46 protein-coding genes and 1 pseudogene are annotated in these 51,785 nt (G+C 67.6%); 16 read left to right on the forward strand and 31 right to left on the reverse strand.

Annotated features, from left to right (window positions below; genetic code table 11):
- The 10 genes and pseudogenes from ACTJJX_RS31505 to ACTJJX_RS31550 all read right to left on the reverse strand — a co-directional run.
- A pseudogene (locus tag ACTJJX_RS31505) lies at positions 1-559 on the reverse strand (transposase); the annotation flags it as partial.
- A gap of 60 nt (positions 560-619) precedes the next feature.
- Complete coding sequence (locus tag ACTJJX_RS31510; protein WP_023082394.1) at positions 620-769, reverse strand: hypothetical protein; 150 nt, start codon at positions 767-769, stop codon at positions 620-622.
- Positions 770-933: 164 nt separating this feature from the next.
- Complete coding sequence (locus ACTJJX_RS31515; protein ID WP_016852718.1) at positions 934-2,283, reverse strand: hypothetical protein; 1,350 nt, start codon at positions 2,281-2,283, stop codon at positions 934-936.
- Entirely contained in the window at positions 2,280-8,576 is a 6,297-nt protein-coding gene (locus tag ACTJJX_RS31520; protein WP_016852719.1) for an AAA domain-containing protein, read from the reverse strand. Before ACTJJX_RS31520 ends, ACTJJX_RS31515 begins: the two co-directional genes overlap by 4 nt.
- A gap of 14 nt (positions 8,577-8,590) precedes the next feature.
- Positions 8,591-9,229 (reverse strand): 4Fe-4S single cluster domain-containing protein, encoded by a 639-nt coding sequence (locus tag ACTJJX_RS31525; protein WP_003090610.1) that lies wholly within the window; start codon positions 9,227-9,229, stop codon positions 8,591-8,593.
- A gap of 1 nt (position 9,230) precedes the next feature.
- The gene (locus ACTJJX_RS31530) at positions 9,231-11,114 is read right to left on the reverse strand and encodes an AAA family ATPase (protein WP_016852720.1); all 1,884 of its coding nucleotides are present in this window, start codon (positions 11,112-11,114) and stop codon (positions 9,231-9,233) included.
- 76 nt (positions 11,115-11,190) lie between these two features.
- On the reverse strand, positions 11,191-11,730 hold the full coding sequence (locus ACTJJX_RS31535) for a hypothetical protein (RefSeq protein ID WP_003099071.1): 540 nt from the start codon (positions 11,728-11,730) through the stop codon (positions 11,191-11,193).
- Positions 11,731-11,804: 74 nt separating this feature from the next.
- Positions 11,805-12,083 carry a hypothetical protein gene (locus ACTJJX_RS31540; RefSeq protein ID WP_003090604.1) on the reverse strand — a complete coding sequence of 93 codons (279 nt, stop codon included), beginning with the start codon at positions 12,081-12,083 and terminating at the stop codon, positions 11,805-11,807.
- A gap of 29 nt (positions 12,084-12,112) precedes the next feature.
- Positions 12,113-12,505, reverse strand: coding sequence for a GFA family protein (locus ACTJJX_RS31545; protein WP_016852721.1), 393 nt, complete (start codon positions 12,503-12,505; stop codon positions 12,113-12,115).
- Between the two features lie 31 nt (positions 12,506-12,536).
- A complete protein-coding gene (locus ACTJJX_RS31550) occupies positions 12,537-13,016 on the reverse strand; it encodes a VOC family protein (RefSeq protein WP_003099064.1) in 480 nt (159 codons plus the stop codon).
- A gap of 192 nt (positions 13,017-13,208) precedes the next feature.
- Here ACTJJX_RS31550 and ACTJJX_RS31555 point away from each other — a divergent pair, with 192 nt between their 5' ends.
- Positions 13,209-13,847 (forward strand): DUF6348 family protein, encoded by a 639-nt coding sequence (locus ACTJJX_RS31555; protein WP_003090593.1) that lies wholly within the window; start codon positions 13,209-13,211, stop codon positions 13,845-13,847.
- A gap of 211 nt (positions 13,848-14,058) precedes the next feature.
- Here ACTJJX_RS31555 and ACTJJX_RS31560 read toward each other — a convergent pair whose 3' ends face one another.
- Together ACTJJX_RS31560 and ACTJJX_RS31565 are read right to left on the reverse strand one after the other, a co-directional pair.
- Positions 14,059-14,745: a type 1 glutamine amidotransferase domain-containing protein gene (locus tag ACTJJX_RS31560; protein WP_003114389.1), complete on the reverse strand. Its 687-nt coding sequence runs from the start codon at positions 14,743-14,745 to the stop codon at positions 14,059-14,061.
- 99 nt (positions 14,746-14,844) lie between these two features.
- Positions 14,845-15,333 (reverse strand): MerR family transcriptional regulator, encoded by a 489-nt coding sequence (locus tag ACTJJX_RS31565; protein WP_003090587.1) that lies wholly within the window; start codon positions 15,331-15,333, stop codon positions 14,845-14,847.
- Between the two features lie 232 nt (positions 15,334-15,565).
- Between ACTJJX_RS31565 and ACTJJX_RS31570 the strand changes: the two genes are divergently transcribed.
- Entirely contained in the window at positions 15,566-16,396 is an 831-nt protein-coding gene (locus ACTJJX_RS31570; RefSeq protein WP_003101542.1) for an alpha/beta fold hydrolase, read from the forward strand.
- Between the two features lie 127 nt (positions 16,397-16,523).
- Complete coding sequence (locus ACTJJX_RS31575; protein ID WP_003116693.1) at positions 16,524-17,759, forward strand: NADH:flavin oxidoreductase/NADH oxidase family protein; 1,236 nt, start codon at positions 16,524-16,526, stop codon at positions 17,757-17,759.
- A 14-nt stretch (positions 17,760-17,773) separates the two neighbouring features.
- Here the strand turns inward: ACTJJX_RS31575 and fdxA are convergent, their stop codons facing one another.
- Together fdxA and ACTJJX_RS31585 are read right to left on the reverse strand one after the other, a co-directional pair.
- Complete coding sequence (fdxA, locus tag ACTJJX_RS31580) at positions 17,774-18,112, reverse strand: ferredoxin FdxA (protein WP_003090580.1); 339 nt, start codon at positions 18,110-18,112, stop codon at positions 17,774-17,776.
- 16 nt (positions 18,113-18,128) lie between these two features.
- Positions 18,129-20,438, reverse strand: coding sequence for a molybdopterin oxidoreductase family protein (locus ACTJJX_RS31585; protein ID WP_016852722.1), 2,310 nt, complete (start codon positions 20,436-20,438; stop codon positions 18,129-18,131).
- A gap of 353 nt (positions 20,439-20,791) precedes the next feature.
- Between ACTJJX_RS31585 and ACTJJX_RS31590 the strand changes: the two genes are divergently transcribed.
- The gene (locus ACTJJX_RS31590) at positions 20,792-21,271 is read left to right on the forward strand and encodes a winged helix-turn-helix transcriptional regulator (RefSeq protein ID WP_003090577.1); all 480 of its coding nucleotides are present in this window, start codon (positions 20,792-20,794) and stop codon (positions 21,269-21,271) included.
- 47 nt (positions 21,272-21,318) lie between these two features.
- Here ACTJJX_RS31590 and ACTJJX_RS31595 read toward each other — a convergent pair whose 3' ends face one another.
- From ACTJJX_RS31595 to cysK, 4 genes are all read right to left on the reverse strand, one after another.
- Positions 21,319-22,182 (reverse strand): DMT family transporter, encoded by an 864-nt coding sequence (locus ACTJJX_RS31595; RefSeq protein ID WP_003131044.1) that lies wholly within the window; start codon positions 22,180-22,182, stop codon positions 21,319-21,321.
- 419 nt (positions 22,183-22,601) lie between these two features.
- Positions 22,602-23,693, reverse strand: coding sequence for a polyamine ABC transporter substrate-binding protein (locus ACTJJX_RS31600; RefSeq protein ID WP_003090575.1), 1,092 nt, complete (start codon positions 23,691-23,693; stop codon positions 22,602-22,604).
- A gap of 198 nt (positions 23,694-23,891) precedes the next feature.
- Complete coding sequence (locus ACTJJX_RS31605) at positions 23,892-24,506, reverse strand: LysE family translocator (protein ID WP_003090574.1); 615 nt, start codon at positions 24,504-24,506, stop codon at positions 23,892-23,894.
- A gap of 58 nt (positions 24,507-24,564) precedes the next feature.
- Positions 24,565-25,539 carry a cysteine synthase A gene (cysK, locus tag ACTJJX_RS31610; protein ID WP_003090573.1) on the reverse strand — a complete coding sequence of 325 codons (975 nt, stop codon included), beginning with the start codon at positions 25,537-25,539 and terminating at the stop codon, positions 24,565-24,567.
- Positions 25,540-25,659: 120 nt separating this feature from the next.
- On the opposite strand from cysK, the gene ACTJJX_RS31615 reads away from it, so the two are divergent.
- The 5 genes from ACTJJX_RS31615 to ACTJJX_RS31635 all read left to right on the forward strand — a co-directional run bounded on the left by ACTJJX_RS31615 (position 25,660) and on the right by ACTJJX_RS31635 (position 30,576).
- Positions 25,660-26,745, forward strand: a complete 1,086-nt coding sequence (locus tag ACTJJX_RS31615; protein ID WP_003090572.1) for a DUF748 domain-containing protein — start codon at positions 25,660-25,662, stop codon at positions 26,743-26,745.
- A 162-nt stretch (positions 26,746-26,907) separates the two neighbouring features.
- Complete coding sequence (locus ACTJJX_RS31620) at positions 26,908-27,753, forward strand: AAA family ATPase (RefSeq protein ID WP_003090571.1); 846 nt, start codon at positions 26,908-26,910, stop codon at positions 27,751-27,753.
- A gap of 64 nt (positions 27,754-27,817) precedes the next feature.
- Positions 27,818-28,213 (forward strand): GFA family protein, encoded by a 396-nt coding sequence (locus ACTJJX_RS31625; RefSeq protein WP_003119467.1) that lies wholly within the window; start codon positions 27,818-27,820, stop codon positions 28,211-28,213.
- Between the two features lie 48 nt (positions 28,214-28,261).
- Positions 28,262-29,443: a vWA domain-containing protein gene (locus tag ACTJJX_RS31630; RefSeq protein ID WP_003101527.1), complete on the forward strand. Its 1,182-nt coding sequence runs from the start codon at positions 28,262-28,264 to the stop codon at positions 29,441-29,443.
- A gap of 113 nt (positions 29,444-29,556) precedes the next feature.
- Positions 29,557-30,576 carry an AraC family transcriptional regulator gene (locus tag ACTJJX_RS31635; RefSeq protein WP_003101519.1) on the forward strand — a complete coding sequence of 340 codons (1,020 nt, stop codon included), beginning with the start codon at positions 29,557-29,559 and terminating at the stop codon, positions 30,574-30,576.
- An 8-nt stretch (positions 30,577-30,584) separates the two neighbouring features.
- On the opposite strand, the gene ACTJJX_RS31640 is transcribed toward ACTJJX_RS31635, so the two are convergent.
- From ACTJJX_RS31640 to ACTJJX_RS31665, 6 genes are all read right to left on the reverse strand, one after another.
- Positions 30,585-30,713 (reverse strand): DUF6434 domain-containing protein, encoded by a 129-nt coding sequence (locus ACTJJX_RS31640; protein ID WP_220542119.1) that lies wholly within the window; start codon positions 30,711-30,713, stop codon positions 30,585-30,587.
- A gap of 155 nt (positions 30,714-30,868) precedes the next feature.
- The gene (tsi2, locus tag ACTJJX_RS31645) at positions 30,869-31,102 is read right to left on the reverse strand and encodes a type IV secretion system immunity protein Tsi2 (RefSeq protein ID WP_003114383.1); all 234 of its coding nucleotides are present in this window, start codon (positions 31,100-31,102) and stop codon (positions 30,869-30,871) included.
- A gap of 9 nt (positions 31,103-31,111) precedes the next feature.
- Positions 31,112-31,588, reverse strand: a complete 477-nt coding sequence (gene tse2 / locus ACTJJX_RS31650) for a type VI secretion system effector Tse2 (protein ID WP_003119469.1) — start codon at positions 31,586-31,588, stop codon at positions 31,112-31,114.
- A 146-nt stretch (positions 31,589-31,734) separates the two neighbouring features.
- Positions 31,735-33,324, reverse strand: a complete 1,590-nt coding sequence (locus ACTJJX_RS31655; RefSeq protein WP_016852723.1) for an MFS transporter — start codon at positions 33,322-33,324, stop codon at positions 31,735-31,737.
- A 2-nt stretch (positions 33,325-33,326) separates the two neighbouring features.
- Positions 33,327-34,634, reverse strand: a complete 1,308-nt coding sequence (locus ACTJJX_RS31660) for an OprD family porin (RefSeq protein WP_003116698.1) — start codon at positions 34,632-34,634, stop codon at positions 33,327-33,329.
- A gap of 48 nt (positions 34,635-34,682) precedes the next feature.
- A complete protein-coding gene (locus ACTJJX_RS31665; RefSeq protein WP_003101513.1) occupies positions 34,683-36,521 on the reverse strand; it encodes an amidohydrolase in 1,839 nt (612 codons plus the stop codon).
- 607 nt (positions 36,522-37,128) lie between these two features.
- Here ACTJJX_RS31665 and ACTJJX_RS31670 point away from each other — a divergent pair.
- From ACTJJX_RS31670 to ACTJJX_RS31690, 5 genes are all read left to right on the forward strand, one after another.
- Positions 37,129-37,809: a hydrolase gene (locus ACTJJX_RS31670; RefSeq protein ID WP_016852724.1), complete on the forward strand. Its 681-nt coding sequence runs from the start codon at positions 37,129-37,131 to the stop codon at positions 37,807-37,809.
- A gap of 56 nt (positions 37,810-37,865) precedes the next feature.
- Positions 37,866-38,147, forward strand: coding sequence for a XapX domain-containing protein (locus tag ACTJJX_RS31675; RefSeq protein WP_003101509.1), 282 nt, complete (start codon positions 37,866-37,868; stop codon positions 38,145-38,147).
- Positions 38,148-38,316: 169 nt separating this feature from the next.
- On the forward strand, positions 38,317-39,210 hold the full coding sequence (locus tag ACTJJX_RS31680; protein ID WP_003119473.1) for a helix-turn-helix domain-containing protein: 894 nt from the start codon (positions 38,317-38,319) through the stop codon (positions 39,208-39,210).
- Between the two features lie 113 nt (positions 39,211-39,323).
- Positions 39,324-40,427, forward strand: coding sequence for a DUF1615 domain-containing protein (locus ACTJJX_RS31685; protein WP_010793091.1), 1,104 nt, complete (start codon positions 39,324-39,326; stop codon positions 40,425-40,427).
- 80 nt (positions 40,428-40,507) lie between these two features.
- Positions 40,508-40,834, forward strand: a complete 327-nt coding sequence (locus tag ACTJJX_RS31690; protein WP_003101499.1) for a thioredoxin family protein — start codon at positions 40,508-40,510, stop codon at positions 40,832-40,834.
- A 27-nt stretch (positions 40,835-40,861) separates the two neighbouring features.
- On the opposite strand, the gene ACTJJX_RS31695 is transcribed toward ACTJJX_RS31690, so the two are convergent.
- Both ACTJJX_RS31695 and ACTJJX_RS31700 read right to left on the reverse strand, forming a co-directional pair.
- On the reverse strand, positions 40,862-41,362 hold the full coding sequence (locus ACTJJX_RS31695) for an acyl-CoA thioesterase (RefSeq protein ID WP_003090555.1): 501 nt from the start codon (positions 41,360-41,362) through the stop codon (positions 40,862-40,864).
- A gap of 170 nt (positions 41,363-41,532) precedes the next feature.
- Positions 41,533-42,057 (reverse strand): RrF2 family transcriptional regulator, encoded by a 525-nt coding sequence (locus ACTJJX_RS31700; RefSeq protein ID WP_003090553.1) that lies wholly within the window; start codon positions 42,055-42,057, stop codon positions 41,533-41,535.
- Between the two features lie 268 nt (positions 42,058-42,325).
- Here ACTJJX_RS31700 and ACTJJX_RS31705 point away from each other — a divergent pair, with 268 nt between their 5' ends.
- Positions 42,326-43,531 (forward strand): NAD(P)/FAD-dependent oxidoreductase, encoded by a 1,206-nt coding sequence (locus ACTJJX_RS31705; RefSeq protein WP_003122579.1) that lies wholly within the window; start codon positions 42,326-42,328, stop codon positions 43,529-43,531.
- 34 nt (positions 43,532-43,565) lie between these two features.
- Here ACTJJX_RS31705 and ACTJJX_RS31710 read toward each other — a convergent pair whose 3' ends face one another.
- From ACTJJX_RS31710 to ACTJJX_RS31730, 5 genes are all read right to left on the reverse strand, one after another.
- Complete coding sequence (locus tag ACTJJX_RS31710; protein WP_012613981.1) at positions 43,566-44,684, reverse strand: hypothetical protein; 1,119 nt, start codon at positions 44,682-44,684, stop codon at positions 43,566-43,568.
- 340 nt (positions 44,685-45,024) lie between these two features.
- Positions 45,025-45,939: a ferric enterobactin esterase PfeE gene (gene pfeE / locus ACTJJX_RS31715; protein ID WP_003090549.1), complete on the reverse strand. Its 915-nt coding sequence runs from the start codon at positions 45,937-45,939 to the stop codon at positions 45,025-45,027.
- A 19-nt stretch (positions 45,940-45,958) separates the two neighbouring features.
- Positions 45,959-48,199 carry a siderophore enterobactin receptor PfeA gene (gene pfeA / locus ACTJJX_RS31720; RefSeq protein ID WP_003162119.1) on the reverse strand — a complete coding sequence of 747 codons (2,241 nt, stop codon included), beginning with the start codon at positions 48,197-48,199 and terminating at the stop codon, positions 45,959-45,961.
- A 98-nt stretch (positions 48,200-48,297) separates the two neighbouring features.
- Positions 48,298-49,638, reverse strand: coding sequence for a two-component system sensor histidine kinase PfeS (gene pfeS, locus ACTJJX_RS31725; RefSeq protein ID WP_003162120.1), 1,341 nt, complete (start codon positions 49,636-49,638; stop codon positions 48,298-48,300).
- A complete protein-coding gene (locus tag ACTJJX_RS31730; RefSeq protein ID WP_003101494.1) occupies positions 49,638-50,354 on the reverse strand; it encodes a response regulator transcription factor in 717 nt (238 codons plus the stop codon). The genes pfeS and ACTJJX_RS31730 overlap by 1 nt, the downstream gene beginning before the upstream one ends.
- 265 nt (positions 50,355-50,619) lie before the next feature.
- On the opposite strand from ACTJJX_RS31730, the gene vgrG reads away from it, so the two are divergent.
- Positions 50,620-51,785: type VI secretion system tip protein VgrG (gene vgrG, locus ACTJJX_RS31735; RefSeq protein WP_049296428.1), on the forward strand; the 1,166-nt coding region annotated here is incomplete at its 3' end.

A 51,785-nucleotide genomic window follows, 5' to 3' on the forward strand; every position in this document is an offset into this window, starting at 1 on the left:
AGCTCACGCATCAACCGACGCACTCGGAAACGGCCGATGGTCACGCCCTCTTCGCGCAGCATGCCCAGAATGCTGCGGCTGCCGGCCGAGCCCCGACTCTGGCTGAACAACTGGTTGACTTGGCTGCGTAGCGCCACGCGGCGAGCATCGACACGCCGCCGTCGAAGACGGTGGACGTAGTAGCAAGACCGCGCCACATCGAAAGCTGAACAGACCACTTCCACCGACTCCTGCTCACTCAACTGGTCTATCAGCGCGTACGATCGAGTTCGTCCGACATCAAGAGAGCGGTAGCCTTTTTTAATATCGCTTTCTCCCGCTCCAACCGGTTGATCCGGGCTTCCAGCTCCTGGATCTTTTGCTGCTCAGGCGTCAACGCCTTGCTCTTCGGGGTCACACCCTGGCGCTCCGCCTCGAGCTGCTTCACCCAACGGCGCAAGGCCGAATCCACCACCCCCAGCGAACGGCAGGCGTCGATATGGCTGTAGCCTTGGTCCAACACCAGGGCCGCGGCCTCTCGTTTGAACTCGGCGGAAAACGTACGTCGTTGCTTGCTCATCAGACACCTCTCTCACGGCGAGGATTTTCGCCTAAATCGGTGTCCGGGATCAGTAGACCACTACACCTCCAGCCAGTCGCCGCTCAAGCGCAGGTAGGGAATTTGCCGTGGTTTGCCACGACGTTCCCAATCGCTATGACGGCTTTCATAGAGCTGGTAGCCGATCGTTAGAAGTCGAGAGTTCGAAAGAGGGGATTTCTGGGTAGCCATGATTTTTTCCTGTGTAGGTAAAAAACCGCTTGGCTTTCGGGAGCGGCTAACCGCCTAGAGAAGGTGTGTTCAGCACCTGGCCGGCAGGGTAGCGAGGGGGCATCCAGGGGTCAAGCGATGGACTGCCCGGATCGAATGCCTTGCCGCGGCGCCAGCCGGCCCCTTCACAACCCCCTCTGCCGCACCACCCCCATCTCCCGCTGCTCCTCCTCGCCAATCTCCTTCAACGCCACTTCCCCCACTCCCAGCGCGCGTTCCACGCTGAGTTCGCCGCCCTGGGCGGCGAGCAGGGCCTGGAGGCGTTGGAATTCGCCGCACCAGAGGGTTTCGATGTCGCGGTCGCGCTGGCTGTCGCGGTTGGCGTTGAGGGCGACGGCGCGCAGTTGCAGGCGGCCGTTGTCGGCCTTGCCGCCGACTTCCAGGCCGTAGCCGGGGGTGGCGGGTTTGCGCAGGACGACCCTGCCGGTCTGCGCCCAGGCGGTGGCCATGCCTTCGCGGACTTCGTAGCCGAGGCTGGCGAGGCCCTGGAGCACGGCCTGGCGGCGGGCGAGGGCGGCCTGTTGCTGGAGGTGGGCGGTGAGGATGGCGTTGCATCGCTCGGTGAGTTCGGCGAGTTGCTGCGGATCGCTGTCGGGCTGGCAGGCGGCGGCGCGCTGGAGCAGTTCGGCGTGTTCGGCGGCGCCCAGGGCGGCGACTTCGCTGGCGAGGTCTTGCAGGTGTTCCAGGCGCTGGCGTTGCTGCTGGTGTTCGCGGGCGGCCTGGGCGAGGTCGAGGACCAGGCTGTCGAGCAGCAGGTTGCGGCGCTCCGGGCGCTGTTCGGCTTCGGCGCGTGCCAGTCGCTCGAGGAACGCTTGGGCGCTGGCCTCGCCTTGCAGCAGTTGCAGTTCGGCGATGTGCCGGTCGATGCGCGCCAGGCGCTGTTCGTGCGGGGCGTCCTGTTGCTGGCGGGCGCGCCACTGTTCCAGGGACATGGGCGTTTCGTCGGTCTTCAGGCGCTGGGCGAGTTCGCGCTGGGCTTCGCTGAGGCGTTCTTCGGCGGGGGCGCTGGCGAGGGCGGCGAAGCCTTGGGCGAGCAGGGCTTCCGCGTCGTCGCGGAGGACGCCGTCGGCCAGCGTATGCAGGGTTTGCCGGAGTGCCGCGCTGGCGGCATCGGGCCTGGCGTCGAGGGCCTGGAGCAGGGCGCTGGCGTTTTCCTGGAGGCGGCGGTGTTGCTGGCGCGTTTCCGCGGCCTGGCGAATGGCGCGCTCTTCGCGTTCGGCGAGGTCGCGCTTGAGGAATTCGCTTTCGATCTTCACCTGTAGTTGCACGTCCAGCCAGCGTTCCTGTTCGAGCAGGGCGTGCAGGCTGGCGCGGCGGGCGTGGGCGGCGGCGCGCTCGGCGTCACTGAGCTGGGCGAGCCGGCTGGCCTGGTTTTCCCAGCGCGCGAGGGCCTTGTCCAGGCGTTGCAGGTCGCGCTCGCAGGTGGCGATGGCTTCTTCCCGGGTGACGATTCGTACGACTTTCGGTCCGCTCATTGGGAGGCCTCCGCTGCTGCCGTGGGATGGGTTTCCGCGCTGGGCGCCAGGGCCTTCTCGATGGCGGCGCGCAGCCGTGCGCGTTCGTTGTCGCCGTCGTGGTACCAGCCCTGGGAGGAAACCCGGTGGAGGTACGGGATCGCCCGCCGCAGCACCGAGGGGCGCCAGATTTCTCGGGCGCGGGCGCGTTCCAGCAGCGGGTGGCAGGGGGCGTCGCATTCGATGCCGATGGCGTAGAGGCCGGTGGCCGGGTTCTCGATGGCGAAGTCGAGGCCGAAGGCGTCGCCTTCGCTGGCGGGCGCGGCGGACCAGCCCAGCGAGCGGATATACTCGCCGACGATCTCGCTGAAGCCATCGTGCCGCTGGTAGTGCTGGCGGCGCTGGTCGCTGCGGTCGGTGTGCAGGCGCTCGAGCAGCTGGCCGGTGCCGGCGAATTCGCCGGCGGACAGTGCGCGGGCGTATTCCAGGTAGCCTTGCAGGTAGTCGCGCGGGCTGCTCGGCGAGCGCTGGGTGCCGAGCATGTCGGAGATGTCGCCGATCGGCATCGAGGTGATCATCACCACCTTGCGCCGCGCGCGGGTCACCGCCACGTTGAGGCGGCGCTCGCCGCCGGTCTGCCCGAGCACGCCGAAGTTGCGCCGGAAGCTGCCCTGGCCGTTGCGGCCGAAGGTGGAGGAGAAGACGATCACGTCGCGCTCGTCGCCCTGCACGTTCTCCACGTTCTTCACGAACACGCCCATGTCCTCGCCGTCTTCGCTGCGCTCGCGCTCCTCGCTGTAGGCGGCGCGGAACGTCTCGTCCTGCTCGGCGCGCAGTTCCAGGCGCTCCTCGATGAGGTCGGCCTGCTTGCGGTTGAAGGTGACCACGCCCACCGACGGCCGCGCCGCGTAGGGTTGGCGCCAGAGTTCGGCGAGGTAGTCGACGACTCGCTCGGCCTCGCGCTCGTTGCTCTGGTTCTGGTACAGGCCGTTCACCTGGATCAGTTCCAGCGGCTTGATGCGCAGGATGTTGGCCTGCGGATGGCGTACCGGCACGCTCAGGCGGTTGCCGTAGAACGAGGCGTTGGAGAAGCCGATCAGCTCGCGGTAGGCCGAGCGGTAGTGGATCTGCAGGGTGGTGCTGGGCAGGGCGTTGCGCGCCAGTTGCAGGAGGTCCGGGCAGTCCTTGATCTCGCGGCGGTTCCAGGTGTCCTCGTAGGCTTCGCGCTGCTCCTCGTCGGCGTCCTCGTCGGGCGCTTCGCCGTCGAACAGTTCGGCCTCGTCGCTTTCCACGCGGCTGGAGAAGAACGCGGTCGGCGGCATCTGCTTCTCGTCGCCGCTGACCACCGTGACCCGCCCGCGATAGAGGGTCGGCAGGGCGAACTCCACCGGCATCTGCGAGGCTTCGTCGTAGATCACCATGTCGAACAGCCCGGCCTTGAGCGGCAGCACGCGGCTGGCCAGGTCGGGGTTCATCAGCCAGACCGGGCGCAGGCTCATCAGGCCGAGTTCGGCGCCCAGCTCGATGAACTCGCGCAGGCGCCGCGAGCGCTTGCCGGTCAGGCGGGTGACGTCTTCCCATTGCTTGCGGCTGCCCAGGCGCGCGGCGTCGATGCCCTTGCCGAGCAGTTCGCGGTTCAGCGCGCGCATCTGCACATCGGCTTCGGCGAGGCTGGCGACCCTGGCCCTGGCTTCGTCCTGGCTGAACAGCAGTTCCGGATTGTCTTGTTCCAGGCGCTGCTTCCAGCCCAGCCGCGCTTCGCGGTTGAGCATGCGGCGCACCGTGGCTTCGAGTTCTTCGGCGGGAATCGCGTCGAGTCGTTCCTGGCGCTGGCGCAGCAGGGCCAGGAATTCCAGGTCGGTGGCTTCGAGCTGGCCGGCGCGGCCACGGAAGCGCTGGTAGGCGACTAGTTGCGGTAGCGCCTCGCGCAGGCGGCCGAGGGCCGGCAGGTTGCTCTGGTTGCCGGCGATGGCGCGGTGCAGCTGTTCCAGCAGTTCGTCGCCGAGCCAGTCGGCGAGCACCTTCAGTTTGTCCAGGCTGAGCTGGCGTGCGGCCTGGCGGATCAGCGCGGCGTCGAGGTCGCCGAGCAGCGCTTCGAAGCGCTGTTTCTCGCCGGTGAGGATCACCGCGTCGAGCTGCTCGGCGCGCGGCGCTTGGGCCAGGCCACGAGCCAGGACCTGGATCTCGCGCAGCTGCTGGCTGGCGTGGCCGGCCAGGCCGGTCAGTTCCGGACCGGCATCGGTGGCGACTGTCGCCAGCCCCAGGCTCTGTTGCAGCGCCGCCAGTTGCCGGCGCAGCGGCCGCCACTGGCGCTCCAGGTCGCAGGCGCCGAGGAGGGCGGCCAGGCGGCTGTCGTCGTCGGCCTCGCCGTGCTCGCGCAGGAAGCGCCGCAGGCGGCCGCGCCGCAGCAGGCGCAGCGGGTTGAGCCGAGCCAGCCAGGTGCGTGCCTCGAGCACCTGGCGGGCGTGGGCCTGGAAGCGTTCGAGGTTGTTCTCTTCGAGCATGGCGAGGGCCGGCGACAGCAGCGGCGCATGCCGTTCGAGGTCGAGCTGGCGCAGTTGCCGTTCGATCTGCTCGGCCTCCGCCACCAGGCCGTCGCCACGGCTCGGCTGCCCTGGCGTGGCGTCGCGGAACAGCGGCAGCCAGTGGGCCAGGCGCTGGCGCTGCTCCTCGCGCAAATTCAGCAGGGTACCGACCTGGCTTGCCAGCCAGGCGCGGTAGGGCGTCGGGTCGTCGACCTCGAAGCTCGCCGGGTGTTCGTCGAGGGCTTTCTGCCGGGCGTTCTCCGCTTCGCCGAAGGCGCGCAGGCTGTCGGCGAAGGCTTGCAGGGTGGCCTGGTCGGTGGCGAAGGCGCGCAGTTGCGCCAGCGGGCTGCCCTCATAGTGGGCCGGTAGCCAGAGGCGGACCAGCGGCGCGCAGTTTTCCTCCAGGCGCGCCAGGCTGCCGATGTCCAGCGCCGCCAGGCGCTGGCGCAGGGCCGGGAAGTCCAGCGGCGGCGAGCCTTTCTCCAGCTCGATCAGTTCGCCGAGCAGGCGCCGGTAGCTCAGCCCGGTGGCCTCGTCCACGCGGTGCAGGCTCTGGTGGTAGCGGTCCAGTTCGCCTTCCAGCGCCTCGATACGCGCCGCCAGGCGCTCGCGCTGGCGCTCCCAGCCCTGGGCGCCGCCGGCTTCGGCGAACAGCGCTTCGAGCTGCTCGCGGATGTTGCGGATCACCGGTTCGCGGTCGCGGTTGACGTCGTTGAGCATGACGATGCGCTGGCCCAGGCCCTCGGCCACCAGGCGCTTGTGCACCACTTCCAGGGCGGCGTGCTTCTGGCAGACGATCAGCAGGCTGCGCTGGCGGCCGATGGCGTCGGCGACCATGTTGACGATGGTCTGGCTCTTGCCGGTGCCGGGCGGGCCCTCCACCAGCAGCCCCGGGCTCTGCCGGGCCTGCAGCACGGCGGCCTCCTGGGACGGGTCGCTGGCCACGGTGAAGTAGCGCTGCAACTCCGGCGGGCTCTCGCGGGCTTCCGGCTCGCCGTTCTCGCGCAGGCGCAGCGCGGTCTCCAGTCCGGTGCCGGAGGGCGGCAGGCTCTTCAGCTGGCGCAGGTCCTCGCCGATCGCCTGGCCCATGAAGGTGACGTGGAACAGCACCGCGGCGCAGGCCAGTTGGTCCTGGTAGGGCGTGACCTCGGTGGAACTCGGTGGCAATCCTTCCAGCACCCTAGCACGCGGCGTGGCGAGCAGGCCGAAGGCATCCATCACATCGGCGGCGCGCAGCGCGGAGCGGCCGAGCAATTCGTCGGCGACCTTGCGCCAGCGCTTGCACGGCTCGGGGCCGAGCAGGCTTTCCAGGGCCGGGTTGAGGCGCACTTCCTCGCGCTCGCCGTCGAAGGCAAGCGCCACCTGGCCGCGGCTGCCGACTTCCAGTTGCAGCTTCAGCGGCCACAGCAGCAGCGGCACGATGCGCGTGCGGGTGGTGCCGCGCGGGTCGCGGTTGAGCAGGAAGGGGAAGCCCAGGTAGAGGCCGTCGATGCCGGTGTCACGCTTGTACAGCGAGCTTTGCCGGGACAGCGCGTTGAGCCGCACTTCCAGTTGCGGGTTGGCGAGGAAGCTGTCCGGGTCGAGGCTCACCGCGCGGGCGTTGCGTTGCAGCAGGTGGTCGAGCAGGGCGGCGGCGGGGCGTCGCGCGCTATCCAGTTCGTTGAGGTCGATGCGTGGAGTGCTCTTGCCGATGCTCATGCGCACCAGCGGTCCGCGCATCACCGCGGCGACCACTTTCTTCTCGAAGAAATCGAGGATCTGCGACACGTACTGCTGCTTCTGCGGTTCCAGCCACTGTTCCGGCGGGATCGCCAGCAGCACCAGGACCCTCGCCAACGGCATGCGCCGCTCCAGGCGGAACTGCTCGGCCCATTCGTCGACCCTGGGCACGCCGCTGCGGGCGAAGCCGCTGATGCGTTCGTCGACGCGGCGGTACAGCTCCTGCCGCGAGTGCTGCAACAGGCCGCGCGCGGTCTCCGCGTCGAACAGGTGCACATCGGCGTCGCGGGCCAGGCCGGCGGCTTCCTCGACGATCGCCTCGGCGGCACGGAACTGGCCGATGTTGGCGCTGAGCAGGACGATCAGGTCTTCCTCGGCGATCACCCGGCGCTCGGCCAGGGCCAGCAGGCCGGGGTGCTCGGTGTCCGGCAGGAGGCGCTGGCGCTCCTGCCACTGCGCGGCGAGGCGCGCCCGCGAGGTCGACAGCAGGTAGATGCGCAACTGTTCTTCGGCGAGTTCGATGTGCTGGTGCAGGGCGCGCTGGCGGACGTTCTCGGCGCGGGTCTTGAGCCGCGACAGCCAGCTTTCGGTGTGCAACTGTTCGAGCAGGTCGGGCACCGAGCCGCTGATCAGCCGGTAGCCCTCCAGCGGATGCTCCAGCAGCCAGCCGGGGGTGACGATCTCGCCGCGCTGGATCAGCGGGATTTCCGGGTTCAGCAGCTTGAGCGCCAGCATCAGCCGGAAGTCGTCCTCCAGCCCCTCGTGCTGGGCCACCTGGCGCAGGCCGGCGAGCAGCCTGGGCGACAGGCCGATGTGCTCGGCCCAGGTGACGATCGCCCCGCGCAGCAGGTGGTCGAGGGCCTCCGCCCAGTGCTCGGCCTGGGCCGCGGCCAGGGCGAAGACCGTCGGCTTGCGGAAGCGCCGTGCGCCGAGGGCGATGCTGGCGCCTTCGGCGTCGTCCTTTTCGCTGTCCGCCGAGGCCGGCGCGTCCACCGCCTCGCCGTTCAGCCAGGCCTGTACCTGCGGCCACTGCCAGCGCTGGTGGCGGTCGCGTGCAAGCAGGCCGCGCAGCAGCAGGTGCAACTGCGGGTCGAGGTCGTCGGGCAGCGCCACGCCGTTGGCCAGCACGTGGATCAGGAAGGCGTTGGCGTTGACTCCTTCGAAGCAGGAGCCGCGGGTCAACTGCTCCAGCAGGATCATGCCCAGGCTCCACCAGTCGGAAGCCGCCGCCACGCCGCCGGCGATCGCCTCGGGGGCCATGTAGCGGCTGGTCTCCAGCGGCGAGACGATATCCAGGTCGAACTCCGACAGGCGCGCCGAGCCGAAGCCGCTGATCACCAGGTCCAGTGGCTCGTGGCTGCGCACCAGCAGGCTGGCCGGGCGCAGGTCGCGGTGGCGCAGGCCGGCTTCGTTGAACACGTGCAGGGCGTGGCCCAGCTCGCGGACCACGTGGCGCACCGCCTCGCGGTCCTCCAGCACGGTGCCGAGGTCGGCGAGGCTGCCGCCGGTGAGCTCCTCGACCACTTCGTAGGCGCGCTCGTCCCAGCGGCCGGTGGCGAGGATTTCCGGTACGTGTTCGCGCGGCAGGCGGCGGATCACGTCGTAGATCGCCGGGTCCGGCTCGGCGCCCGGGCGATACAGGGTGAGCACCGCCTGGCGGGCGCCTTCCGCGTGTTCGGCCAGGTAGCGCTCGCGCACGCCGTCGCTGCTGGCGATCTGCCGCAGCAGACGCCAGCCGTCGATCAGGGTTTCCGTGACGGCGGGCTGCGGCGTGGCCTCGGCCTGCATCGGCAGCGGGCCTTCGGCCGGCGCGGCGCCGCACTCCAGGCACATCAGGTCGCCGGGTTGCAGCGGGTGGCCGTTGGCGCAGAGCGGGGCGGACGCCGCTGGCGGCTCGCTGGCGGGCGGCGCGATGGCTTCCTGGGTCAGCACCGGCTGTGGTCGCCAGCCGGCGGGATGGATGGCTTCGGCGGAAAGGTCCCAGCCGCAGGGCTGGCCCTGGATCGAGCCTTCGCAGAAGATTTCCGAAAGCGAGCGTTCGCTCTGGCAGTTGGGGCAGAAACGTATCATCGGTATCGATCCATTCAGCGCGGCCGATGGGCGCTGACGCTAAGTTGGTGGCCCTGTTCGCGCAGCAGGTCCTGTAGCCGCAGCAGGTCGTCGCGGCGCGGGATGCCGGCCATCCACACGCTGCCGTCATGGTCGAACATCAGGTCGAGGGCCTTGTCGTCTTCGCGCAGTGGCCGCTGGTAGCCGCCGAGGCGCGCGCGGCCGAGTTCGGTGAGCAGGCTCAGGCGCTGGTTGTCGCTGCCGCGCAGGGCCAGGCTCTGTTCGGCGTGCTGTTGGTAGGGGTCGCTGATCAGCGCGTCGATCAGCCCGGCGGCCTGTTCCAGTTGCGCGTGCAGATGCTCCAGCGGGTAGCCGCTGTAGACCAGGATGTCGGCGCGGCTGCGCTGGCGCAGTTCGCCGAGCAGGGCGAGGAGGGCAGCGAACTGCTCGAAGGGTTCGCCGCCGGAGACGGTGATGCCCTCGGCCTGCTCCAGCCATGGCTGGATGTCGGCGAGCAGGCGTGCCAGGGCGATGCGCCGCCGTCCCGGCCCCCAGGTATCGGCGGAGATGCAGCCGGGGCAGCGGATGCTACAGCCCTGGAACCAGATGCCCAGGCGCCGTCCCGGGCCCAGGGTGGTCACCGGGAAGTGCACCCGCGACAGGCTCAGTTCCATCTCAGCGGCGTTCCAGGGTCAGGCCGTCGGCGTCCAGGGCGCTGATCAGGAAGCGCTCGCCCGGCTGCGCGTCCTGGTCGAACAGCGCCCGCGACAACGGGTTGAGCAGGCGCGCTTCGAGCTGGTTGCGGATGCCGCGGCCGCCGTTGGACAGGTCGCCCAGGCAGAGGTCGTGCAGCGCCTGGCGCGGCGCCTCGGCCAGTTCGATGACGAGGCGCTGCTCGCGGAGGTCGGCGAAGGTGCCGTCGACCATCTGGGTGAAGATCTGCTCGGCGACGTCGGCGCGGATGAAGTCGAAGACGATGATGTTCTCGCCGATCCGGTTGAGGATTTCCGGGCGGTTGAGAACCAGCTTGAAGTAGCGCTCGATCTCGCCGTGGACCTTGCCCTGCACCGCCTCGAAGGGCTCGCCGGGGAGCACGTTGGCGACCCGTTCGCCGTTTTCCCCCTGGCGGTAGATGCCCAGGTTCGAGGTGAACACGATCAGCGCCTCGGAGAAGTACACGCGATCGCCGCGCCCGGAGGTGAGCACGCCGTCGTCGAGGATCTGCAGGAACTTGTCGAGGATCCGGGGGTGGGCTTTCTCGATCTCGTCGAAGAGCACCACGCTGAAGGGTTTTTCGCGGATCGCGTTGGTCAGTTCGCCGCCGACGTCGTAGCCGACGTAGCCGGGCGGCGCGCCGATCAGGCGCTGGTCGGCATGCTCGGCGCTGAACTCGGACATGTCGAAGCGGATGTAGGCGCTCTCGTCGCCGAACAGCAGGCTGGTGACGGTCTTCGCCAGCTCGGTCTTGCCGACCCCGGTGGGCCCGGCGAGGAAGGCCACGCCGCGCGGGCGGTTGCCCTTGCGGCTGGCGCCGACCCCGGTCATCGCGCGCTTGACGATGTCCAGCATGTGGGTCACCGCGTGCTGCTGGCCCTTGACCCGGCGGCGGACGATCTCGTCGGCCTGGCGGATGCGCTGGCGGTCGATCTTCAGCCAGGGGTCTTCGGTGACGCCGACCTTGTAGCGGCGCACGGCGTCGGCGATGCGTCCCATGGCCAGGCCTTCCACGCGCGCCAACTGGACGATGGCGTTGAGATCGAGGAGCAGCAGGCCTTCGGTGTTCTCGACGAAGGTTGCGGCGGCCTGTTGCAGGGCCTCCTCGGCGACGCCCGCGCCGCCGAGCCCGCGGAGCAGCGCCGGGGCCAGGGCCCGGCGCGCCGGCTGGTCGGGCTTCGACACCGGGATATGGCGCAGGCGCGGGTTGTCCACCAGCAGCCAGTCGGGCAGGTCGCCTTCCTTTTCCACCACCCACAGCACGCTGTTGAAGAACGGTTTGCGCTGTTCCCCGGCGGGACGGCTGCGGGCCTGGTGGGAGAGCACCAGGGCCTGGGTGAACAACTGGTGCTCGGCGGCGCTCAGGGCGTCGTTGCGCACCGCCAGGCGCGAGGCGAAGTCGACGATCAGGGCGATCGGCTCGCCGCTACGGTTGACCAGGCGTTGCAGGGTCGCGCCGAGTAGGTCGATGCCGGCCGGCGCGGCGCCGTCCACCGGGGTCAGGCCGAGGTCGAGAAGCACCTGCGGAGTGGCCCCCGCCTCGCTGCCCGGCCGGCCGAGCACGCGGAACCCGGCCAGCGGATCCCAGGCCAGCACCTGGGCGTAGCCGGCGTCCAGCAGGGCGTCGCAGAGGGTCTGGTTGAAGCTCTGCGCGGTGACCGTACCCGGCACCACTTCGCAGGCTTGCAGGTCGCGGATGTTCCCGGAGAGGACGAATTGACTCTTGAGGGGCAGGAAGCGCAGGAGGTCGCGCAACCAGCGTGGCTTTTCGAACAGTGCAGTCCCTGGCATCGATAGTCGCTCACAGCGTGTGTCGTGGCCACAGCATATTGCCCCGAGGGCCATGTCTCCAACCCTGACCTCGCCGGAGGCGACGAAAACCGCTACGAGTTCCGGGTGCCAGGCTTGGCGGAGCGCCTGCTCAACCGTCGTAGCTCCGGCAGCCCCAGCGGAACGCCTGCGCCGCCGCCTCGATCCCGCGGCCGATCACCAGGCGCGGCGGGCTTTCGTCGAGGCCGGGACGCGGCGGCAACGGACGGCTGTAGAGCACCTCCAGCTCGCCGAAACCATCCAGCGCGGCGCGTTCCGCCGGGTGCGGCGTCGCGCCCTGGCGCCGGGCGAAGTCTTCGAGGTCGCCCTCGGCGTAGGCCATCACCAGCACGCCGCTGTCGCCGCGTACCCGCACCGCGTTCACCAGGCTACCGTCGATGCGCAGCGGGGTGGCGAAGCGGTAGAGCAGGTCGAGGGTCTCGCCGGGCGCGCGATCCAGCACTTCGACGCCCTCGGCGCGCAGGCGCTCGGCGGTTGCGCGGTCGCGGCCGTCGGGGAAGTCGCCGCGGCAGTGCAGGGCGTCGGCGAACAGTGCGGTCAGGTTCGGTGCTGGCGGGGCAGGGGACGTGCAGGCGGCCGGCAGGAGCAGCGCCAGGCCGGCGGCGAGACGGAGAAGGTAGGGGCGGGTCATGTAGCCTTCCGTTGGCGGACAGTGCGGTGGGAGAAATTGCCAGCAGACGCTTCCGCGATACTGGCGGCCTGCGCTCAGAGCAGTACGGGCAGCGCGTCTTCGCCCAGCCCCGCTTCTCTCAGTCGCGCCCTGGCCCTGGCGGTCGCGCGCACGGCGTCGAGGTCGCAGCCGCGAGGAATATAGACCGGATCGAAGCCTTCGAGCACCAGGTAGGTGGAGGCCTGGCCGCGGGCATTCAGGTAGGCGTTGAAAGCCCGGTCGGCCGGGCGCAGAAAGACATCGCACCAGTACGGCAAGCGCTGGGCGAACAGCGCCTTGGCGATCTCCAGGTGCTCTTCGAACAGTTCGTCCATGCTGCCTCCCTTCTCCTGGCGGAATAACGTCACTCTTCGCTACGGCCGTCGCCTTCGCGATCCCTTTCATAGTGCCGTGCCAGCGGAAACGCCGGCAACCAGCCCTCGCGGCGGATGGTCCAGAGTTCGTAGGTGGGATGGAACTGGTCGGGAGCGTCGAGGGCGCCGAGGCTGACCTCGATCTCGTCGGCGCTGCGCGAGAACACCGACGAGCCGCACTGCGGACAGAAGAAACGCCCGGCGTAGTCGCGGGTCTCGCCCTCGATGCTCACCGCCTCCTCGGGGAAGATCGCCGAAGCGTGGAACAACGCGCCGTGGTGCTTGCGGCAGTCGAGGCAGTGGCAGAGGCCGACCCGATAGGGCTGGCCGCTCGCCACCAGGCGGACCTTGCCGCAGAGGCAGCCGCCGGTGAATCGATCCATTTCGGTACTCCTCTGCAAGGCGTTGGGGCGCTCAGCCCTTGAAGGCCTTCTCTATGGTGGCGATATCGATCCTGCCCATCGTCATCATCGCCTCGAAGGCGCGCCTGGCCGCCGCGCGGTCGGGGCTGGCGATGGCTTCGCTGAGAACGCGCGGGGTGATCTGCCAGGAGATGCCCCATTTGTCGCGGCACCAGCCGCAGGCGCTTTCCTCGCCGCCATTGTCGACGATGGCGTTCCACAGGCGGTCGGTCTCGGCCTGGTCGTCGGTGGCGACCTGGAAGGAGAACGCTTCGCTGTGGCGGAAGGCCGGGCCGCCGTTGAGGCCGAGGCAGGGAATGCCCATCACCCGGAACTCCACCGTCAGTACGTCGCCCTCCTTGCCGGAAGGGTAATCGCCGGGCGCGCTATGGACAGCCAGCACGGCGCTGTCGGGAAACGTCTCGGCGTAGAAGGTTGCGGCCTCCAGGGCGGCGTTGTCGTACCAGAGGCAGATGGTGTTCTTGCTGTTCATGGCGAGGTCTCCACGGGCGGGGTCGACCCCGCCAGTCTAGTCGGCTGGCGTGCGGCGACCTGGGCAGGCGCCGAACGGGAGGTCGCGCCGCGAGTGCCGATCTGCGCTACCCTATGCCGCGTTTCGCCCAGCCTCGCCGGGCTTTCCGGGCAGCGCCTCGGCGGCGCGCCCTCGACCATGCAAGGACAACCCATGGAAGCGGTCTCCGTCTCGCAGCATCTGGCTGCTCTGTTCGAATCCCACCGGATCGAGTGCGTCGTGCACGGCGAATGGGTGGCGCCAGCCGGGCGGCTACCGGCGATCCGCGCCACCTGGTATGCGGGGGAGAAGACCGGACGGCTGGATGTCGACGTGCTGCTGGAGGACGAGCGCCAGTTGCAGGAAGCCTTCGCCGGCATCGGCAGCGGCGAGGACGGCTTGCAGGACGCGTTGCGTAACTTCGCCTCCAACTCTTTCCACGTGCTGCTTTCCGCGCTCTGGGGCCAGGCCGAGGAGGACCAGGTGATGGTGGAGACCTGGGAGATCGGCGAGCGGCGTTTCGAGGTGCATATCGGCAACCTCGGCCTGCGCGGCGCCGAGGGCAAGGCGCCGCCGCTGCCGGCCGGGCTGTTCCCGAGCATCGAGCGGGCGATCCGCGCCGAGCCGCTGGACGCGCGCCTGCACTGGTTCCGGCATTTCTTCTGTGCCTTCGGCAACCAGCGCACGGTGGAAGCGCTGTTCGACAACCAGCCGTGGGAGGCCGGCATGCAGAACCTGGCCGCTCTCGACTGGCAGGATTCGCAGGGTTACTACAGCGTGCGCAACTTCCTCATGCTCAAGCCGCTGGCGTAGGCCGCCGCGTCGCGAAGCCCGCAAGGCGGAACCGGTCGATGGCAGCTCCATCCATGTCAGGTCGCCCTTCGACGAGTTCGACCCCTACCACACGACCAGCACTGCGACGATCCTGCGGCCCCTGGCCGACGGGACGATGCAGAATCGTTCTTCATCGGCAAGCGGCGCCATGACTTCCAGATGAGGCGCGCGCAGGACTGACACGCCGCGTTCAGCCGAGCAGGGCGGCCACCTGCTCGGCCGTGGCCTTGGCCGACTGCGGGTTCTGCCCGGTGACCAGGCGGCCGTCGACCACCACCTTGCTGGTGAACGGCAGCAGGCTTCTTTCGTAGAGCGCGCCGCGTCGTTTCATTTCTTCCTCGACGTTGTACGGCACCTTGCGGGCGACCCCGGCGAGCACTTCCTCGATCCAGGAGTAGCCGGTGAGGCGGCGCCCGGCGACCAGCAGGCGGCCATCGTCCAGGCGTGTGTTGAGCAGGCCGCAATAGCCGTGGCAGACCGACGAGACGATGCCGCCGCGCTGGTAGATCTCGCGGGTCAGGTGCTGCAGCCCGGCGTCGTCGGGGAAGTCCCACATCACGCCGTGGCCGCCGGTGAAATAGATGGCGTCGAACGCCTCCGCGTCGACCTGCTCGGGAGCGGCAGTGTCGGCCAGCAGCGCCAGGCGCGTCTCGTCGGCCAGCCAGGCCTTGGCGCTGGCGTCGGCGTGGGGCCAGCCGAGGGCGCGCGGCTCCAGCGGCGACTCGCCGCCGCGTGGGCTGACCAGGCGTTGCTGGTAGCCCCGAGCGGCGAAGATCTCGTAGGCATGGGTCAACTCCGACAGCCACAGCCCGGTGGGCTGGGTCGGATCGGCATAGTGGGCGACGTTGGTGACGACGTGCAGGATGCGCTTGGTCATTGCGTTGACCTTCCTCGGTGAGTGATCCCGTCGGCAGCCGGTTTCGGCAGGCTGTCCGGGTGGGTTGGCGTCACTCTAAGATTCAAGTCGACTTCAAGGTCAAGCGTCGGAAAGCCGCTGCTCCGCCGGCGTGGGAGAGGACCCCCGCGAGCGGGTTTGCCGTGGACGCCCGACCGTCTGTGGAGGGCCTTCCTCGCGCAGGCGCTCCAGCACGCGCTGGGTGTTTTCCGTGCACTGCAGGCCGTCCGGCTTGTTCTCGATGCTTTCGATGGCCACCAGCAATTGCGCCTTGTTCTGTTCCAGGCGTCGTTGCAGGGCCTCGATCTCGGCCACCTTGCGGCGCAAGCCTTCGAGCAGCTCGCCGTGCTGCCAGGCGCCGTCGCCGCTCGGCAGCAGGCGAGCGATCTCCTCCAGGGAGAAGCCGGCGCCCTGGGCGCCGGTGACCAGCTCCAGGATCCACACGGTGTCTGCCGCATAGTCGCGGTAGCCGTTGGCCTTGCGCTGCGAGCGGATCAGGCCGCTGGCCTCGTAGAAGCGGATGCGCGATGTCGCCAGGCCGGTGAGCTTGGCCAGTTCGCCGATTTTCATGTCGCACCTCGAAACGCGTTGACCTTCAAGCCTACTTCAAGCCTAGGGTGGTTTCACGACCGGGCGACGAACTCGCCTCCATCGACGGGTTCGCCAGGCCGCATGGGCGCTACCGCCGGTCGCGTTTTCCTCGTCCAGGCGGCGCAACGCAGGCGGCTTTCTACTCTACACAGGGGACGGCGGCCGCAGGGTGGCGCCGTTGCCTGCATCCACACCGATCGGGAGAAGCGACATGGGTTACGTGACAACGAAGGATGGCGTCGAACTCTTCTACAAGGACTGGGGGCCGCGCGACGCCCAGGTGATCTACTTCCATCATGGCTGGCCACTGAGTTCCGACGACTGGGATGCGCAGATGCTGTTCTTCCTCGCCGAGGGCTTTCGCGTAGTGGCCCACGATCGCCGTGGCCACGGTCGCTCCAGCCAGGTCTGGGACGGCCATGACATGGACCACTACGCCGACGACGTGGCGGCGGTGGTCGAGCGCCTCGGGGTGCGCGGGGCGATCCATGTCGGCCATTCCACCGGCGGCGGCGAGGTCGTCCACTACATCGCCCGCTATCCCGACGACCCGGTGCCGAAGGCGGCGATCATCAGCGCGGTACCGCCGCTGATGGTGAAGACCGAGGGCAATCCGGGCGGCCTGCCGAAGAGCGTCTTCGACGATCTCCAGGCGCAGCTCGCGGCCAATCGCGCGCAGTTCTACCAGGACATTCCCGCCGGCCCGTTCTATGGCTACAACCGTCCCGGGGCGCAGCCCTCGGAAGGGATCGTCCGCAACTGGTGGCGGCAGGGCATGATGGGCGGCGCCAAGGCCCACTACGATGGGATCGTGGCCTTTTCCCAGACCGACTTCAGCGATGACCTGAAGCGCATCGACATCCCGGTGCTGGTGATGCATGGCGACGACGACCAGATCGTGCCCTACGAGAATTCCGGCGTACTCTCGGCGAAGCTGCTGCGCAACGGCACGCTGAAGACCTATCCGGGGTTCCCGCACGGCATGCCGACCACCCAGGCCGAGGTGATCAACGCCGACCTGCTGGCCTTCATCCGCGGCTGAGCGCGCCGGGTGCTGGGGGCGCGCTCCCGGCACCCGGTCAGGGCCCGGGCGGCGCGGCAAAAAAAGCGTTGACCTTGAAGTCGACTTCAATCTTATCGTCGGGCCACTGTCCTCATGAGGTAGGCCCATGAACCTGTTCGACACGCTGACGCTTCCCAACGGCTCGACCATTCCCAATCGCCTCGCCAAGGCCGCCATGGAGGAGAACATGGCCGATGCCGCGCAGGCCCCCTCCGAACGCCTGATGCGCCTCTACCAGGCCTGGGCCGACGGCGGCGCCGGGCTGCTGATCAGCGGTAACGTGATGGTCGACAGCCGTGCCATGACCGGCCCCGGCGGGGTGGTCCTGGAAAACGACGCGCAACTGGAGAAATTCCGCCGCTGGGCGCGCATCGGGCGTTCCGCCGGCGCGCAGTTCTGGTTGCAGATCAACCATCCCGGCCGGCAGATGCAGGCCAATCTCGGCCAGCAGGCCTGGGCACCCTCGGCGGTGCCGCTGGAACTGGGCGGGATGTCCAGGCACTTCGCTACGCCGAAGGCGATGGACGAGGCGATGATCGCCGAGGTGATCCAGCGGTTCGCCCGCAGCGCCGGCCTGGCCGAGCGGGCCGGCTTCAGCGGGGTGGAGATCCATGCCGCCCACGGTTACCTGCTCAGCCAGTTCCTCTCGCCGCTGAGCAACCGCCGCAGCGACGCCTGGGGCGGCTCCCTGGAGAATCGCGCGCGCCTGCTGCTGGAGATCGTCCGGGCGGTGCGCGCCGAGGTTGCCCCTGGCTTCGCGGTGGCGGTGAAGCTGAATTCCGCCGATTTCCAGCGCGGCGGCTTCAGCGCCGACGATGCCCGCGAGGTGGTACGGATGCTCGATGGCCTGGGCGTCGACCTGGTCGAGCTGTCGGGCGGCAGCTACGAGGCGCCGGCCATGCAGGGCGAAGCGCGCGACGGGCGGACCCTGGCCCGCGAGGCCTACTTCGTCGAGTTCGCCCGCGACATCCGCGCGGCGGCGCGGATGCCGGTAATGGTCACGGGCGGCATCCGCCGGCGGCCGGTGGCCGAACAGGTGCTGGCCAGCGGGGTGGACATGGTCGGCATCGGCACGGCGCTGGCGATCGAGCCGAACCTGCCGCGCGACTGGCGCGCCGGCAAGGACTCGGCGCCGCAGTTGCGGCCGATAACCTGGAAGAACAAACCCCTGGCATCGCTGGCGAACATGGCCGCGGTGAAGTTCCAGCTGCGCAAGCTGAGCCGGGGCAGGGCGACCAACCCACGGGTGTCGCCGCTGTGCGCGTTGCTCGCGCAGCAGGCCGGCGCGCTCCTGCAGACCCGCCGTTACCGGCGGCTCATGCGTTCGCGCGCCGAAGCCTGAGCGCCGTCAGCGCCTCAGGCGCCGTTGCGGTCGAGTTCGGCCAGCTTGCCCGGCAGGCCGAACCAGGCGTCGTGGTCGTCGGGCGCCGGCTTCTTGCGGGTGATCTGCGTCCAGTTGGGATGCGCGGCGAGTTCGCCATTGAGGGCGATGAACTGCCGTTGCCCGAGCGGCACCTCGTCCTCGGCGCGAATCGCGGCGACCGGGCATTCCGGCTCGCAGAGCGCGCAGTCGATGCATTCATCGGGGTGGATGACGAGGAAGTTGGGGCCTTCGTAGAAGCAGTCCACGGGACAGACTTCCACGCAGTCGGTGTGTTTGCAGCGGATGCATTCTTCCAGCACGACGAAGGTCATGATCGTCCTCCCTGGCTCAGGCGTTCGTAGCGGCGGGCGTCGCCAGCCGTTCCAGGCGCGCCGGCACGTACTTGTGCCAGGGCGTGCCGGCGAGGAAGTCGCGCTGGGTGCAGTCGGTCACCTCGTTGGGCGCCACGCCCCGGCGCACCACCTCGCCCTCGGCGTTGCGGTAGTCCAGGCCCTGGCCGTTGGGCAGGGAGATATTGCCCGGCTGCATCATGTCGCTGATCTCCACTTCCGCCTCGACCTCGCCGCGGCGGGTCACCACGCGCAGCACCTCGCCGTCGGCGCAGCCCAGCGCCTCGGCGTCCTGCGGGCTGATGCGCAGGGTGCCGTAGCGCCCGCGGCGGTGCCAGCCGGTGTCGCGCACGGCGGTATTGCTGGTGTCGCTGCGCCGCTCGCCGGCGGCGAGGATGAACGGGTAGGCCGGATCGTGGGGTGGCGCGCTGTGGGCGAGCTTGGCCAGTTCCGGCAACAGTTCGGGGATGTGCAGGTTGATCCGCTGTTCGGGACGGGCGACGGCCTGCCAGCTTTCGGCGTAGGTGGTTTCGGCGAAGACCACCCCGGACGGGTTGTCGAGCATGGCCTGGAACAGGCGGTCGGCGGCCAGCGGCGGCAACCCATCGAAGCCGGCGCGGGCAGCGGTCTTGCGGTTGTTCAGCACGTGCAGTTGGCAGATGCCCCAGATCGCCGCGGCCGCTTCCATGCCGGCGGGCAGGGTCGGGCCGAGGGTACGGTAGAGCAGGACCGGCGCGTATTTCATGACCTTGGGGCGGGTCGCCGCGGCGGCGAGGAAGGCCGCCGAGAATGCCTTGCGCCCGAGCTTCAGGGCCAGGCGCAACGGCCGGTAGTCTTTCTCGCCGAGCACGCCCATGGCTTCCAGCAGGCGGGCGTGGATCTCCGCTTCCGGCAGGGTGCCGGGGCGCGCCGGGAACAGCGGCGCGCGCAGGTGGAAGGCGTTGCGCGGGAATTCCAGGTTGAAGAAGGTCGCCTCGGCCTTTTCGAACTGGCTCGCCGCTGGCAACACATAGTCGGCGTGGCGCGCGGTCTCGGTCATGGCCACGTCGATCACCACCGACAGCTCCAGGGCGCGCATGGCTTCGCGCATGCGCTGGCTATCGGCCAGCGAATGCAGCGGGTTGCCGGTCTCCACCAGCATGGCGCGATAGCGCTTGGGATGGTCGGTGAGGATTTCCTCTGGAATCACGTTGCAGGGAATCAGGCCGATGATGATCTTGGCATTGGCCACCGGGCTGCGCTTCTCGACGCGTGGCGCGCCCTTCTTGCCCATCGAGGTATCGCCCTTGCTCGCCTTGGACAGCGAGAGGAAGGGCACGAAGGCGTTGCTGGTGCCGGGGCGCCCGTAATGGCCGGTGAGCAACCAGACCAGGCGTTGCAGGTAGCTGCCGAGGGTCGAGTGCAGGTTCATCTGCATGCCCAGGTCTTCCAGCGCCGATACGCTGCTGGCGCTGGCGATCCGCCGGGCGGCGGCGCGCAGCTTGTCTTCCTCCACCCCGCAGGTCTCGGCGCAGTAGGCCACCGGGATGGCGTTCAGTTCGTCGACGATGTGCTCGTAGCCGCTGGTGTGCTCGGCCAGCCAGTCGCGCGCCAGCATCCCGTCCTGGACGATGATCCCGACCAGCGCCGCCAGGCACCAGGCGTCGGTGCCCGGACGGATCTGCAGGTGGAAGTCGGCCAGGGCGGCGGTTTCGCTCAGGCGCGGGTCGATCACGATGATCGAGCGCGCGGGGTCCTTGGCCATGGCGTTGAGCAGCACGCGGGCGCGGGCGAAACCATGGGATTGCCAGGGATTCTTGCCGATCAGGATGGCCACCTCGCAATGCTCGAAGTCGCCGTGCACGCCGGTACCGAACATCTTGCCCTGGACCCAGAACTCGCCGGTCTTTTCCTGGGCCAGGGCGTTGGAGCGGTACTTCACCCCGAGGGCCTTCAGCGTGCTGTCGCCGTAGGCGCCGCCGAGGTGGTTGCCCTGCGCGCCGCCGCCGTAGTAGAGGATGCTTTCGCCGCCATGCCTGCGCTTGATGGCGAGGAATTTCTCCGCCACCTCGCGGATCGCCGTGTCCCAGTCGATGGCTTCGTAGCTGCCGTCGGGGCGCCGGCGCATCGGCGTGTCCAGGCGGTCGGCGCCGTTCTGGTAGTAGTCCATGCGCTGCGATTTCTCGCAGACGTAGCCCTGCGAGGCGGGGTGGTCGTCATCGCCGCGGATCTTGCTGATGCGGCCATTCTCGGTCTGCACTTCCAGCCCGCAGTTGAGGCTGCAGAGGATACAGGCGGTCTTCTTCCATTGCGGGGACGGCGTAGTCACGGTGTGTTCCTCGTTGTTGTCGTTGCCGGCGCAACCTGGGGCGCACCCCAGCCGTGCGGGCTTCGTTCTTTCGGGACTGCCTGACGCTGTGCTGCAAGGACGACGCGCGGGCGGCACACGGAACCCCGTCGTATCGGCCTTTCCCTCTCATGCTCGACGCTTCTACAGTTCCGAATCGGAACTTACTACGCGGGCGCTGATATGGGACCCGTCCGTAGTGCTGGTTTGTCCGATCCTGCCAGGAGCGCGCCGAGTCCATGACCTTTTCGGCCGGATACTAAGTTCCAATTTGGAACTGGTCAAGCTCCGAAGCGGCCCCCTAGAATGGACGGAGGTTTTTCCGGGAGAACCCCATGAAATGGCAAGAAGTCGGCGAAACGCCCTGTTCGATGGCGCGCAGCCTGGCGATCCTCGGCGACCGCTGGACGCTGCTGATCCTGCGCAACTGCTTTCTCGGCATGCGCCGCTTCGATGAGTTCCAGGCCAGCCTCGGGGTCACCCGTCAGGTACTGGCCGACCGCCTGAGCCGGCTGGTGGAGGCGGGCGCGCTGAAGAAGGTGCCTTACCAGGAGCGACCGCCGCGCTACGAGTACCGCCTCACCGAGATGGGCCACGACCTGCATCCGGTGCTGCTGGCCCTGGCCAACTGGGGCGACCGCTGGCTCGACGAGGGCCGCGGCGCTCCGGTGGAGTATGTGCACAAGGCCTGTGGCCACAAGTTCCGGCCGACCATGGTCTGCCCGGAGTGCGGCGAGCCGGTGGGGTCGCGCGATGTGACGGCGGTGCCGGGGCCGGGGTTCGCGGCGATGGCTGGCAAGCTCGCGCAGAACTGAATCCGCGCGCGCTCTGCCATGGGCGGGCCGCGACCCGCTCGGTTCGCTCAGCCGGCCTTGCGGAAGACGAACATCAGCCCCACCACGATCAGCCCCATGCCCAGCAGGCTGAGCCAGCCGAGGCGGTTGCCGAAGACCATGAAGTCCATGATCGCGGTCACCGCCGGCACCAGGTAGAACAGGCTGGTGACGTTGACCAGGTTGCCCTGGGCGATCAGCCGGTAGAGCAGCAGGGTCGCGCCCACCGAGACCACGACGCCCATCCATAGCGCGGGGACCAGGAAGCCGGCGTTCCATTCGAACTCGAACGGCTGGAAGGGCACGAACGCCAGGCACAGGCCGAGGCCGGCGAGGTACTGCAGGGGCAGGGTGCCCAGCGGGTTCTCGCGGATGCCCTTCTGCATGATCGAGCCGCCGGTGACGCCGGCCAGCGCCAGCAGTGCGCAGAGGATGCCGGCCGTGGACATCCCGGCCAGGCCGATGCCCTGGTAGACCACCAGCACCAGGCCGGCCAGGCCCAGCAGCAGGCCGAACAGGCGCGCCGGCGACTGCCGGCGTTCGAGGATGACGGCGGTGAGGATCGGTTGCACGCCGAGGATGGTCGCCATCATGCCGGGAGTGACCTGCAGCTTCAGCGAGAAGATATAGAAGATCGGATAGACCCCCAGCATCACCAGGCCGGTGAGCAGGGCCTTGCCGCGCTCACGCGCGCTGCGCGGCGCGCGCAGCCTGAGCAGCGGGGCGAGCGGCAGCAGGCAGGCCAGGGCGATGCCGAAGCGGAACACCAGGAAGGCGAACGGCGAGGAGTGCGCCAGGCCCCATTTCGAGGCGATGGCCCCGCTGCTCCAGAGCAGGACGAAGAGGCTGGTGCTGGCCAGGCCGGCCAGTGCGGATTTGTTCAGTGCAAACATGGATCTGCCACCTTGTAGTCGGGCATGCCGCGGGCTCGGGCCGGCGGCGGACGGCACGCCTCGGCAGCGGATGGCGCTGCTTGCGGCGGGCTGTGGAAGAGAGTTGGGGCGCTACCGCGCTCGTCAGGGACTGACGCCCGGCGGCGGGCAGGCGGCCGAACCGGGAGGGGGAGGCGGAGGCGAGGCGACTACAGGAGGGGAAACGCAGCCCAGGCTGGCGCACGGCTGGAGCGCGCCGACCTCGCCGGTGGCTACCGGAAGGGCGGGGAGCGAGCTGTGCGAGCGCTGGTTCATGGAGGCTATCCGGTCGATGAAGACAACGAGAGGGACTATAGCGGGCCGTCCGGGATTTGACGAGCCTGTGGGCGAGCCTTGCGCTAAAACGCCAGCCCGGCGACAAACCGGGCCGGCGCCGGGCTTCACTTGCCGGTCTTCACCGTGTTCCAGGTGCGCGTGCGCACGCGGTCGATCTTCTGCGGCATGGATTCCAGGGCGAACAGCTTGGCCATCTTCTCCTGCGGCGGGTAGATCGCCGGATCGGCCTTGATCTCGGCGTCCACCAGCGGGTCGGCGGCCAGGTTGCCGTTGGCGTAGTGCACATGGTTGCTGATCGCCGCCATCACCTCGGGACGCAGCAGGTAGTTCATGAAGGCGTAGCCGGCCTTCTCGTCGGGCGCGTCGACCGGCATCGAGACCATGTCGAACCACAGCGGCGAGCCTTCCTTCGGCGTCGAGTAGCGCACTTCCACGCCGTTGTTGGCCTCCTTGGCGCGGGTCGCGGCCTGCAGGATGTCGCCGGAGAAACCGACCACCATGCAGATCTCGCCGTTGGCCAGGTCGCTGACGTACTTCGAGGAGTGGAAGTAGCGGATGTACGGGCGCACCTTCAGCAGCGCCGCCTGGGCCTGCTTGTAGTCGTCGGCCTTCTGGCTGTGGTGTGGCAGGCCGAGGTAGTTGAGGGTGATGGGCAGCAGCTCGGGGCCGTTGTCCAGCACCGCCACCCCGCACTTGCTCAGTTTCTGCATGTATTCGGGCTTGAAGAAGATATCCCAGGAGTCCAGCGGCGCGTCGTCGCCGAGCACCGCCTTGATCTTCGCCGGGTTGTAGCCGATGCCAGTGGTGCCCCAGAGGTAGGGGAAGCCGTACTGGTTGCCCGGATCGTTGACCTCCAGGGCCTTGAGCAGCACCGGGTTGAGGTTCTTCCAGTTGGGCAGCTGGGACTTGTCCAGCTTCTTCAGGGCGCCGGCCTGGATCTGCTTGGCCATGAAGTGGTTCGACGGGAATACCACGTCGTAGCCGGATTGGCCGGTCATCAGCTTGCCGTCGAGGGTCTCGTTGCTGTCGTAGACGTCGTAGGTGGCCTGGATGCCGGTTTCCTTGGCGAAGTTCGCCACGGTTTCGGGAGCGATGTATTCGGACCAGTTGTAGATCTTCAGGTTGTCCGCGGCGAGGGTTGCGCCGCTGCCGCAAGCGAGGGCTAGGAGGGTGAGGGAAGCGATGCGGGTCTTCATTGTTGTAGGTGTCCTGTCGGCTGACGACAGCGTCGGCGACGGACTGGTTCGCCGCCGGCGCTCAGGGGGCGCCGGCAACGCTGGCCGGCACCCGGGTTTTATCCCGCGTTGCCGGAAGCGAGGAAAGGGGCGGCTTTTACCTGCGGGCCCGCAGACAGGCGCCGGCACCGCAGCGGGGCGTCGCTCCGCCCGCCTGCCTCAACTCAGGGCGACCTTGACCCCGAGGGCGATCAGCAGGCCGCCGAGCAGCTTGTCCACCACCCCCTGGGCCCTGGCCAGGCCGCGGCGCACCACCGCGCTCTGGATCAGCACCACCAGCAGCGGCCACCAGAGTGCGGCGAGGCCGACGATGATGCCGGCGTACCAGAGCTTCTCGGCGAAGCTGGAGTCCAGGCTCAGCACCTGAGTGAACACGGCGAGGAAGAACAGCGTGGCCTTGGGGTTGAGCAGGTTGCACAGGTAGCCCTGGAGGAACGCGCTCCAGTGGCCGACGCGCTGCACGCCGCCGACCGCCAAGTCGAGCGTGCCGCCGCCGCGCGAGCGCAGGGCCTGGATGCCGATCCAGATCAGGTAGACCGCGCCGGTGTACTTCAGCGCGTTGAACAGCCACGGCGTGGTGGTGATCAGCACCGCCAGGCCGGCGACGCAGTAGGCCATGTGGGTGGCCACGCCGAGGATCACCCCCAGCGAGGTCATCATCGCCGCCGAGCGCTGGTAGCGCGCCGCGTTGCGGATGATCAGGAAGAAGTCCGGGCCGGGCGAGAGCATGCCCAGGGTGGCGAGGGTGGCTACGAAGAGCGAGGTTTCCAGCATGATTCGATACGCCTGGCGCAAGGCGGCGCCGGTTCGCTGCGGCGCCGTGGGTCGGTGGTTACTGGGTCAGTTCCTGTTCGCTGAACAGGCCGTCGAAGAGCATGCTCGAAAGATAGCGCTCGCCGGAATCGGGGAGGATCACCACGATGGTCTTGCCCTGCATGTTCGGCTCCTCGGCCAGGCGCACCGCGGCGGCCATCGCCGCGCCGGAGGAGATGCCGCAGAGGATGCCTTCTTCCTGCATCAGGCGCAGCGCCATGTTCTTCGCTTCGTCGTCGCCGATCTTCTCGACCCGGTCGACCAGCGACAGGTCGAGGTTCTTCGGCACGAAGCCGGCGCCGATGCCCTGGATCTTGTGCGGGGCGGGCTTGACCTCCTCGCCGGCGAGGGTCTGGCTGATCACCGGCGAGGTCACCGGCTCCACCGCCACGGCGAGGATCGGCTTGCCCCGGGTGTTCTTGATGTAGCGCGAGACGCCGGTGAGGGTGCCGCCGGTGCCGACCCCGGAGACCAGCACGTCCACCGCGCCCTCGGTATCGTTCCAGATCTCCGGGCCGGTGGTCTTCTCATGGATCGCCGGGTTGGCCGGGTTGTCGAACTGCTGCGGCATGAAGTACTTCCCGGGATCCCCCGCGACCAGTTCCTCGGCCTTCTGGATCGCACCCTTCATGCCCTTCGCCGGTTCGGTCAGGACCAGCTCCGCGCCCAGCGCCTTGAGCACCTTGCGTCGCTCCAGGCTCATCGACGCCGGCATGGTCAGGATCAGTTTGTAGCCGCGTGCGGCGGCGACGAAGGCGAGGCCGATGCCGGTGTTGCCGGAGGTCGGCTCGACCAGGGTCATGCCGGACTTCAGTCTGCCGCTGGCTTCGGCATCCCAGATCATGTTCGCGCCGATCCGGCACTTCACCGAATAGCCGGGGTTGCGCCCTTCGATCTTGGCCAGGATGGTGACGCCGCGCGGGGCGATGCGGTTGATCTGGACCAGCGGCGTGTTGCCGATGGACTGCGCGTTGTCTGCGAAGATGCGGCTCATGATGGTGTCCTTGTCGCATGGAGAAAGATCAATCAGCCTATTCCGCCCCCGCCCGCGCGTCCAGACGCGTTCGAACCAGCGGCGCGCCGCGCGTGTCCACTGTCCAGGAGGGCCGTACCGATGAAGAAACGCTATGCCATTCCCCTGGGCAGCCTGGCGGCGCTGCTTCTGTTGTTGCTGGCGCTGCACCTGGCGCTGCCGTACCTGGTGCGCGACTACCTGAACGGCAAGCTGGCCGACATGGGCGACTACCGTGGGCACATCGCCGACGTCGACCTGGCGCTCTGGCGCGGCGCGTATCGGATCGACGGGCTGAGCATCGTCAAGGACAACGGCAAGGTGCCGGTGCCGTTCCTCGACGCGCCGAGCATCGACCTGTCGGTGAGCTGGCAGGCGCTCTGGGATGATCACGCAGTAGTGGCGCGGGTGGTCTTCGAGCGTCCGCAGCTCAACTTCGTCGATGCCGGCGGCGACCGCGACGCCTCGCAGACCGGTGCCGGCACCGACTGGCGCGAGCAACTGGACAAGCTGCTGCCGATCACCCTCAACGAGGTGCGGGTGGTGGACGGCACCCTGCGTTTCCGCAACTTCACTTCGAAGCCGCCGGTGAACCTGCACGCCTCGGCGCTCAACGCCAGCATCTATAACCTGACCAACGTGGCCGACGCCCGGGGCGAGCGGCCGGCGCGTCTCGAAGGCACGGCGCGGATACTCGGCCAGGCGCCGCTGGAAGTGGCGGCGCATTTCGACCCGCTGAGCGACTTCGAGGACTTCGACCTGCGCCTGCGGGTCACCCGCGTCGAGCTGAAGCGGCTCAACGACTTCGCCAGCGCCTATGGCAAGTTCGACTTCAATGCCGGCACCGGCGACCTGGTGCTGGAGGCCCAGGCTAAGCGCGGCCAGTTGGATGGCTACATCAAGCCGCTGCTGCGCGACGTGGACGTGTTCAACTGGCGGCAGGACGTGGAGGATGGCGACAAGAACCTGTTCCGCTCGGTGTGGGAGGCGCTGGTCGGCGGTGGCGAGACGGTGCTGAAGAACCAGCGCAAAGACCAGTTCGCAACCCGTGTGAGCCTGAGCGGTAATATCCACCAGCGGGACGTCAGCGCGTTCCAGGCGTTCCTCGGGATTCTTCGCAACGCGTTCGTCGAGGCGTTCAACGCTCGTTTCGAGCGTTCCCCGGCGACGCGCGACGACGACGGCTGAAGACGCGGGCGGAACGGCGGGTCGCGAGGTGGCCGGGCATTCAGTGACTGAATGACCCGTCTGCGTTCACAGTGCGCTTGTCCCCGCGTTATAGTCGGGTTTTCAAACAATACTGAACTGCCCGGTTTTCCAGCCAGGGCGTTACCGTTCGAGGATTTCCTGATGAAGTTCGAAGGCACCCAGTCCTACGTCGCCACCGACGACCTCAAGCTCGCGGTCAACGCCGCCATCACCCTGCAGCGGCCGCTGCTGGTGAAGGGCGAACCGGGCACCGGCAAGACCATGCTCGCCGAGCAGTTGGCCGAGTCCTTCGGCGCCAAGCTGATCACCTGGCACATCAAGTCCACCACCAAGGCCCACCAGGGCCTCTACGAGTACGATGCGGTAAGCCGCCTGCGCGATTCGCAGCTGGGCGTGGACAAGGTTCACGACGTGCGCAACTACATCAAGAAGGGCAAGCTCTGGGAGGCCTTCGAGGCCGAGGAGAGGGTGATCCTGCTGATCGACGAGATCGACAAGGCCGACATCGAGTTCCCCAACGACCTGCTGCAGGAACTCGACAAGATGGAGTTCTACGTCTACGAGACCAACGAAACCATCAAGGCGAAGCAGCGCCCGATCATCATCATCACCTCGAACAACGAGAAGGAACTGCCCGACGCCTTCCTGCGCCGCTGCTTCTTCCATTACATCGCCTTCCCCGACCGCGAGACGTTGCAGAAGATCGTCGACGTGCACTACCCGAACATCAAGCAGTCGCTGGTCAGCGAGGCGCTGGACATCTTCTTCGACGTGCGCAAGGTGCCCGGCCTGAAAAAGAAACCTTCGACTTCCGAGCTGGTCGACTGGCTGAAGCTGCTGATGGCCGACGAGATCGGCGAAGCGGTGCTGCGCGAACGCGACCCGACCAAGGCGATCCCGCCGCTGGCCGGCGCCCTGGTGAAGAACGAGCAGGACGTGCAGCTTCTCGAGCGCCTGGCGTTCATGAGCCGCCGCGCCAGCCGCTGAGTGCGTCGGCCCTTTCCGGGGAAAGGGCTGCGGGGCGGCACGCCAGACAGCGGAGGAACATCCCATGCTCAGCGGAAGTTGCCTGTGCGGCGCGGTAGGCTATGAAATCGACGCGCCCATCGAGTCGGCCAGTCATTGTCATTGCAGCCAGTGCCGCAAGGCCCACGGCGCGGCGTTCGCCACCTACGGCAAGGTGCGCCGCGAGGCGTTCCGCTATGTCGCCGGAGCGGACGCGGTGGCCGAATACCACTCGTCGCCAGGCGTCACCCGTACCTTCTGCCGCCACTGCGGATCGAACCTGCAGTGGCTTGGCGGCAACGAGGACCCGACGTACACCTCTATTGCCCTCGGCACCCTCGACTCGCCGCTGCCATCGGTAGCGCAGCGGCACATCTACGTGGGTTCGAAAGCCGACTGGTACGTCATCGCCGACGACCTGCCGCAAGAACACCAATACTGACCGGCGCTCGCGCGCCGGGATCAACGGACAACAGACGAGGTCGCAGCCATGCTGCTCAACCTGTTCAACGAAATGCGCGCAGCCAAGGTGCCGGTGTCGGTGCGCGAGCTGCTCGACCTGATCGATGCCCTGAAGCACCGCGTGGTGTTCGCCGACATGGACGAGTTCTACTACCTGGCGCGCACCATCATGGTCAAGGACGAGCGCCACTTCGACAAGTTCGACCGGGCCTTCGGCGCCTACTTCAAGGGCCTGGAGAAGCTCGACGACCACCTCAAGGCGCTGATCCCCGAGGAATGGCTGCGCAAGGAGTTCGAGCGCCTGCTGACCGACGAGGAAAAGGCGCAGATCCAGTCCCTCGGCGGCCTGGACAAGCTGATCGAGGAGTTCAAGAAACGCCTCGAGGAACAGAAGGAGCGCCATGCCGGCGGTAACAAGTGGATCGGTACCGGCGGTACCAGTCCGTTCGGCTCCGGCGGTTTCAACCCGGAGGGCATCCGCGTCGGCGACGCCGGCAAGCGCCAGGGCAAGGCGGCCAAGGTCTGGGACCAGCGCGAATACAAGAACCTCGACGACCAGGTCGAACTGGGTACGCGCAACATCAAGATCGCCCTGCGGCGCCTGCGCAAGTTCGCCCGTGAGGGCGCGGCGGAGGAGCTGGACATCGACGGCACCATCGACCACACCGCGAAGGACGCCGGGCTGCTCAACATCCAGATGCGCCCGGAGCGGCGCAACACGGTGAAGCTGTTGCTGCTGCTGGACATCGGCGGCTCGATGGACGCCCACGTCAAGGTCTGCGAGGAGCTGTTCTCGGCCTGCAAGACCGAGTTCAAGCACCTGGAGTATTTCTACTTCCACAACTTCATCTACGAGTCGGTGTGGAAGAACAACCTGCGCCGCAGCAGCGAACGCACCGCCACCTTCGACCTGCTGCACAAGTACGGTCCGGACTACAAGGTGGTGTTCGTCGGCGACGCGGCGATGGCGCCCTACGAAATCACCCAGGCCGGCGGCAGCGTCGAGCACTGGAACGAGGAAGCCGGTTACGTCTGGATGCAGCGCTTCATGGAGAAGTACAAGAAGCTCATCTGGATCAACCCCTATCCGAAGGACACCTGGAACTACACGGCGTCCACCGGCCTGGTCCGCGAACTGGTCAAGGAACAGATGTATCCGTTGACCCTGAGCGGCCTGGAGGAGGGCATGCGCTTCCTCTCGCGCGGTTGAGCCAACTGCCTGCGGGACCGGCGACAGGCGCGGCGGCACGCAACTTGCCTACCCTGTGTATCCCGTCCGCGCGGTAACAGCGCGGCGCGGCCACCGGTAACGATGGGCACGCCATGATCGACTCGACCTTCTCCCGCGCCACCTGGCTCAACTCGCTGCACATGTCGACCCTCACTCTCTCGCTGCTGGAGAAGGAAGGGTTCGCCCGCGAGCAACTGCTCGAAGGCAGTGGCATCACCCCCGCCGACCTGCTCGACCTGCGGCGCCTGATCAGCCCCTGGCAGGAGCAGCAGGTGTTCGCCAACGCCTGCCGGCTCAGCGACGAGCCGGCCCTCGGCCTGCGCCTGGGACTGCGCACGCGGATTTCCGCCTACGGCCTGCTCGGCTACGCGCTGCTCTCCGCGCCGACCCTCGGCGAGGCGCTGCGCATCGGCCTCAGCTATCCGGTCTTGCTCGGCACCTACTTCCACCTGTCGCTGGAAGTCGCCGACGGCCGCGCCTGGCTGGTGGCCACCGGCTACGGCGAGGACGAGGCGCTGCGGCCATTCAACACCGAGCTTTGCCTGGGCTCGCTGAAGGTCACCTGCGCCGACCTGCTCGGCCAGCCGCTGCCCTTGCTGGAAGCGGCCTTCGACTATGCCGGCGACGAGGCGATGGCGCGGGCCTACGCCGAGGGTTTCGCCTGCGAGTTGCACTTCGAACGCGAGCGCAGCGCCATCGGCTTCGCCGCCGAATGGCTGGAGCGCCCGTTGCCGCTGGCCGACCCGGTGACCCACCGGGAGATGCTGGAACAGTGCCGGCGGCAGAACATCGACCTGGCCGCGCGTCGTGCCTGGCTGGACAAGGTCCGGGCGATCCTCGCCGAGCGCTTGCAGGACCCGCCCGGCCTGGAGGAACTGGCCAGGCGCCTGAACTGTTCGTCGCGCAGCCTGCGCCGGCACCTTCAGCAGCAGCGCACCAGCTACCAGCAATTGCTCGACGAGTTGCGCTTCGCCCGCGCCAAGGAGTTGTTGCAGAGCGGCGACATGCCGATCTACCGGATCGCCGAGGAACTCGGCTTCAGCGAGACCGCCAGCCTGCGCCATGCCTTCCAGCGCTGGAGCGGCCAGCCGCCGAGCCATTTCCGCGCCTGAGCGCTCGCTCAGGCGGAGGGGCTGGTGTCGGCGTGGCGCCGTCGCCGTTCGTCCGCCACCTCGCCCAGGGATTTTGCCGCGCCGTCGCCAATCCAGGCCATGAAGGCACGATCGAAGCGGAAGTCGGCGCCGCACAGCCCGACGAGGAAGCGCCGTACGTCCTGGGCGTTGCGCTAGTCGCGGCACACTTCGGTGTCGCGGGTGATGGTGTCGCCGTGCCAGCCGAAGACCATCTGTCGTTTCTCTGCGCGCGCTGGAGCGGGCAGGCCAACGATGGCCTGCCCACGGGCCGTCAGGATGCCGGCTCTTCGATCAGCCGGTCATAGGGCGGCAGGCCGCTGTATTGGCCCAGGGCTTGCTCGTAGGCGTTCTTCAGGTCGTCGGCGGCGAGGTCGTAGCCGACCAGCAACTGTTCGAGTTCAGCGGCGTTCTGCGGGTCGTCGTTCTGCAACTGCGCGTCGAGTTCGCGGGTGCGCGCGGCGACGCACTGGATCGCCACCATCAGGGTCTGGGGTTTCAGGTTCATGGTTCACTCCTAGAGCCCGCGGGCTTTTTCCCATTGGCGGCGGATGGCGTTGCGCACGAAGTTGTCCAGTTGGCCCATGAGGACCTCCCGGTACATCGGCTTGGCCGGCATGATGGTGTAGTGGGTGGCTTGCAGGCGCTTGTTGTAGCTGTCCTGCTTCACCTTAAGGTCCGGCGGGATGTCGGTGCCGTCGGGTATCACGAAGTCGCCGTCGGCGCGGCGCAGCACGCCGGCGCGGTCGAACACCGAGGTGCCGCCGGTGTCCGGGGCGTAGAGGCCGTCGCGGCCGGCGACGATGTCCGGCGCGCGGGCGGGGACGCCAGGGGTGTTGGGGCTGTCGAAGGTCGGATGCAGCAGCGGGGCGACTTCCGCAGCCTCGGCGAGTTCCTTGTCGGGACGCAGGTAGCGACCGACGTCGCCGTCGTAGTTGGCCTTGAATACCGCCCGGTAGAGGGTGAGGCTGGTTTTCTCGTAGTCGTAGGACATGCGTGGACTTCCCTGTGGGTTGCGTTCGCGGCGCCGCGGGTGCGCGGCATCGCTACCGGCCACCGTCCTTGTGGCGCCATCGGCGAGCAGGATAACAGCCGTGGGCGGATCCGCCAGGGGCAGGCGACGACCGTCGCCCGGGAGGCTCAAGGCCTGGCCGCGCCGTGCAGGTAATGGCGGATGCGCACCTCCACGCCGGCGCTCTGGAAGCGCCGGACGGCGGCCTCGACCCGCAACTCGCCGCGGGTCACCCGCTGGTGGTGGCGCAGGTGCTCCAGCCAGGATTCGTCGATGAAGAACTCCAGCCACAGGCGACGGTTGCCGCTGTCCTGGACCAGCCCCCAGGACACCGCGCCGTTGCGCCGACGCATGGCGCGCACCTCGACCATCGCCGCCTGGAATGCCGCGGCGTCCTGTGGGTCGATGTCGTACTCGAGGGTGACCATCACCGGGCCGCGTTCCTGGTCCACCTCTTCGTCGACCAGTGGTGCCGGCCAGTGCAGCGACGGCGCGAGGTCCTCGGCCTCGGTGACCGGCAGCCGGCAGCGCAGCGACGCGAACAGGCCGAGCAGCAGCGCGGCGCTGGCGCAGAGCAGGGCGAAGGTGATCGACAGGTGGCTGGCGACCAGACCCCACAGGGCGCCGCCGGCGGCCATGCTGCCGAAGAACACCAGGATGTAGACCGCCAGCGCGCGGGCGCGGACCCAGGCCGGCACGGAGGTCTGCGCGGCGACCTGCAGGCTGGAGAGCACGGCGATCCATGCCGCGCCGCTGAGCAGCATCACCGGCACCAGCAAATAGAGGTTGCGCAGCAGCGCCAGGGCCACCAGCACCAGTGCGTAGAGCACGCTGGAGAGCAGCACCAGGCGGTCGCTGCCGAGGCGTTCGCGCAGGCGCGGCAGGAACGCGGCGCCGAGCACCGCGCCGACGCCGACGCTGCCCAGCAGCAGGCCGAAGTCCATGGCGTTGCCATGCAGTTCGCCGCGCACGATCAGGGGCAGCAGCGACATGCCGGCGCTGGCGCCGAGGAAGAACGCCACCGCACGCACCAGCACCGATTGCAGTGGCCTCGAGCTGCGGCTGTAGCGCCAGCCGGCGCGCAGGGCGCCGAACAGGCGTTCCGCCGGCAGCACCGAGGGCACGGCCTCGCGTTTCCAGGCCAGCAGCACGGCGATCACCGCGAAGAAGGAGAGGGCGTTGAGGGCGAAGGTCAGCCAGGGGCCGACCAGGCTCACCAGCACCCCGGCGATGGCCGGTCCGACCGCCCGCGCCAGGTTGACCCCGACACTGGACAGCGCCACCGCCGCCGGCAGTTCGTCCTTGCCCACCAGTTCCGGAGTGGTGGCGCTCCAGGCCGGCATCATCAGCGCGGTGCCGATGCCCATGCACAGGGTCAGGCCGAGCAGCAGCCAGACGCTGGTCAACTGGAGCAGGGTGAGGCTGGCCAGCAGGGTGGCCACCAAGGCCATCCACAATTGCACGCCGAGCAGGTAGCGGCGCTTGTCGACGATATCGGCGAGGGCGCCGGCCGGCAGGGCCAGGAAGAACATCGGCAGCGATCCGGCGACCTGCACCAGGGCCACGTTCAGCGGGCTGGCGGAGAGCGAGGTCATCAGCCAGCCGGCGCCCACCTCGTGCATCCAGGTGCCGATGTTCGAGGCGATGCTGGCCAGCCATAGCCAGCGGAAGGTGGCTTGGCGCAGGGGACTCCAGGGTGAGGCGGCGGGTGCGGTCATGGTCAGAGCGAGCCTTTGAGTGGGTATTCGACGATCAGGTAGAGGCGGTCGATGTCGTCGCCGGCCTGGGCCGCGTTGGCCCGGTGGCTGAGGTGCGAGACGTTCAGCGAGAGGTCCTTGAGCGGGCCCGAGGCGAACAGGTAGCGCAGGTCGAGGTCGCGCTCCCAGTGCTTGCCGCCGCTGCCCTGCAAGGGCCGGTAGCGGCCATCGGCGCCCAGCGGGTTGTAGGCGCCGCCGGCCGGCGCATGGCTGCCGTCGATGGCGCGGCCGCTGACGTAACGCGCCATGAAGCTCAGCCCCGGCAGGCCGAACGGGGCCAGGTCGAGGTCGTAGCGGGCCTGCCAGGAGCGTTCGCCCGGACCGTTGAAATCGGCGTACTTGATCGAGTTGGCGAGGTAGATGGAGTCACCTCCGACGAAGTCGAACGGCGTATCCCCATGGACACGCTGGTAGGCCAGGGAGAAACCCTGCGCGCCGACGCGGTACTTCAGTTGCAGGCTGTAGGCCAGGGTGTCGATCGCGCCGGCCCGGCTGCGGCCCTGGTCGCGCGTGCGATAGAGGTTGCCATCCAGGCTGAACGCGGCACGTTGCAGGTTCATGTTGAGATAGACCTGGCGCCAGACGTTGTCCAGTTGCGCGGCGAACAGCGAGCCGCTCAGGTTGTCGCTGGCCGCCAGGCTGGCGCCGGCGAAGCCGATGGCGCTGCCGGCGGTGCTCGCGCCGTAGCCGTCGAAGTCGCCATGGCCGGAGCTGGAGGCCTGTTCCTTGAAGGCGGTGAAGCGCCCGGCCTGGATCCGCACGCGGTCGAGGTCGTCGCTCTGCAGGAAGAAGCCCCTGGCGTACTGGGGTTGCAGGCGCTTGTCGCTGGTATCGAAGACCGGGGTCTCGACGGTCATCTCGCCGACCTTGAGCAGGCTCTCGCCGAGCCGCAGCTTGAGTGCGGCGCCGGCGTCGGAATACTCGCTGGCGTTATCGCCGGATGAGTCCAGCGGCAACAGGCCGGTGCCGGCATGGCCACGTCCGCCGTCGAGCTTGAAGCCGGCGAAGCCGTGGAGATCGAGGCCGAAACCGACGCGGCCGGGAGTATAGGCCGACTCCAGGTCGGCGATCAGGCCGTGTGCCCATTCCTTGCGGTAGCCGCGCCCGGCGTCCGCGCGGCGATAGTCGTTGTAGAGGAAGTAGTTGCGGTTGAGCAGGCGCCACTCCAGGTAGTCGGGTGCCTTGGCTTCCTCTGTCGCGGCGTGGCACGGCGAGGTGCCGCCCAGCGCCAGGAAAAGGGCCAGGCGGCCGACCGGTCGAACGCGGATCATCGGGAAAACTCCGGGCGAGGCGGGCCGCGAAGGGCCCGCCCGGGTACGTCAGAAAGCGAAGCAGGAACAGCCGAATGCGCCCCAGAAACCCTGGAAGTCGCTCACCGGTACGTTGGAGTGGCGCGCGCGGTTGTGCTCGTGGGCGTGTACCGCGCAGGCACCGACGCACTGGTGGACCTGGGCGGTCAGCGGCGCGCCTTGCCGCCAGTGGCCGGGTACCTTGGCCACCGGCGACCAGTCCGGCAGCACCGGCGGCGCCGGCGGACCGAGCTTGTCGAACTCGGCGGCGGCATAGACGACCTTGCCGTCGACCACCGTGAGCACCGACTCGATCCACTTGATGGCCTCTTCCTCGACGCCGAAGAAGTCCGCCGACAGCGCCGCCAGGTCGGCGAGCTGGCCAACCTTGATCTGTCCTTTCTTGCCCTGCTCGCTGGAGAACCAGGCGCTGCCGTGGGTGAACAGCTGCAACGCGGTTTCCCGCGGCAGGCCCTGCGGATACAGGGCCATGCCGCCGACGGTGCGGCCGCTGACCAGCCAGTACAGCGAGGTCCAGGGGTTGTAGCTGGAGACCCGGGTGGCGTCGGTGCCGGCACCCACCGGCACGCCCTCGGCGAGCATGCGCTGGATCGGCGGCGTGGCCTCGGCGGCCTTGGCACCGTAGCGGTCGACGAAGTACTCGCCCTGGAAGGCCATGCGGTCCTGGATCGCGATGCCGCCGCCGAGTGCCCGCACCCGCTCGATGTTGCGCGGGGTGATGGTCTCGGCGTGGTCGAAGAACCAGGGCAGGCCGTTGAACGGAATGTCGCGGTCGACCTTCTCGAACACGTCGAGCATCCGCGAGATCGATTCGTCGTAGGTGGCGTGCAGGCGGAACGGCCAGCGCTGCTCCACCAGGTGGCGGACCACAGGCTCCAGCTCCTGCTCCATGGTCTGCGGCAGGTCCGGGCGCGGTTCGAGGAAGTCCTCGAAGTCGGCGGCGGAGAACACCAGCATCTCGCCGGCGCCGTTATGGCGGAAGAAATCGCTGCCCTGGCCGTACTTGACGCTGCCGGTCCAGTTCTTGAAGTCGGCGAGTTCTTCCTTCGGTTTCTGGGTGAACAGGTTGTAGGCGATGCGTACGGTGAGCTGGCCCTGGTCGGCCAGTTCGCGAATCACCTGGTAGTCGTCCGGGTAGTTCTGGAAGCCGCCGCCGGCGTCGATCGCGCTGGTCAGGCCGAGGCGGTTGAGTTCGCGCATGAACTGGCGGGTGGAGTTGACCTGGTATTCCAGCGGCAGCTTCGGTCCCTTGGCCAGGGTGGCGTAGAGAATCATCGCGTTGGGCCGGGCGATCAGCATGCCGGTGGGTTCGCCGCTGCTGTCGCGGACGATCTCGCCGCCGGGCGGGTTGGGCGTGTCCTTGGTGTAGCCGACCACGCGCAGGGCGGCGCGGTTGAGCAGGGCGCGATCGTACAGGTGGAGGACGAACACCGGGGTGTCCGGCGCGGCCTTGTTCAATTCCTCCAGGGTCGGCATGCGCTTCTCGGCGAACTGGAACTCGTTCCAGCCGCCGACCACCCGCACCCACTGGGGGCTGGGCGTGCGTTCGGCCTGGTTCTTGAGCATGCGCAAGGCGTCGGCCAGGGAGGGCACGCCTTCCCAGCGCAGTTCCAGGTTGTAGTTGAGGCCACCGCGGATCAGGTGCAGGTGCGAGTCGTTGAGACCGGGGATCACGGTGCGCTTCTGCAGGTCGATCACCTGGGTGGCGCTGCCGCGATGGAGCATCGCCTCGGCGTCGTTGCCGACGGCAAGGAACTTGCCGTCCTTGATCGCCACGGCGGTGGCGGTGGGGTTGTCGCGGTCCACGGTGTGGAAGCGGCCGTTGTGCAGGATCAGGTCGGCGGTCATGGAACCTCCTGGGTTGCTTGCGGGAGAAAGGCTGGCGGCGTTGGCGAAGGGCAGGGCGGACCACAGGACTCCGGCGGCGCCCAGCACCGAACTGGTAGTGAGGAAATGGCGGCGGTCCTTGCTCGGCGGATCGTGGCTCATGGCGTGCTCCTGGCAGCGGGGCGGAATCGGTCAGCGAGGGCGGCGGCGAGAGAGGCCACCGGACAGGATAGGTGCGGCGGGAAACGTACGGGACGAAAGAGCGGTTTTCCCGAATGACGCATCCTCCTGCAAGCGCAACTTGCTGGTGGTCGATAGCAAGTAAGGCGCGAGACATGTCCTGAACTTCATGGGGGCTTTTTCTTATAGGGCGGACTGTCGATTCTGCTAGCTGGTAATCCTTTTTTTATTGTCTCTGTGTGCGCTTTTTGTATGGATGTGTCGAATATTTTGAATATCGCCGTTCAACTTTATCCAGGGCCGCAGTTCAGTGATTTATTTTCTCGAAAAGTTTGTTTTTTCCAATATTCATGCTTCATAGTCTGGCCGGCCACGGGAAATTATCTGTTGGCCTGCGTGCTGTTGTGCGCAACAGCTGGAATTCATCGTTCGTTGTCAGGAAACAATCATGAGCCACTATCTCGAAGTTCTAACTCCGCAGAACAGCCAGATCATCTTCATCGACCAGCAGCCACAGATGGCATTCGGCGTACAGTCCATCGATCGCCAGACGCTGAAGAACAACGTAGTGGGCCTGGCCAAGGCGGCGAAGGTATTCGACATCCCGGTCACCATCACCACGGTGGAAACCGACAGCTTCTCCGGCCCGACCTTTCCGGAGCTGCTGGCGGTGTTCCCCGAGCAGAAGATCCTCGAACGCACCTCGATGAACTCCTGGGACGACCAGAACGTGCGCGACTCGCTGGCCGCCGCGGGCCGCAAGAAGGTCGTGGTCGCCGGGCTGTGGACCGAGGTCTGCAACACCACCTTCGCCCTCTGCGCCATGCTCGAGGGCGGCTACGAGATCTACATGGTGGCCGATGCCTCGGGCGGCACCTCCAGCGACGCCCACAAGTACGCCATGGACCGCATGGTCCAGGCCGGCGTGGTACCGGTGACCTGGCAGCAGGTCCTGCTGGAGTGGCAGCGCGACTGGGCCCGCCGGGATACCTACGACGCCGTGATGGCCATCGCCAAGGAGCATTCCGGGGCCTACGGCATGGGCGTGGACTACGCCTACACCATGGTGCACAAGGCGCCCGAGCGGGTGACCCACGGCGAACGCATCGGCCCGAATCCGGCCAAGTGAATGCCGGCCGTGCCGCTCCGGTCCGCCGGGCGGCACGGCCGCGAAGGAGAACGAAGATGAAGCTCTACGTATTGTCGCTGGGCGCCGGACTGTTGGTGGGGATCGTCTACAGCCTGCTGCAGGTGCGTTCGCCGGCTCCGCCGCTGGTGGCGCTGGTGGGGTTGCTCGGCATCCTGCTCGGCGAGCAGGTCATCCCGGTCGGCAAGCAATTGCTCGGCGGTTGCGCGTTCGCCTCGGCCTGCGACAAGGCGGGTTCGGTCGGCCATGTGCTGGGGCAACTACCGGGTCGGCATCGCCTCGACCAGGCCGCTGGCCCGTCGGAAAAGGAAAAGGGTTGAGCGTTATATCATCGAGTAACAGCGCAGTAATCTGGTAGTTATCTTCGTCGGTTAGATTTCCCCGGAACGGCTCCCTCGGATTAATCTCTGGGGGAGCTTTCGTGCGTCGTTTTTCGCGTCGAGAGAAAAGTGTCACGAGATCATCAGGCGCATGGAATCAGGGGGAGTCATGACTGTTGCCATAGACAGAACAAAGGGCGACCAATCCACGCCAGGGAACATCATAAGGGGAGAAGGGTACGCCTTGATTCGCAATAGTGAGGCGACTCCCGATCCGGACAAGGTGATCCATATTCCTTGTGCCGATTCGTTTTCCGTCATCGTGCAGTTGCGCGATTTCAATTCCCATCGTCTCTGGAATGGAAACAAACTGGTTTTCGATGGCGGACATCCACGGAAAAGTATCTCCATCGCCTATCTTGGCGATGAAATAAAGTGCCAGCACCGGACAACTTACGACAATGTCCGCTTCATGTTGCCGCGCGCTTCGATAAAGGAGTTTCTCTACGAAGAAGGGCAACGCGCGTCCGCCGAGCCGGAGCGGATCATCGGTGTCGACGATCCGGTGGTCTATCACCTGGCGCTGGCGCTGCTGCCCAGCTTCGCCAGGGCGGGCGAGCGCAACGAACTGTTCATCGAGCAGGTCATGCTGGCGCTGTTGACCCACGTTCAGGATCGCTTCGCTTCGACCCAGGTCCCGGTCTGCACCGGCAAGGGCCTGGCGCCCTGGCAATTGCGCAGGGCCAAGGAGCTGATCGCCGGGCATCTGGCCGAGGGCGTGTCGGTGGCGCGCCTGGCCGAGGAGTGCGGGCTCTCGCGCAGCTATTTCACCAAGGCCTTCAAGTGCAGCACCGGTGTTTCGCCCCACGAATGGCTGATGCGCATGCGCGTCGACCGGGCCAAGGAGCTGATGCTGGGCAGCGACGAACCGCTTTCGCAGATCGGCGTCGCCTGCGGCTTTTCCGACCAGCCGCATTTCTCGCGGATCTTTCTCCGGCTGGCCGGCGCCTCGCCCTCGACCTGGCGTCGGGTCAAGCGGCAGCGCACCGACGCAGCGCTGTGAACCGCGACCGTGCGTGACGGACGGTACGGAAGCCGCCGGATGCTCGGCTAGAATGCCCTGGCTTCGGCGGTCGCCATCGGCCGCCCACTTCGCAACGGAACAGGGAATCGCAGATGAAAGCAGTACGCCAGGGTCGCGGCGTAACGGGGTTGCTCATGCTCCTGGCGCTGGCCGGGTGCAGTTCGCGGTCGGCGGAGCCGCCGCCGCCCAACCCCGACGAAGTACGGGCGAAGATCGTCCGCCTGATGCCGGCCACGGTGCGCGATCGCCAAGGGTGGGCCAGCGATATCTACGCGGCCTTTTCCGCCCAGCAGATCTACCCCAGCGACGAGAATCTCTGTGCGGTGCTGGCGGTGACCGAGCAGGAGTCCACCTACCAGGTCGACCCGCCGGTGGCCGGCCTGGGCAGGATCGCCACCCGCGAGGTCGAGCGTCGTGCCGGCAAGCTGCACGTGCCGGCGTTCCTGGTCAGCTCGGCGCTGAATATCAAGTCGCCCGATGGCCGCACCTACAGCCAGCGCCTGGCCGCGGCGCGCACGGAGAAGGAACTGAGCGAGACATTCGACGATTTCATCGCCATCGTGCCCATGGGCGGCAAGCTGTTCGGCGGCTTCAACCCGGTACACACCGGCGGGCCGATGCAGGTCAGCATCGCTTTCGCCGAGCAGCACGCGGACGGCTATCCCTATCCGCTGGACGGCAGCATCCGCCGCGAGGTGTTCAGCCGGCGCGGCGGCATGTATTTCGGCATCGCCCACCTGCTTGGCTATCCGGCGGACTACCCGGCGCCGCTGTACCGCTTCGCCGACTTCAACGCCGGCTGGTATGCCAGTCGCAACGCCGCGTTCCAGAGCGCGGTGAGTCGCGTCTCGGGGATTCCGCTGGCGCTGGATGGCGATCTGATCCGCTACGGCACGCGCACGCCGGGCTCCACCGAACTGGCCGTGCGCAGCCTCGGCAAGCGCCTGGACATGAGCGACGCGGCGATCCGCCGGGCGCTGGAGCAGGGCGACAGCCCGGAGTTCGCCGACAGCGCGCTGTACCGCAAGGTCTTCGCCCTGGCCGAAAGCGCCACCAGCAAGACATTGCCCCGCGCCGTGCTGCCGGGGATCACCCTGGAGAGCCCGAAGATCACCCGCAAGCTGACCACCGCCTGGTTCGCCAAGCGCGTCGACGAACGCTACCAGCGCTGCATGGCGCGCGTGCGGAAACGCTGAGTCCATCGTCGCGCGGGTCGAACCTGGCGCCGCCGCGGGAGTCTGCCGTCCTGTCAGCCAAGCTCATGGAGAAGCAGCGTATGAAGACCCGATACAGCGCCGAGGCACCGGCGCGCGACGAACTGGACCGGCTCGCCGGTCCGACGCTGGTGGAGTTCGGTACCGACTGGTGCGGCCATTGCCAGGCCGCCCAGCCGCTGCTGGCGGAAGTATTCAGCGACTATCCGGAGGTCGGCCACCTGAAGGTCGAGGACGGTCCCGGGCGCCGCCTGGGGCGCTCGTTCCAGGTCAAGCTGTGGCCGACCTTCGTCTTTCTTCGCGACGGCCGGGAGGTGGCGCGGGTGGTCCGCCCCGGCAGCGCCAGCGTGCTGGAAGAAGCGTTCGAGAGCCTGGTCGGCGAGGGCTGAGGACCCGGCCCGCGGGCCGGGCGGCGTTCAGGCCGGCATCGCGTGATCCACCTGTTCGCGGATCTCCTGGTAGCGCAGTTCCATCAGCTTGCGCTGCTCGCGCCGGGCCAGGGCCTGGGCGTAGCGGCGTTTCTCGATCGCGGTCTCCGGTTCCAGCGGACGCACCGCCACCGGCCGGCGCTGGTCGTCCATCGCCACCATGGTGAAGAAGCAACTGTTGGTATGGCGCACGGTGCGCTCGTGGATGTTCTCGGTCATCACCTTCACCCCGACCTCCATCGAAGTGCGCCCGGTGTAGTTCACCGAGGCGAGGAAGGTCACCAGTTCGCCGACATGGATCGGCTCGCGGAAGATCACCTGATCCACCGACAGGGTCACCACGTAGCGTCCGGCGTAGCGCTTGGCGCAGGCAAAGGCCACTTCGTCGAGGAGCTTGAGCAGCGCGCCGCCGTGGACGTTGCCGGAGAAGTTCGCCTTGTCGGGGGTCATGAGCACGCTCATGGTCAGTTGGTAGCTGCCAGGTTCCATCGTTCACCTATCACGCAAGTTGGTCACGGGCCATTGCAGTGGGCCGGCGGCCGCTCTGCGGCGGCCTCTGGCGATAGGGTAGGGAGAAACGCCGGCGCGATTAGCACCGCAGTCGACAATGGTGTTTTCCGCGAAACGGGCTTGCGGCGCCGCTCCGTATGCGCCAAGGGCTAGTCGCGGGAGCCGCCGCGTCCTTCCCGGCTGGCATCCATCCAGCGCAGCACTTCTTCGCCGAACTCCGGTGGCGCGATACGCCCCACCCGGCGTACCAGGTCGAGGATGGTCTGCTGGGCCAGCGCTTCTTCCATGCGCTTCTGCGCGGTGAGCATCACCGCGTGGATCGAGCAGGTGTTGCGGGTCGCCCAGGAAGGCGGGTTGCCTTCGAAGATCGCGCAGCGCTCGCGGACCTCGCGGCATTCGAAGATCGATTTGTCGCCGTCGATGGCGCGGACCACGTCGAGCACGCTGATTTCGTTGGCCGGCCGTGCCAGGCGGAAGCCACCGCGCACGCCTTCGGTGGCAGCCACCAGGCCGGCCTTGGCCAGGCGGGTGAAGACCTTGGCCAGCAGTTCCGGCGGCACGCCCTGCAACTCGGCGAGGGTGCGTACGCTGGACTCGCGGCTGTCGCCTTTCTCGTCGGCGAGGAACAACAGGCAGTGGATGCCGTATTCGACGCCGGCGCTATAGAGAGCCATCACTAACTCCGATAGAAATATTCGCAATATTCTGCGCGGTTTTCAGGTCGCTCACAAGGACAGGTCGTTCGCTGTCTTCCGCCTCGAAGCGCTCTATCTCCGATCCTTTTCGTATGTTTTCGACGTCTTTTCCTCTCTTTCACGGCGAGGGGCGATTGCCTGTCGGAACGCTTTTCGGGGATTGATCTTCTTAACTACGACAAATATAGTCGTAGTTACGGAGAGGCTTTTCTCCGGATATCCCGTCCTTTCCCTCCAGGAGCCCCCAATGAAACAACGTATCCTGATCGTCGGTGCCGGATTCGCCGGCATGTGGAGCGCGCTGAGCGCAGTGCGCCAGCTCGACCGCCAGGGCCGCGACGACGTCGAGGTCGCGGTGCTCGCGCCGCAGCCCGAGCTGCGCATCCGCCCGCGTTTCTACGAGCCTGACGTGCAGCGCATGGCGGCGCCGCTGGGCGAATTGTTCGCCGCGGTCGGCGTGCGTTTCGTGCAGGGCAGCGCGCAGCGCATCGACGTGGCCGGCAAGTGGGTGGAGTACCGCGATGCCGAGGGCACGCTGGCGCAACTGGACTACGACCGCCTGGTGCTGGCGGCCGGCAGCGGCGTGTGGCGTCCGGCGAGTGTCGTCGGCATCGACGCTGCCTTCGATGTCGACCAGTTGGAAGACGCCCTGCGCCTAGAGGCACACCTGCATGCCCTGCGCGACTTGCCGGATTCACCGGCACGCAACACCGTGGTGGTCGCCGGCGGCGGCTTCACCGGCATCGAGACCGCCACCGAGATGCCGGCGCGCCTGCGGGCGATCCTCGGCGAGAAAGCGGCGCTGCGAGTGATCGTGGTCGACCGCGGCGCCGCCATCGGCGCATCGATGGGCGCGGACCTGAGCGGCTTGATCGCCGAGGCCTCGGCGGAACTGGGCGTGGAGTGGTGCCTGGGGCGTTCGGTGGCGGCGGTGGATGCCGAGGGCGTGACGCTCGACGACGGCCAGCGGATCGAGGCGAAGACCGTGGTCTGGACCGTGGGCGTGCGGGCCAGCACCCTGACCGGGCAGATTCCGGGCGAGCGCGATGCCCAGGGTCGCCTGCATGTCGACCGCAACCTCAAGGTGCTCGGTCTCGACGATGTCTACGCCACCGGCGACGTGGCCCGCGCGGCTACCGACGACCTCGGCAACCATGCCCTGATGACCTGCCAGCACGCCATCGCCCTGGGTCGCTCGGCCGGCAATAACGTGGCCGCCGACCTGCTCGGCGTCGAGCCGATTCCCTACAGCCAGGTGAAGTACGTGACCTGTCTCGACCTCGGCGGCTGGGGCGCGGTGTTCACCGAGGGCTGGGACCGCCAGGTACGGTTCGTGCGCGAGGAGGGCAAGAAGATCAAGACCGAGATCAATGGCGTGTGGATCTACCCGCCGGCGGCGGACCGCGCCGTGGCGCTGGCGGCGGCCGACCCGCTGATTCCGGTGGTGGCCTGAATCCTGGCCGGACGGGGCTGGAGGAGGCGCTCGCCTACTGGGCTGGCGCCGTCTCCGCAGCCATGAGCTTGAGGCTTTGCTCCAGCACCTTGGCGAACGTGTCCGGTGGGACATCCGCGCGACCCAGTTGTTCAAGGAATGCAGCGGTCGCGGTAGAAACGTCCTGCGCCGAGGCTTGCTCATGGTCTTCGCGGGCAACCCGTACCAGCAACCAGGAGCCGCCTCGATAGAGTTGCATGGTCTTCGCTTCGACCAGCAGGGGATTGTGGGACCCGGTGGACACTGTCAACTGCCCGAAGGCCGGCAGGCGGTCACGCTGCTCCATTCTCACGAAGGCGTAGTACCCCTCGCGCAAGGGAGCCCGGCTGCTGATGCTGGTCCCGTTGCGTGGCTGCGTATCCGTTTTCCGCGTGCGTCCCTGGTACGGCGGATCGAACTCCATCTGGTAGCGAAGTTCGACGTCGTCGCCGTTGGCGCTGAGCAGCGCGTCGCCGAGGCTGTTCAGCAGATTGAGAACCGGCGTGCCGGGGGCGTAGGAGGCGCTGCCGACCTTGGCCAGCTCCTGCAGGAGCTTGCGGCTCTGTTTGTTCTCGTTCTCGTCCAGTTCGAGTATCGCCAGGTCGACGAAGAAGGTCCCGCCGTCGTAGGTCTTCGGACCGTAGATCGGGATGTTGAGCGCGTTGATCAATTGGCCGCTCTCGCGGATGTCCTCGTTGTAATAGACAACCCGGCCGTTGCGCTTGATGTCGGCGGGATTGAAGCTGAGGCCGTTGGAGGTCGCACCGCGTTCGCCGGCACTGGCGGTGATGGCGATCTCGCCCTGAGTGCTGCGCGCATTGTCGAACAGGCTGCCGTCGCCACCGGTGCAGAGGCTGGATTCCTTGTTGCCGCTCGCCAGAAGGTCGCCATTGCCTTTCTCCTCGCGAAAATCGCAGAGGTAGGCCGCGATCAGCTTGATCGACAGGGCTTCGCCCTTTTCGATGGCGGTCGTCGAGTTGCGTCCGGACGGTAGGAAGATGCTGCTCATCGCACGCTTGTCCGGGCTGTGCGCTACCTGTGTCGCCCCCTCGTTATGTTGCAGGCTGCTGGAGCAACCGCCGACCAGCAGCAGGCTGATGGCGTAGAGAGTATTGCCGCGTCCTTTGCCGTTCATGTCGTCCTTCCTGATTCGATGCCTCTTCTGTTTGCAACGCTAGATCAGATTCGAGTGATGGCAAGTTGGCATTGCTGGCAGGATTCCTGCGCTGCTCATGTGAGCGGGGCTTGAGGGGTGGGAGAGCCGGGGATCGCGAGGACAAAAGGCTTCGGGATAGCTCCTCTTCCCAACGCCGCAGAGGGTTGCAGTGGAGGCGTTTCCGGGGTCGGTGTCCGGAGGACGCAGCCCTTTCGGTAGGACGAAGAGCCGCCAGGCGGTTGTCCTTCAATCCGACCTTCTCTCGCGGGCGGAAGAAAGGGACGGCGTAAGCGTAAAGGGCTCCTGGGAGCGTGCGCCTTCAGCGCTGGCGTTCCACCGCCGGACGGGCGAGCAGAAGGCGCAACGAGGCCCCCAGCGTTTCGCCATGACCCAGGCCGTCGAGCGGCTGGAAGTCCAGCGTGAGCCCGGCAACCCGGCGCAGGTCATCTACCAGCCGCGCCATCGCCTGGCCCGGCTCGGCTTTCAGCGAGCCGCGCGGGCTGGCCGGTTCGGCGCTGCCGCGCCAGAGCAGGAGTTCCGCGCGCTTTCCGCGCAGGCGCTGTTCGAGCCCCGCTCGTTCGCCGAGGATCGCCCCGTCGCGCCACCACAGCGACGGGCTGGCCGCGGCGTAGCGGGCGAACTCGCCGGGACGGGTGAACAGTGCGTGGAGCACCAGCAAGCCGCCGTAGGAGTGTCCCCAGAGGGTTTGTCGCGCGGTGTCCAGGGGCGCCTGCGCCGCCACGGCCGGGCGCATGCCGTCGCGCAGCAGGTCGAGGAAGGCGTCGGCGCCACCGCTGGGCAGGCCGTTGAGCGGGTCGCGCTGATCGGCCTGGCCGGGACTCGCGGGGGTGTAGTCGAAGGTACGCCCGGCGCGGTCGATGCGCAGCGGCGTGCGGTAGCCGATGGCGACCAGCAGCGGTGCGTCGCCGTCGGCCAGGCGTCTCAGGGTTGACTCGTCGAGGGCGCCGACGGCGGCGTTGCCGTCGAGCATCCAGACCACCGGGTAGCCGGCGGCGGGCGGTGCCTGCAGCGGTCGGCCGAGCCACAGCCGGTAATGCCGCTGGCCATCGACGGAGTCCAGGTCCACGGCGCTGAAGCGATAGGGCAGGTCCTGGCGTTGCAGCAGGCTGCGGTCCATGGTCGCCTCGGGGTCCGGTTGCGCCAGCGGCGCGCCGCCGGGCAGGGCCGCCGCCAGGGCGAGGCCCAGGGCGGCGACGAGCAGGGAGGTTCTCATCAGGCTTTCTCGTTATGGCTCAGAACGACGCGGTCAGGCTGGTATAGAAGGTCCGTCCGGGCTCGTTGTAGGTCGCCGCGCCGGCCCCGTCGATGCCGACCACGCCCTGGGCATTGCCGGCGCGGAACAGGCGCTTGTCGAACAGGTTGTCGACGCCGGCGCCGAGGCTCAGGTTCTTGCTCAACCGATAGGTGCCGCCGAGGCCGGCGATGGCGTAGGGCGAGAGCTGGTCGTTGGCGCTGCCGGCGACACGGTCGCCGTGATAGTCGTATTTCTTCGGCTTCTGCTTGCCGTACCAGGTGACCGTGGCTTGCAGCGAGAGGTCGTCGGTGGCCTGCCAGTCGAGCATCGAGTTGAGGGTGTAGCGCGGCGTCACCGAGAGCACGTCGCCGGTTTCCTTGTTCTTCGATTGCAGCATGTAGGTGAAGTTGTTGCTCCACTTCAGGCCGTCGGCCAGGGGCAGGGTCAGGGTGCCTTCGAGGCCCTCGACCACCGCCTTGGGCACGTTCTCCCACTGGTAGATCGCCGCGTTGGCGTAGTCGCCCTTGCCGCCGCTGGCGTGGTCGACCGGTGACAGGCCGGATTCGATCTTGTTCTTGTAGTCGTTGCGGAAGTAGGTCAGCCCCGCTACCAGGCCGTCGTGGCTGTACTCGATGCCCAGTTCCTTGTTCACGCTGGTCTCGGCCTTGAGGCCGTCGTTGCCGCGCAGGTAGCAACTGGTGCTTTGCCCGTAGCAACCCTGGCCACGGCTGTAGAGCAGGTAGTCGGGGTTCAGCTGGTACAGGTTGGGGGCCTTGTAGGCGCGGGCGATACCGGCCTTCAGGGTGACCCGCTCGGTGAGCGCGTGGGACAGGTTCAGCGATGGGCTCCAGTTGTCGCCGACGATGTCGTGGTGGTCCCAGCGCAGGCCTGGGGTGAGCATGGTGCCGGGCATCAGCTCGATGTTGTCCTCGGCGAACAGCGAGAAGATCCGCGCCGAGGAACTGCTGCTGCGGTTCTTTCCGGCGAGACCGGGGATCGAGCCGCCTTCCTCGGTGTTCTGGGTGTTGGAGCTGGGGTCGTCGAGCTTCTGCTCGGTCCACTCGCTGCCGAGGGTCAGGGTCTGCTCGTAGCCCAGGTGCAGCGGCAGGTTGACCTCGCCGTGGGCGGTCAGGTCGCGCAGGGTGGCGGTGTAGAAGCCGGCGTTGTTGGGGTCGAAGATACCTTCGGTGCCGCCGGCCAGGCCTTCGTTGATCCGGCTGTTGCGGGTCTTCTCGTACTGCAGGTAGGCCAGCGAGCTGCCGAAGTCCCATTCGCCGCGATGGGTGACCGAGTAGGTCTCGCGGTACATGCGGTTGGTCTCGTGGCCGAGCATCTGCTTCACGTAGTTGTTGCTGTTGGTGTTCTGCGTGTCGCCGGTGTAGATGTTGCCCTGGCGGCTGAAGCCGGCCTCGAACTCGAGGGTCTGCTCGGGCGTCAGGCGCCAGCTGAGCAGCCCGTCGATGTCCTTGTTGCGCACGCCTTCGCGACCGGCGGGGAGGGTGCCGGCCTGCTTGCCGGTGCGGTTGGATTCGTGGCCGGCGTTGATGTCCCAGTCGTCCGAGTCGGTCTTGGCGATGTTGCCGTAGACGCGGTAGCTGAGGTTTTCCGTGAGCGGCCCGTTGAGACCGAAGCTCATCCGTTCGCTGGCGCCTTCGGCCTTGTGTTGCGGGAAATTGCTGTAGACGCTGAGATTACCGTGGGTTTCCGCGCCGGCCTGCTTGGTGATGATGTTCACCACGCCGCCCGCCGCGCCGTTGCCGTAGCGCGCCGCCGCCGGGCCGCGGATCACTTCGATGCGCTCGACCTGGTCGGCCGGCACCCAGTTGGTGTCGCCGCGGCTGTCGCGCTCGCCGCGCCAGCCGTAGCGCACCGAGTTGCGCGAGCTGACCGGCTTGCCGTCGACCAGGATCAGGGTGTTCTCCGGGCCCATGCCGCGGATGTCGATCTGCCGGTTGTTTCCACGCTGGCCGCTGGAGCTGTTGCCGGTCAGGTTGACCCCCGGCATGGTCCGGATGATCTGCGACAGGTCGTTGCTCGGCGGTCGCTTGGCGATGTCCTCGGCGGTGATGATGGAAACCCCCGGCGCCTGCTTGGTTTCCTCCTGGGCGGTGGCGACCACGGTCTGCTCGCCCAGCTCGATGACGGAGCCGTCGCCCTGGCCGGCGGCGTGTACGGCGTTGGCGAGCAGGCAACTGGACAGCAGCAGGAAGGGAACGGCGGGAAGGGCGCGTGAGGACATCGGTGATCTCCGGGCAATGCAGCGAAATGCAAGAGATCACAAATGATATTGATTGTTATTTGAGAGTAAAGCGCATTAACTTTCTAAACACTTCGCCCTCAGGCGGCCGCCGGCAGCCACAGGTGCAGGCACAATCCGGGCTTGCCGTTGCTGGCCCAGAGCCGGCCGCCCTGTAGCTCGATGGCGCGCCGGGCGATCGCCAGGCCGAGGCCGAAACCTTCGCCGGCGCTATCGTCCAGGCGCTGGTAGGGGAGGAAGATGCGTTCCAACTGGTCTTCCGCCACGCCAGGGCCCTGGTCCTGCAGGCGCAGGTGCCAGAAGTCGCCCTCGCGCTCGCCGTCGAGGCTGACCGTGCCGTCCTCGGGCGAGTGACGGATGGCGTTGCGCAGGAGGTTTTCCATGGCCTGGGCCAGGCTGTCCAGGTGTACCTCGACGCGACAGTCGACGCCCAAGCGGCAGGGTAGCCGCGCCGGGTCCCAGCCGCTTTCGAAACAGGCGTCATCGCGCAGCGCTTCCCACACCGACAGCGCCAGCACCGGCTCGGTGGGCAGTTGCGGGCGCTCGGTGTCCATCCAGGCGAGGTCGAGGGTGTCTTCCAGCAGTCGTTGCATGTCGCCGATTTCGCGATCCAGGCGCTGGCGCAACTGTTCCGGCGGTAGCTCGCTGTCGTGGGCGATGCGCAGGCGCGCCAGCGGCGTGCGCAGTTCGTGGGACAGGGTGCGCAGCAGCAGGCGCTGCTGGGCGAGACTCAGGCGCAGGCGCTCGGCCATGTGCTCCAGGGCCTGGGCCAGCTCGCCCAGTTCGTCGCGGCGGGCCGCCAGCGGTGCGGCGAGGGGAGTGCTTTCCAGTTCGTCGGCGCGCAGGGCGTCGGCGCGATCGCGCAAGCGGTTCAGCGGCACCACCAGGTGGCGATAGAGCAGCAGGCCGAGCAGGGCGGCCAGCAGGGTCGGGACTATGCCGTGGGTGACCAGGTGGGTCCAGGGGGTCAGCCCGCCGGGCAGCAGGCGCTCCGGTAACTGGATTACCAGCCGGCCCTGCTCGGGATGTCCGGGGAACTCGATGCTGACGTACGGCAGTTCGTCCTGCAGGCGCCGGCTCATCGGCCAGTCGAGCTTGCGCATGAAGGTCAGGTGGCTCGACTCCTCGGCGCTTAGCGGCGTGCTGCCGAGGCTTTCCAGGTGCGGTCCGACCAGCGCCACCCAGGTATCTTCCTTCGCCGACAGTTCCTTGCGGAAGCGTTCGGCGCCCGCGGCACCCTCGCTGCGCCAGGCATCCTCCGCCTGCCGCGCGTAGTCCGCCAGGTAGCTGCGGTCGGCCGGGGCGAGGAAGTAGGTGCTGCGCTCCACCGACAGGCCCCAGGTGTAGATCAGCCAGGTCAGCAGCAGGCAGAAGCCGACCTGCAGCAGCGCCAGTTTCCATAACAGCGGGTGCCTGCGCATCAGGGGTGTTCCGTCTCCACCAGTAGGTAGCCCTGGCCGCGTACCGCCTGGATCTGCAGGTGACGGACGGCGACCGCGGCGAGTTTGCGCCGCAGGTTGCAGACGTGCACGTCGAGACCGCGGTCGAGGCGCGTGTAGCTGCGGTGCAGCACGCTCCGGTAGAGGAACGGCTTGCTCAGCGCCTCGCCAGCGTGTTCGCGGAGCGTCGCCAGGAGGCGGTACTCGGATGGCGTCAGCCCCGCCGGAAGGCCCTGGTGGAGCACATCCTGGGCCTGGTCGTCGAACACCAGCCGGGTATCCCGCCGCTGCGCCGACGGCAGGCGGTCCAGTCGTACGCGGCGCAGCAGGGCGTCGGTGCGGGCATCCAGCTCGGCCAGGCTGAACGGCTTCGGCAGGTAGTCGTCGGCGCCGCGGGTGAAGCCGCTGATGCGATCCTGTTCGGCGCCCAGGGCCGACATCAGCATCACCGGCGTGGCCTGCTCGCGGCGCAGCGACTCCAGCAGGGCCAGGCCGTCGAGGCCGGGTAGCATGATGTCCAGCAACACCAGGTCGAACGCTTCGCGCCCGGCGGCTTCCAGTCCGTGCGAGCCATCGCCGCAGACGGTTACGCGGAAGCCGCGCCGGCGGAAATGCGCGTCGAGATCCTCGCGTAGGCGCGGGTCGTCTTCGACCAGCAGCAGGCGGGGAGATGGGATTGAAATATGAGAATGATTCACGTTCGTGAATATCTCATTTTTGCCGGGTATCGGGCAATGGGCCAATGCGCCGCAGCGTGCTCGGAGCGGAAATACTTTTCGACAAAGCCGTCGTTGCTTCGGCTTTGGTTCTGGCTTAGGGTCGGCGGGTCCGCAGGAGGCGGGCAGGAGTGTCGTGGCTATTGGCCAGCCTTTCGCGACGGCACTGGGTTGTACGATCATCTGGCGCGCTGCTGGCGCGTTGTTCGGGCCGCCCGCCGCAGGTGACTATCAAGGAAGATTCCCCATGCTGTTCTCCCAACACACCCGCCTGGTACACGTGGACTCCCCGCTGGGACCCGAGGTCCTGCAACTGCAACGGCTGGAGGGTCGCGAAGAGCTGGGCCGGCTGTTCAGCCACGAGCTCGAACTGGTCTCGAGCAATCCCGCCTTGCCTCTGGATGCCCTGTTGGGCAAGCCGATGAGCCTCGCGCTGGAACTCCCCGGCGGCAGCCGGCGGTATTTCCACGGCATCGTCGCGCGCTGTAGCCAGGGCGCCGGCGCCGGCCAGTTCGCCAGCTACCAGGTCACCCTGCGGCCCTGGCTGTGGCTGCTGACGCGCACCTCCGACTGCCGCATCTTCCAGAACCAGAAGGTCCCGGACATCATCAAGCAGGTGTTCCGCGACCTTGGCTTCTCCGACTTCGAGGACGCCCTGAGCCGCTCCTACCGCGAGTGGGAATACTGTGTGCAATACCGCGAGACCAGCTTCGATTTCGTCAGCCGGCTGATGGAGCAGGAAGGCATCTACTACTGGTTCCGCCACGAAAAGAAGCGCCACATCCTGGTGCTCTCCGATGCCTACGGCGCGCACCACAGCCCGGCCGGCTACACCAGCGTGCCCTATTACCCGCCGAGCCTCGGCCATCGCGAGCGCGACCACTTCTTCGACTGGCACATGGCGCGCGAGGTCCAGCCCGGCTCGCTGAGCCTCAACGACTACGACTTCCAGCGTCCCGGCACCCGCCTGGAAGTGCGCTCCAATGTCGGGCGCGCCCATGCCGCGGCCGACTACCCGCTCTACGACTACCCTGGCGAGTATGTGCAGAGCCAGGACGGCGAACACTATGCACGGACCCGCATCGAGGCGATCCAGACCCAGTACGAGCGAGTTCGCCTGCGGGGATGCGCCAGGGGTATCGGGGCGGGCCATCTGTTCCACCTGAGCAACTACCCGCGCCTGGACCAGAACCGCGAATACCTGGTGGTTGGCGCCGAGTACCGGGTAGTCCAGGAACTCTACGAGACCGGTAATGGCGGGGGCGGCGCGCAGTTCGAGAGCGAGCTGGACTGTATCGACGCCGGCCAGGCTTTCCGCCCCTTGCCGTCGACCCCGGTGCCGGTGGTGCGCGGCCCGCAGACTGCGGTGGTGGTCGGGCCCAAGGGCGAGGAGATCTGGACCGACCAGTATGG

It is taken from the genome of Pseudomonas sp. 22490, from assembly GCF_052044465.1.
GTDB classification, from domain to species: domain Bacteria; phylum Pseudomonadota; class Gammaproteobacteria; order Pseudomonadales; family Pseudomonadaceae; genus Pseudomonas; species Pseudomonas aeruginosa.

Bases quoted from the DNA above. Each gene is read 5' to 3' on its own strand.
- ACTJJX_RS31510 (WP_023082394.1), bottom strand. From the start codon at position 769: ATGGCTACCCAGAAATCCCCTCTTTCGAACTCTCGACTTCTAACGATC.
- ACTJJX_RS31515 (WP_016852718.1), bottom strand. From the start codon at position 2,283: ATGAGCGGACCGAAAGTCGTACGAATCGTCACCCGGGAAGAAGCCATC.
- ACTJJX_RS31520 (WP_016852719.1), bottom strand. From the start codon at position 8,576: ATGATACGTTTCTGCCCCAACTGCCAGAGCGAACGCTCGCTTTCGGAA.
- ACTJJX_RS31525 (WP_003090610.1), bottom strand. From the start codon at position 9,229: ATGGAACTGAGCCTGTCGCGGGTGCACTTCCCGGTGACCACCCTGGGC.
- ACTJJX_RS31530 (WP_016852720.1), bottom strand. From the start codon at position 11,114: ATGGCCCTCGGGGCAATATGCTGTGGCCACGACACACGCTGTGAGCGA.
- ACTJJX_RS31535 (WP_003099071.1), bottom strand. From the start codon at position 11,730: ATGACCCGCCCCTACCTTCTCCGTCTCGCCGCCGGCCTGGCGCTGCTC.
- ACTJJX_RS31540 (WP_003090604.1), bottom strand. From the start codon at position 12,083: ATGGACGAACTGTTCGAAGAGCACCTGGAGATCGCCAAGGCGCTGTTC.
- ACTJJX_RS31545 (WP_016852721.1), bottom strand. From the start codon at position 12,505: ATGGATCGATTCACCGGCGGCTGCCTCTGCGGCAAGGTCCGCCTGGTG.
- ACTJJX_RS31550 (WP_003099064.1), bottom strand. From the start codon at position 13,016: ATGAACAGCAAGAACACCATCTGCCTCTGGTACGACAACGCCGCCCTG.
- ACTJJX_RS31555 (WP_003090593.1), top strand. From the start codon at position 13,209: ATGGAAGCGGTCTCCGTCTCGCAGCATCTGGCTGCTCTGTTCGAATCC.
- ACTJJX_RS31560 (WP_003114389.1), bottom strand. From the start codon at position 14,745: ATGACCAAGCGCATCCTGCACGTCGTCACCAACGTCGCCCACTATGCC.
- ACTJJX_RS31565 (WP_003090587.1), bottom strand. From the start codon at position 15,333: ATGAAAATCGGCGAACTGGCCAAGCTCACCGGCCTGGCGACATCGCGC.
- ACTJJX_RS31570 (WP_003101542.1), top strand. From the start codon at position 15,566: ATGGGTTACGTGACAACGAAGGATGGCGTCGAACTCTTCTACAAGGAC.
- ACTJJX_RS31575 (WP_003116693.1), top strand. From the start codon at position 16,524: ATGAACCTGTTCGACACGCTGACGCTTCCCAACGGCTCGACCATTCCC.
- fdxA (WP_003090580.1), bottom strand. From the start codon at position 18,112: ATGACCTTCGTCGTGCTGGAAGAATGCATCCGCTGCAAACACACCGAC.
- ACTJJX_RS31590 (WP_003090577.1), top strand. From the start codon at position 20,792: ATGAAATGGCAAGAAGTCGGCGAAACGCCCTGTTCGATGGCGCGCAGC.
- ACTJJX_RS31595 (WP_003131044.1), bottom strand. From the start codon at position 22,182: ATGTTTGCACTGAACAAATCCGCACTGGCCGGCCTGGCCAGCACCAGC.
- ACTJJX_RS31600 (WP_003090575.1), bottom strand. From the start codon at position 23,693: ATGAAGACCCGCATCGCTTCCCTCACCCTCCTAGCCCTCGCTTGCGGC.
- ACTJJX_RS31605 (WP_003090574.1), bottom strand. From the start codon at position 24,506: ATGCTGGAAACCTCGCTCTTCGTAGCCACCCTCGCCACCCTGGGCATG.
- cysK (WP_003090573.1), bottom strand. From the start codon at position 25,539: ATGAGCCGCATCTTCGCAGACAACGCGCAGTCCATCGGCAACACGCCG.
- ACTJJX_RS31615 (WP_003090572.1), top strand. From the start codon at position 25,660: ATGAAGAAACGCTATGCCATTCCCCTGGGCAGCCTGGCGGCGCTGCTT.
- ACTJJX_RS31620 (WP_003090571.1), top strand. From the start codon at position 26,908: ATGAAGTTCGAAGGCACCCAGTCCTACGTCGCCACCGACGACCTCAAG.
- ACTJJX_RS31625 (WP_003119467.1), top strand. From the start codon at position 27,818: ATGCTCAGCGGAAGTTGCCTGTGCGGCGCGGTAGGCTATGAAATCGAC.
- ACTJJX_RS31630 (WP_003101527.1), top strand. From the start codon at position 28,262: ATGCTGCTCAACCTGTTCAACGAAATGCGCGCAGCCAAGGTGCCGGTG.
- ACTJJX_RS31635 (WP_003101519.1), top strand. From the start codon at position 29,557: ATGATCGACTCGACCTTCTCCCGCGCCACCTGGCTCAACTCGCTGCAC.
- tsi2 (WP_003114383.1), bottom strand. From the start codon at position 31,102: ATGAACCTGAAACCCCAGACCCTGATGGTGGCGATCCAGTGCGTCGCC.
- tse2 (WP_003119469.1), bottom strand. From the start codon at position 31,588: ATGTCCTACGACTACGAGAAAACCAGCCTCACCCTCTACCGGGCGGTA.
- ACTJJX_RS31655 (WP_016852723.1), bottom strand. From the start codon at position 33,324: ATGACCGCACCCGCCGCCTCACCCTGGAGTCCCCTGCGCCAAGCCACC.
- ACTJJX_RS31660 (WP_003116698.1), bottom strand. From the start codon at position 34,634: ATGATCCGCGTTCGACCGGTCGGCCGCCTGGCCCTTTTCCTGGCGCTG.
- ACTJJX_RS31665 (WP_003101513.1), bottom strand. From the start codon at position 36,521: ATGACCGCCGACCTGATCCTGCACAACGGCCGCTTCCACACCGTGGAC.
- ACTJJX_RS31670 (WP_016852724.1), top strand. From the start codon at position 37,129: ATGAGCCACTATCTCGAAGTTCTAACTCCGCAGAACAGCCAGATCATC.
- ACTJJX_RS31675 (WP_003101509.1), top strand. From the start codon at position 37,866: ATGAAGCTCTACGTATTGTCGCTGGGCGCCGGACTGTTGGTGGGGATC.
- ACTJJX_RS31680 (WP_003119473.1), top strand. From the start codon at position 38,317: ATGACTGTTGCCATAGACAGAACAAAGGGCGACCAATCCACGCCAGGG.
- ACTJJX_RS31685 (WP_010793091.1), top strand. From the start codon at position 39,324: ATGAAAGCAGTACGCCAGGGTCGCGGCGTAACGGGGTTGCTCATGCTC.
- ACTJJX_RS31690 (WP_003101499.1), top strand. From the start codon at position 40,508: ATGAAGACCCGATACAGCGCCGAGGCACCGGCGCGCGACGAACTGGAC.
- ACTJJX_RS31695 (WP_003090555.1), bottom strand. From the start codon at position 41,362: ATGGAACCTGGCAGCTACCAACTGACCATGAGCGTGCTCATGACCCCC.
- ACTJJX_RS31700 (WP_003090553.1), bottom strand. From the start codon at position 42,057: ATGGCTCTCTATAGCGCCGGCGTCGAATACGGCATCCACTGCCTGTTG.
- ACTJJX_RS31705 (WP_003122579.1), top strand. From the start codon at position 42,326: ATGAAACAACGTATCCTGATCGTCGGTGCCGGATTCGCCGGCATGTGG.
- ACTJJX_RS31710 (WP_012613981.1), bottom strand. From the start codon at position 44,684: ATGAACGGCAAAGGACGCGGCAATACTCTCTACGCCATCAGCCTGCTG.
- pfeE (WP_003090549.1), bottom strand. From the start codon at position 45,939: ATGAGAACCTCCCTGCTCGTCGCCGCCCTGGGCCTCGCCCTGGCGGCG.
- pfeA (WP_003162119.1), bottom strand. From the start codon at position 48,199: ATGTCCTCACGCGCCCTTCCCGCCGTTCCCTTCCTGCTGCTGTCCAGT.
- pfeS (WP_003162120.1), bottom strand. From the start codon at position 49,638: ATGCGCAGGCACCCGCTGTTATGGAAACTGGCGCTGCTGCAGGTCGGC.